Here is a 55,072-nt window from a genome sequence, read left to right as displayed (position 1 = left end):
TCGCGCCCATCAAATCTTTGACGGCCGCTATCGATGGTCTATTCTCATTCCTGGTCATGGTGGGGCTCCATTGGGGTTGGCGACTTTGAACATCACCAGCCTGCCATGGCCGCTCAAATCCTCAATGGATTTTGCAGAACATCCCGCACACTACCAGCCAGGGGTGAGTTCAACATGGGTCACTTCTCAGTGGAAATATCGGCCCTTCCCGGGTCAACTCTCAGTGGCAATCAACAAATAAGCGTTCTTGCTAAGATGGCCCACGCCCTCGGCGTTCATCCCAGCATCTTGCTTTTGGACGGTCGTTAATTATAGCCGTAGCGATGAATAGCGATGGATTTAGAGAGTTTCTGTTGAACGTTCATGATCCGGACATGAGCGAAATGACTGCTAGCTCCATCATTGCGCGATGCCGTAGACTGGAAAGGGCGTTGTCGATCGAACTTGATAGCGTACCGGACGTGCAGGCTCTTTGCAGTGCTGTATCGAAGGTGTCTGGCTTAAAGAATGTGCAATCTGACTTGAGATCGGCTCTCAGGCGGTATCATGACTTCAAGGCTAGAACTGCCATCTAATAGATTGCATGTCGAACGAATTTAGAGGCGCTGCGGTCCTAAGAAGACGCGCAATCGTTCAGCAAGGTCTGGCTGTTGGAGCTGGCATTCCCACACCGTCATCACTTGCCATCCCTCCGATTCTAACTGAGTGATATTATTCATATCCCTTTCCGTGTTCCTGCGTAGCTTGGGCACCCAATAAGCTTGGTTCGACTTTGGTATCCGAGCTTTTGTGCATGATGGGGCGGCGTGGGAATGCCAAAAACAGCCGTGAACGAAGATTACCATCCGTCGTTTCGAAAATACGATGTCTGGTTTTCCCGGAAGATTGGCGTGAAGGCGGAAACGATACCCGAGCTTGTGCAGAATTCTCCTGACAGTGTGCTCTGGCTTGGTGTTCTTATGGCGGATGAGAGCCATTCTTGCGGAGCGTTGTTCAGGCGACAGCGTGTCCGGCATGGCTCTAAAATCGGATGGCGGGCATTTTTGCTCTAGCTAGCCACCTCATCCATGGCGAAATACGCTTGGGATATGGCGGTTGCCAAAGTGGCAGCCAGCACCGGCGGCACGGCATTTCCTACCTGAGTGAACTGTCGCGCTGTAGGTCCGAGAAAGACAAAATCATCTGGAAAAGTTTGCAGGCGAGCACATTCGCGGACGCTAAGCGTCCGAGGTATTTCAGGATGCAAATGTGATCGGCCACCGCCGTTCGTCCCGCCCGCGATCACTGTTTTCGATGGCAATGTGGGGTCGAGACGGTCGACCCGACCTAATTGATCGCGTTGACCATAGCCGAGGCGCATGTAACGCTCGATCGATCCTGCTTTATGCGACCGTGTCTCATGGTTGGGCAAGCCGACTGGAACCTGACTAAGTACGCTCGCGCACCCGACATGCGGCATGGCGGCGGGTAAGTTAAACTCACCATTGGTGCGCGACCCAACCACGAATAGGCGTTCTCTGAACTGCGGAACGCCATAATCGGCGGCATTGAGAGCAGTCGGATCATTCACGACATAGCCCGCTTCTTCGAGAAGCTCGATCGCAGCAGCTAATTGTTCGCCGCCATCAAGATCGCGAAGGCCCGGGACGTTTTCTACGATAAAGACCTTCGGCTTGAAGCGGATGATGAGGCGCACGTAGTCGAATAGAAGGTTGCCGTTTTTTTCATGGGCAAAGCCGACCCGCTTGAAGTTTTCTCCAGCCCTGGAGAACCTTTGGTTGGCCGCAATGCTGAACGGCTGACAAGGGGGGCCGCCGATGAAGACGCCTTCAAATGGCGCGTCGATCAGCGGCTCAAGGTTTTGCACAACTTCCTCGTATTTTGACACGTCGCCGCTGCCGAATGGAGGGCCAAAGACCTTCCAGGTGGGCCGGTTCTTGCGCAGGGTGCGGCAAAATATCTCATTATGCTCGAATGCAGCGACGTTATCGAACCCGATCTGTTCGAATCCGAGGTCCATGCCGCCGCAGCCGGTGAAGAAGCTTACCAGCGGGACCTTCTTTACCAGCTTCGGGAAATCGGTGAGTCGGGTAGGCGCTCCACCGGACCATTTTTTTTCTCTGGACCGTTCATAGACGAGGTCGTCATAGCTCCAGCCGGCATCCCCCAGTACGCTAGCCAGATCGCCTTCTGTGCCCTCGGCGGCCCTGATTAAATTCAGCTGTTGACCATACTCATCCTGTTCGATCCGAGCCTTGGGTTGCGCAGCTGTCATGTGTCGTTCCTTAAATTTCTGGCCTCGTCATAGACGGCACGAGCCTCCTCAGCGTCCGCGAAATCCTTCTTGCCCTTAGCCTTCAGCCACTGCGTGTAGAAGCGGTGGACGGCGCGATGGCAGGTCGGGCAGACAGCGACCAAGTCCCCTAAGACCGTGCCGTCCTTGTCGGACCTCGTGCCAGAACAAAGCGGTAACACGTGGTGGATGTCAAGTACACGATCTGACCAGGGAAATTCGTTGTTTGTGTCCCGGTCGCAGAAGTCGCACGTGGTAGTCGGGTTTCTGTCGAAAAAGGCTTTGCGGATCGCTGAGTTGCGTTCGAGGACGATGTGGGTCTTCTCGACCCGTGTGCCCTCGGTGAAGCCCGCCTCGACGGTCTCGTCAAAGAGCGAACTCGACTGCTCAAGGTCAAGGTCGGCGATCGAAGATGCGAACAAATCCGCTAAACCGACGAGTTCACTCTCTCGATCGTCGGCTCCAATGTCACGGATGCCGTTCAACGAACCGAAGATCGACGAAAAGTCGACATTCAGCGACACTGTGACATCCTTAGAATTGAAGTTTAGATAAGATAATGGGCTGAGTACAAGGATGCTCTCGCGCGCTTGGCGAACCAAGTCCCTCTCAGCATTAGTTAGGTTGCCCGGCAACGTCCATGCCTTACTGGCAATCTTGAAGAAGGCTGAGACATCCTCATCCCCGTTGAAACCGGTCTGTGAGTATGCCGCTATGATCTCTTCGTAGCTGGACGTATCGATGCCGGAGTTTGCCCGGATCAGCAGGAATTTGAGTGCGAAGACGAGGGGAAACTTCGGATCAGTAGTGGGTTCCCACTCCTGGGAAAAGGCTGGGTCGGGATCGGTGAACGATTGAGCCCAGAAATGGAAGAAATCGTCGGACGTTACCTGACCATCTTGCGCCAAAAGATGGGCAACCGTCGTCGGCACGGCAGGCGTGTTTCGGCCACCCGGCTGCGTTACGATGCGCATCAAACGGAAGGTGCGCCCATAATTACGCCATGGCTGCTCGTACCCAACCTTTATTGGAGGGTAACCGATGCCTGTGGCAGCGCCCAAATCAGCATGGCCTGCCGCCGCGAGATCATTCGCGACAGCGAATTTCGCGTGTTTGCGAATTTGATCGAAGGAATAGTATCCTAGTCGTCCTTGGTCAAAGCGCCACATGGGTGAGAGGTAGCAAAGGCCCCAAAGGCAGTCCAGACCGCTCCATAAATAGGATAAGGAAATCGGTGCTCGCGGCGGCGTTTACGGTGTTCAACCGGTGCTCGTAGGAGGCGTCGGAGGCGAAGCGTCGCTGCTGCGATCCATAAAAGCATCAAAACAAAGAGAAAATATGGTGAGCCCTACTGGATTCGAACCAGTGACCTACTGATTAAAAGTCAGTTGCTCTACCGACTGAGCTAAGGGCCCTCATACGCTGGGGTCCGCACGCACTAGAGGCGGCGATGCGGCTGGTCAACCTCCAGAAATCGCTTTTCGCAGGCGGAATCGCAAATGGCGCATGGAAAGCCCCGATACCGGGTCGCGCCATTCCGGCGCGACCGCGCAAAGCGGCGTCAGCACGAAGTCCCGATCCCGGAAAGTCGGATGCGGGATATGCAGCGAACGGCTGTCCCAGCGCCCGCCGGACCAGAGGATGATGTCGATATCCAGACGCCTTGCCCCCCAGCGCATGAACCGCTGGCGTCCCAGGCCGCGCTCGACCGCCTGCAAGTGCAGCAGCATCGCCTCAGGCGGCAGGTGGCTCTCCACCAGCACCGCGCCATTGGCGAAAATCCGCCGCGACGGCCCCAGCGGCGGCGTCTTCATGATCGGAGCGACCGCCAGAACCGTGCCCAGTTCCGCGATCCTGCCTACCGCCTCCTGCAGCAAGCGCTCAGGCGTCAGCCGGGCCGACAGCGGCCGGTTCGATCCCAATGCGAGCGCATAGATATGACGAATGCTTGTCTTCACCATCCGACAGCGCCTATCGCGTCGTCATGACGCTGCAAAGCCCTATCCCGCAAAGCGAACCGCCGCACGACTGTCCGCTTTGCCCACGCCTCGTGGCCTTTCGCGGCGAAAACCGGGTGGAGCATCCCGACTGGTGGAATGCGCCGGTTCCGGTCTTCGGCGATCCGTTGGGCAGGATAGCGATCATCGGCCTTGCGCCCGGCAAGATGGGCGCGAACCGCACCGGCCGGCCCTTTACCGGCGATTATGCCGGCGACCTGCTTTACGCGACGCTCGGCAAATTCGGCCTGACGGAAGGAACCTATGAAGCGCGAGCGGACGACGGGCTGAAATTGCGTAACGCCATCATCCTCAACGCCGTCAAATGCCTGCCGCCGCAGAACAAGCCGCTGCCGGAGGAAGTCCATAATTGCCGCGCCTTCCTGAAACCGGCGGTCGCGGCCTTGCCCCATGCGCAGGTCTTCGTCGCGCTGGGCCAGATCGCGCACCAGTCGGCGGTGAAGGCGCTGGGCGGCAAGCTGCCCAAGGCGCGCTTCGCCCATCTGGCCGAGCATCGCATGCCCAGCGGCAAGATCCTGATCGATAGCTATCATTGCTCGCGCTACAACCAGAATACCGGCCGCCTGACAGCGGACATGTTCGAAGCCGTATTCGAACGGGCGGTGGCGCTCAGCGAATGAGATAGTCGAGATAGATCCCGTCCGGCGGCCCGTCGAGCGCCGCCATCATCGGCGCCAACACGCCCTTGTCCAGACTTCCCGCGGCTGCCTTGTGCGCGTCGATATCGACCCATTGCTCGATCAGGACGAAGCGCCGTTCATTGCCGATGTCCCGCAGCAATTCCACGCCTTCGCAGCCCGGCACCGGCCGAACCGCATCGGCCAGCGTCCGCAAGGCGGTTTCCAGCGCGGCGTCCATGCCTTCCTTCGCATGCATGATATAGTGGCGGGCAACGGTCATCCTTTTTCTCCTGCTGCTTTGTCAAATATCCTGGGCGATCCGCGCATAAAGCTCCGGCCGCCGGTCGCGAAAGAAGCCCATGCCCGCCCGGTGCATCCTGGCCTGCTCCAGGTCCAGCGTCGCCACCAGTGCGCCATTGTCCTTCGCGCCTGCCTCCGCCGCGAAATCGCCCCACTGGTCGGCGATGAAGCTGTGGCCGTAGAATTTCTGGCCGTCCTCTTCCCCGATGCGATTGGCGGCGATCACCGGCATGCAGTTGCTGACCGCGTGGCCGATCATGGCGCGCCGCCACATGCGGCTGGTGTCGAGGTCGGCATCATAGGGCTCCGATCCGATGGCGGTCGGGTAGAAGAGCATCTCCGCGCCCATCAGCGCCATCACCCGCGCCGTTTCGGGATACCATTGGTCCCAGCATATGCCGACGCCGACGGTGCCGAACTTCGTCTGCCACACTTTGAAGCCGCTATTGCCGGGACGGAAATAATATTTCTCCTCATAGCCCGGCCCATCGGGAATGTGGCTCTTGCGATAGACGCCCATAATCTCGCCCTCATCGTCGATCATGGCGAGCGAGTTGTAATAATGATGCCCGTCCCGCTCGAAGAAGCTGGCGGGGATATAGACGCCTTCCGCCTTGGCCACCTTGCGCATTTCCTGCACCGCGGGATGCTCGTCCAGGGGGAGGGCGTTGGCGAACAGCGCTTCATCCTCGACCTTGCAGAAATAGGGGCCTTCGAACAATTCGGGCGGCAGGACGATCCTCGCGCCCCGCGCAGCCGCCTTCACGACATGGCCCGCGACCATTTCGATATTGTCCGCCCTGTCGTCCGAAAAGGCGAGCTGGAGCGCGGCGACGGTGACTTTGGTCATGTTCGAAACCCTGGAATCGGATGCCCGTGCGGGCGGCCATGCTGAGGAGATAGAGCAGGATCGCGACCGCGCAACCCTGCGATCAACGCCCGCTCAGGCGGACGGCATCTGCTGGCTGCAACAATGGAAGCTGCCGCCGCCTGAGAGAATGGCGTCGCTGCGCAGTCCGATGATCTCCCGGCCGGGGAAGAAGGGCCTGAACGCGTCCAGCGCCGCCTGATCGTTGGGCTGGCCATAGATGGGGACGATGACGGCTGCGTTGCCGATGGCGAAATTCATGTAGCTGGCCGGAATGACCTCACCATCCACGACCACGCGTCCGGGGGAGGGGATGGACGCCACCTCCACGCCGAAGGCCTTGGCTCGCGCCCGCGCATCGGCATAGATGGCCGCATTGAGGTCATCCTCCGTACTGGCTTCGGGCAGCGCCAGCACGCCCGGCGCCACGAAGCGGGCCAGATTGTCGACATGGCCGTCGGTGTGATCGTTCAGCAATCCGTCGCCTAGCCACAGCATGTCGGAAAGCCCCAGCGATCCGGCCAGCAATGTTTCAATCTTCCCCCGGTCCAGTTCCGGGTTGCGATTGGGATTGAGCAGGCATTGCTCGGTCGTCACGAACAGCCCGTTGCCGTCGGTGTCGACCGCGCCCCCTTCGAACACCCAATGTTGGGTCGAGGTGGGCAGGCCCGTCGTCGCCGCCAGCCGCGCGCCGATATCCTCATCGCCCGGCATCTGATATTTGCCGCCCCAGCCGTTGAAGCCGAAATCCACCAGCGCCCGCTCGTTGCCCCGCTTCACCGCGATGGGGGCGGTGTCGCGCAGCCATACATCGCCCAGCTTTTGCACGATGACGGTGACGCCCGGCGCGACCAGCCCGCGGGCAACATCCGCGTCGCGCTCATGGGCGCAGACGAGCCGTACTTCCTCACCCTTGCCATCGGCATGGAGCGCGCTGGCGAAATCCGCGATCTGCCGCCGCGCATCGTCGAAAGCGCCGGGCCATTCCTGCGGATTGGTGGGAAAGCCGATCCAGGTCCAGTCATGCGGCGCCCATTCGGCGGGCATACGGAAAGTCATGGGCTTGGCTCCTGTTTGCGGCGTGTCCACCGCGCCCTCTACAGGATCGCGCACCGCATTCCAGAGGTATTATGGCGAATGGCGGGGAAGGGTGGGAAGCGGACCCATCCTATTCCTCCCCATCGGGAGATGGGGAGGGGGACCAGCCGGAGGCTGGTGGAGGGGAAGATACGCAGGTCACGCCATTTCCCCTCCACCACTCGCTTCGCGAGCGGTCCCCCTCCCCACGCTGCGCGTAGGGAGGATTGGGAGCGTCCGCTAATGTTCACAAGTGCCGCAAAAGGCCGTCACTTCCCCGCCCGGCTCTTGTCGCGAATGGCGCGGAATTCGTCGCCGGGCATCCAATTGGGCCAATCGGTCGTGTTCGCCAGCGCCCGCCCGACATCATAATAAAGCTTCAGGTCCGCCTTCACGCCGCTCCAGTCCCATTTGGGATCATATTCGTCCTTGGGGCCGTGATAATGATGCTCTTCATAATCCTTGGCCGCCTTCGCGCCCGCCGCAGGGCCGCCTTTCACCAGATCCTGCCCGCCCTCGAAATAGAGCATCGGCACGCCATGCTTGGCGAAGCTGAAATGGTCGGAGCGGTAGTAAAATCCCTTTTCCGGCGTCGGCTCCAGGCTGGCGACCCGCTTCTGCGAGGCGAGCGCCCGGTCCAGATAGGCGTCGAGTTGCGACTTGCCCTTGCCGATCACCACGACATTCTTGGCGACCCCGGCCATGCTGAGCGCGTCCATATTGACCCCGCCCACCGTCTGCCCAAGCGGGAAGACCGGATGATTGCCATAATAGGCCGATCCCAGCAGCCCCGACTCCTCCGCCGTCACGGCCAGAAAGACCTGGCTGCGGTCGGTCGCCCCGGCCTTCACATTCGCCTCTGCCAGCGCCACCAGAGCCGCCGTTCCGGTGGCGTTGTCGATGGCCCCGTTGCAGATGTCGTCCCCATCCGGCGCTGCCTCGCAATGGCCCAGATGGTCCCAATGTGCCGCATAAAGCACATATTCCCCGGGTCGCGTCTTGCCGGGGAACAGGGCGACGACATTCTTCGAACTATGCTTGCGAATGGCATTGTCGAAGGAGACGCTGGCCTTCACGCCCTTCAGCGGCACCGCCCTGAACCCGCGTTTCTTCGCCGCCGCCATCAGGGCGTCAAGGTTCAGCCCCGCGCTGGCCATCAGGGCGGCCGCCTTGTCCTTCCGGATCCAGCCGATGGCGGCGGACTGGTCGGCATTGCCGTTGGCGCTGTCCGCTACATGCTGCGCGCCGGTCCAGCTCGACTGCACGACATTCCACCCATAGGCGGCGGGCATGGTGTCATGCACGATGATCGCCGCCGCCGCGCCCTGCCGCGCCGCTTCCTCGAACTTGTAGGTCCAGCGGCCATAATAGGTCATCGCCCGCCCGTTGAACGGCCCGCGCAGCGTCGGCGTCTGGTAATCGGGATCGTTCACCAGGATGACGACCGTCTTGCCCTTCACGTTCACGCCCGCATAGTCGTTCCACTTCTTCTCCGGCGCGTTGATGCCATAGCCGACGAAGACGACGGGGCTGTCCTTCACCTCGATATGCGGTTGCCCGGTGCGATAGGTGGCGACCACCATTTCCGGGCCGTAATTGGCCGAAACCGCGCTCTTGCCCCCGGTGAACCGCAGCGGCGACACATTCTTCGCGTCGATCTCCACCAGCGGCACGTCCTGGAACCAGCTACCCTTGTTGCCGGGCTTCAGCCCCAGCGCCTCGAACCGCTGGACCAGATAGGCGAGGGTCTTTTCCTCCCCCACCGTCCCCGGCGCGCGCCCTTCATAAGCGTCGGAGGAGATTTCCTTCACCACCTCCTTCACCGTGTCGATGGAAGGGCCGCCGTCGGAAGACGCGGCAATCGCGCTGCCACTGGCAAGGGCGAGAAGAGAGGTCAGGAAAAGCGCGCGCATGGCAAGGCCTTTGAAAAGACGGCGAATGGTCCTTTGATGCCAGTTGGCCGCGTGTCAAACAAGGGTGAGGGCGCAAACAAAAAAGGCGGCCCCGAAGGACCGCCTTTCCGTACTTCGTAAGACCGAAATCTTAGCGCGAATAGAATTCGACCACCAGATTCGGTTCCATCTTCACCGGATAGGGCACCTCGTCCAGCGACGGAACGCGGACATAGGTGATCTTCGCGGCGCCATCGGGCGACACATAGTCGGGAATGTCGCGCTCAGGCAGGCTCTGCGCTTCCAGAACCAGCGCCATTTCCTGCGCCTTCTTGCCCAGGGTGATCTCGTCGCCCGGCTTCACCAGACGGCTGGCGATGTTGCACTTCACGCCGTTCACATAGATGTGGCCGTGCGAAACGATCTGACGGGCCGAAAAGATGGTCGGCGCGAACTTGGCGCGGTACACGACGGCGTCCAGGCGGCGCTCCAGCAGGCCGATCAGGTTCTGACCGGTGTCGCCCTTCATGCGGGCCGCCTCGATATAGCTCTTCTTGAACTGCTTTTCGGTGATGTCGCCGTAATAGCCCTTCAGCTTCTGCTTGGCGCGGAGCTGGATGCCATAGTCGGACATCTTGCCCTTGCGGCGCTGGCCGTGCTGGCCGGGGCCGTACTCGCGCTTGTTGACCGGGCTCTTGGGGCGACCCCAGATATTCTCGCCCATGCGGCGGTCGAGTTTATACTTGGCGCTGGAACGCTTCGACATGATAATTCCTTAACAACTGCTTTTAACGTTTGTTCACCCTTCTGATCCGAAAACCGGTTCCCACTTTTCGGGAAGGGTGAATGTTTCCCCGGTATCGCCTACGATCCATATTTCAGGGGCAGGGCCACCGTTTCACCGGGATACGGGGCCAATCGCGAAGCGGCGCCTATGACGAAGCGATGACGTGATGTCAACCCTCGACAGCGCCTGTTTCCGGGCTTAGTCAGCGGGCCATGAACCCCGAAAGCTACACGACCATGGCTCAGGTCCGCGCAGGCGTGGACGAAATCGACCGCCAGCTTGTCGCCCTGCTCGACCAGCGCTTCGCCCATATGCGCGCCGCCGCCCGGATCAAGCCAGAGCGCGGCGCCGTCCGCGACGAAGTGCGGAAGGCCGAGGTGATCGCAAATGCTCGCGCTGAGGCGGAACGGTTGGGTGCGCCGGGCGATGTGATCGCCGACCTGTGGGATCGGCTGGTCGAAGCCTCGATCGCCTATGAGATGAGCGAGTTCGATAGCCTCAAGGGCTGACGTGCTCCTGCGAAGGCAGGAGCCCAGTTCAACGGCAGGAACGCATTGCGCTTAGCGGGATCGCGGATTGCCTAGCGCCGACAAGACTCCGCGCAGGGTCCGGACCTCCAGATGGTTCCAGCCCGGCTTGGTCAGCAGATTGCGCAAGGTCCGCTTGGTCGCGGGCGCCCGATCCGGCGGGAAGAAATAGCCCGCGCCTTCCAGCAGCGTCTCGAACTGCCCGATCATCCCCTCCAGCTCTACCTGTGGAGCCGGTTCGCCCAGATCGACCACAGTGGGTTGCTCCAGCGAAGCCTGTTTCGACCATTCATAGGCGCACAGGATCACCGCCTGTGCCAGGTTGAGCGACCCGAATTCCGGATTGATCGGCACGGTCAATATCTTCCGCGCCAGCGCCACATCCTCGGTCTCCAGCCCCGACCGCTCCGGCCCGAACACATAGGCGGAGCGTCCGGCGGCGGCATGGATTTCCCGTGCGGCTTCTTCTGGCGTCACGACGGGCTTGGTCACGCCCCGCTTGCGCACGGTGGTGGCATAGACATGGGCGCAATCCGCCACCGCATCGGCCAGCGTTTCAAAGACCTCAGCCTTGTCCAGCACGACATCCGCGCCAGCCGCCGACGGCCCCGCATCCGGATTGGGCCAGCCGTCGCGCGGCGATACCAGCCGCATCTCGACCAGCCCGAAATTCAGCATGGCCCGCGCCGCCTTGCCGATATTCTCGCCAAGCTGGGGGCGAACGAGGACGATGACGGGGGGAGGGGAGGCAATTTTATCCATAATTTCGTTCACCGGGGCCGTGACTCCAACTCCATCCTCCGTTCGCCCTGAGCGAAGTCGAAGGGTCTTGCTGAGCGAAGGCGAAGAATGGGATATCGAAGCTTTCTTCAGCTTTTCCCAATTGCCCGCAATGAGCGCTTCCTTCTTCTTGCGGGACCAGCCCTTGATCTGGAGTTCCGCCGCCAACGCTTCCGCGCGGCTTGCGAATTCCGCCGACCACATCAGTTCGACCGGCAGCCGGTCGGACGTGTAGCCTTTTATGGAACCGGACTGATGCTGCGCGACCCGCGTTTCGAGGTCGTCACTATGGCCCGTATAATAGGAGCCGTCCGAGCATCGCAATATATAGGTGTAGAAAGCCATTGGCGGATCAGCGGCCTCGCTCCGCTCGGCAGGGCCCTTCGACTTCGCTCAGGGCGAGCGGGGCGGGGTCAATCACTCCCGACTTCCTTCACGGTCGAGGCGAAATCCTCGAAGTCCCGTGCATCGGTGAAGTCCTTGTACACGCTTGCGAAGCGGATATAGGCGACGCTGTCCAGGCGTTTCAGCCCGTCCATCACCATCTCCCCAATCGCCCGCGCCGGAACTTCGCCATCGCCGGACGTCTCCAACTGCCGCTGGATGCCGGAAATCAGCTTTTCCAGACGGCTGGGGTCTATCGGCCGCTTCCGGCACGCGATGCCGATCGACCGCGCCAGCTTGTCGCGGTCGAAGGCTTCCTTGCGCCCCTCGCTCTTCACCACCCAGATGTCGCGAAGCTGTATCCGTTCGAAGGTGGTGAAGCGCGCGCCGCAGGCTTCGCACTGGCGCCGACGGCGGATGGCGGCGCCATCCTCCGTCGGGCGGCTGTCCTTCACCTGACTGTCGTCATGGGCGCAAAAGGGGCAGCGCAAGCGACCTTATCCTTCGTAGATCGGGAAACGGGCGCAGAGGGCAGAGACGCGCTCCCGCACATTGGCTTCGACCGCCGCATCGCCATGCTCGCCATGATCGCGCAGCCCTTCCAGAACGTCAGCGATCATGTCGCCAATCGCCTCGAACTCCGCCACGCCAAACCCGCGGGTCGTGCCTGCGGGCGAACCCACGCGGATACCGCTGGTCTTGGTCGGCGGCAACGGGTCGCCCGGCACGCCATTCTTGTTGCAGGTGATGAAGCTGCGCTCCAGCGCCTCGTCCGCATCCTTGCCTGAAATGCCGTAGGGACGCAGGTCGATCAGCGCCAGATGCGTGTCCGTGCCGCCCGAAACCACGGCCAGCCCGCGCTGCTCCAGCTTGGCGGCAAGCGCCTGGGCGTTGGCGACGATGGCCTGGGCATAGGTCTTGAACTCAGGCCGCAGCGCTTCGCCGAAGGCGACCGCCTTCGCCGCGATCACATGCATCAGCGGACCGCCCTGAAGGCCGGGGAACACCGCCGAATTGATCTTCTTCGCAATGGCTTCGTCATCGGTCAGGATCATGCCGCCACGCGGTCCGCGCAGCGTCTTGTGCGTGGTCGTGGTCACGATATGGGCATGGCCGAAGGGCGTCGGATGCGCCCCGCCAGCCACCAGACCCGCGAAATGCGCCATGTCGACCATCAGCAGCGCGCCGACCTTGTCCGCAATCGCCCGGAAGCGCGCGAAGTCCAGATGACGCGGATAGGCCGAACCGCCCGCGATGATCAGCGTCGGCTTGGCCGCGACCGCCTGGGCCTCCAGCGCGTCATAGTCGATCACATGCGTGTCTTCGCGCACGCCATATTGCACGGCATTATACCATTTGCCCGACAGCGCGGGCTTTGCGCCATGCGTCAGGTGCCCGCCCGCGTCCAGCGACAGGCCCATGATGGTGTCGCCCGGCTTGGTAAGCGCCAGCATCACCGCGCCGTTCGCCTGCGCGCCCGAATGGGGCTGCACGTTGACGTAGCCGCAGTTGAAGATCTGCTTGGCCCGGTCGATGGCCAACTGCTCGACCTCATCCGACGGCGCGCAGCCCTGATAATAGCGCTTGCCCGGATAGCCTTCCGCATATTTGTTGGTGAAGACCGAACCCTGCGCCTCCAGCACCGCCTTCGACACGATATTTTCCGAAGCGATCAGTTCGATCTGGTTCTGCTCGCGCTTCAGCTCATGGGTGACGCCCGCGAAGACTGCCGGATCGGCATCGGCCAGGCTGCGCGTGAAATAGCCTTCCGAACGGATGTCGGAAAGATGGTCGATGGTTGCGGTGCTCATAGGGCAGGCTCCTTAAAGCGCGGGCTGGGAGAGTTTATCGACGCGGCCGGCATGGCGGCCACCGCCGAAATCGGTGGATAGGAAAGCGGCGACGCAGGCTTTCGCCATGTCCACGCCGGTCAGGCGCGCGCCAAGGGCGAGGACGTTGGCGTCATTATGCTCCCGCGAAAGCGCGGCGGACAGCGGTTCCGACACCAGGGCGCAGCGGCAGGCGGGGTTGCGGTTCACGGCGATGGAGATGCCGATGCCCGATCCGCAGAGCGCGATGCCCCGCTCCGCCGCGCCGGACGCGACCGCCGCGGCGAGCTTGTAGCCGAAATCGGGATAATCCACCCGATCGGCCGTCGCCGGACCCAGATCGTCGACATCATGCCCTTCGGCGCGCAGCCAATCGGCGAGTTCCGCCTTCAGGTCCACGGCGGCATGGTCGGAAGCGAGGGCTATTTTCAAATGCCGGTTGTCCAATCACTCAAAAAGTTGATTCGTTTCCCGCGCCTCATAGGAGGTGAACCGCGATATTGCCACAGTCCACCCGCCCACCTATGGCCTGCTTCATGGCTGGCACGATTTTATCCATATTGATGCTTGCGGGCATCGCTCTCACCGGCGGGGGCATCTACGCCATCGTCAGGAAGGGCGACCGCAAGCGCGGCGCGTTGATGATCGTCGCGGGGCTGGTGATGTTCGCCAATGTGGCCATCACCGCCATTCCGGGTCCGGACTTGCAAGTGCTGGAAAACAGCCGCTAGGCCCGCCGAGCCACCGCCGTCAGCAAATCCGTCTGGGTGATCAGGCCGCGCAGCATCCGGTCGTCATCCACCACGATTGCCTCGCGCCGTCCTCCGCCGGTCAGCGGTCGAAGCAGCGCCGCCACCGGCGTGTCGGCATGGACGACATAGGGCGCTGAAGCGATGTCGCGCACCTGCTCGCCCTGCCGCGCCAGATCCAGCGGGCCGACCACGCCCTGCACGCGCCCGGCCTTGTCCAGCACCGGCAAGGACAATAGCCGCCGGAGGTGGAGCAGTTCCCGCGCCTCGGCCACCGGCTGGCCTTCGCGTACGGAGATGACGTCGCGGGACATGATCTCGCCGCAGGTCAGCCGGCCATGCGCCCGCTCGGCGGCGCGCATCTCCGCTTCGTGCAGCACCACCTGCAGGTCGGCGGCATCCACGTCCAGCGCGTCGCCATAGGCATGCAACGCATCCTCGATATCCTGTTCCGACGGCGTGCGCAGTATGGGTGCGGGGTCGCTGGTGTCATGCGCGCTGGGCGCCCTGGGCACGATATGGGGATAATTATGCCCGGCTATCCGGTGGAAGATGATCGCGACGATCACGAGCAGCGCGGTATTCATCCCGATCGGCACGAAGGCGAACATATAGGCTGGCGGGCCATGGGCAGCCCCCAGCACCGTCGACAGCGCGATGGCTCCGCCCGGAGGATGCAGGCAGCGGAAGAGCGACATCGCGCCAATCGCGCAACCCACGGCCAATGCGGCGGCGACGGTCTGATCGGGGACCAGATTCGCCACGCCGATCCCGACCAAAGCCGATACCACATTGCCGCCGACGACCGACCAGGGCTGGGCCAGCGGGCTGGCCGGGACGGCAAAGAGCAGCACCGCCGAGGCCCCCATCGGCGCGATCAGCAACGGATGGGCGATGCCGTTCCCCAGCATCAGCCCGCAGAGCAGGCCGGTAATGGCGATCCCGCCAATCGCCCCGCTCGCCGCCTTCAACCGGTCCATAAAGCCCGGCCCAGCAGGCGCGGGTATGAAGGCGCTGTAATAGCGGCTCCAGATCAGCCGGACATCATTCTTCTGCTCACTCATCGCGGTTTGCGGCTAAAGCCCGGCGCCCATAAGACCAAGCGCAAAATTCCTCAGTCGCCTCAATCCTGACTTCACCGCAACGGCTCAAAAAGAAAAAGGGGCCGCCGAAGCAGCCCCAAATCCTCAAATTCGAACCGGGATCAACGGATCGGCGAATCCGGCGACAGCCGCATGTCGAGATAATTGTCGACCGACTTCATCAACTGATCCAGTTCATGTTCGAAAAAGTGGTTCGCGCCACGGATTTCGTCGTGATGGATGGTGATGCCCTTCTGGGTGCGCAGCTTGTCGACCAGTTTCTGCACGGCGCTGGCGGTCACGACCTCGTCGGCCGTCCCCTGCACGATGATGCCCGAAGAGGGGCAGGGCGCCAGGAAGGAGAAATCATACATGTTCGCGGGCGGCGCGACCGAAATGAAGCCCCGGATTTCCGGCCGCCGCATCAGCAACTGCATGCCGATCCACGCGCCAAAGGAGAAGCCCGCGATCCAGGTGGTCTGCGCCTCCGGATGGAAGCTCTGCACCCAGTCGAGCGCGGCGGCGGCATCCGACAACTCGCCGATGCCGTTGTCGAACGTGCCCTGGCTGCGGCCGACGCCGCGGAAGTTGAACCGCAACACCGCAAAACCGCGCCGCACGAACGTCTTGTAGAGCGCCTGGGTGATCCGGTCGTTCATCGTGCCGCCGCCCTGCGGGTGCGGGTGCAGGATCATCGCGACGGGCGCGCGGGGACGGGGCGGGGGGCTGAAGCGGCCTTCGAGGCGACCTTCGGGACCGGGGAAAATAACGTCGGGCATGGCACCTGTTATGGTTCTGGGCGGCCCAACCCGAAACAGGGCGAGCCGCGAATGGAGAGGGCGCAAAAGCCAGTGCTGGCGCTGCGCGACAGACCGCCTATATAGAAGTCGCCACCATTTCCGCAATCAATGAGTGTTTCCTGTCCGTGGCTTCCAACCGTCTCTATCTGGATCACGCCGCCACCACGCCCATCCTGCCCCAGGCGAAGGCGGCGATGGTCGGGGCGCTGGAAAGCTGGTCCAACCCGTCCAGCCCGCATGGCGACGGCCGCGCCGCCCGCGCCGCGCTGGAGGATGCCCGCCGCCGCATCGGCGCGGCGCTGGGCTGGGACGGCCAGATCATCTTCACCTCCGGCGCCAGCGAAGCCATCGCCATCGGGCTGGGCCGCGCCAAGACAGGCCGCATCCTGACATCGCCTGTCGAACATGATTCGGTCCTGCGCGTCACGCCAGGAGCCGGGCGTCTGGAAGTCACGTCAGATGGTCTCGCCACTCTCTCCCCCGTTCGGGCTGAGCCTGTCGAAGCCCTGCACTTCCCTTCCGAAGAAAAGGGAGGCCCTTCGACAAGCTCAGGGCGAACGGACGAAAGGGTTCTGCTCGCCATCCAGCACGTCAACAACGAAACCGGCGTCATCCAGCCCCTCGACGCCATCGACCGCGAGGGCGTCATTCTCTTCGCGGACTGCGCCCAGAGCGCCGCCAAACTCCCGCTCCCCGATGCCGATATGATCGCCGTCAGCGCCCATAAATTCGGCGGCCCGCCCGGCGTCGGCGCGCTGCTGATCAAAGACCTCACCCTGATCGACCCCAGCGGCGGCCAGGAGCAGGGCTACCGCTCCGGCACTGAAAACCTGCCCGCCATTCTTGCCATGGCGGCGGCGCTGGAAGCCCGGACCGACTGGCTCCCCAAGGCCGCCACGCTTCGCGCCAAGCTCGACGCCGCCATCGAAGCGTCCGGCGGCCGGATCGTCGCCCGAAACGCCCCGCGCATCCCCAATATCGCGAGCTACCGCATGCCTGGCCTGTCCGCCCGCGCCCAGCTCATCCAATTCGACCTGGCGGGCATTTCCGTTTCGGCGGGCAGCGCCTGCTCCTCCGGCTCGCTCAAGACCAGCCATGTCCTGGGCGCCATGGGCTGGGACGAAGCGGAGGCGAGCGAAGTCATTCGGGTGAGTTTTGGTCCCGCGACCGATGAAGCCGACATAGACCGCTTCATCGATGCCTGGACCAAGATGGCTGCTCGCGCCTGATGACCATCTATCTCGACTATCAGGCGACGACGCCGCTCGCGCCCGAAGCCTTCGACGCGATGGTCCCGCTGCTCCGCGACCAGTTCGCCAATCCCCACAGCCCGCACCGGCTGGGCCGCGCCGCCACCGCGCAGGTCGAGGTGGCCCGCGCTGAAATCCTGAAACTCCTTCCCGAAGGCGGCCGCCTGCTCTTCACCTCCGGCGCGACCGAAGCACTGAATATGGCGATACAGGGCGCGCCCGAAGGCGGCATCGTCACCATCGCCACCGAACATGCCGCCGTCCTCGACACGGTGGAGGCCCAAGGCAGGACGGGGCGCGCCGTCACCATACTCCCCGTCGGTCCCGATGGACTGATCGACCTCGATCAAGCCGCAAAAGCCATCCGCCCCGGCGTCGCGCTGGTCGCCGCCATGCTTGTCAATAACGAGATCGGCGTCATTCAGCCCATCGCGCAACTGGCGGAACTCGCTCATCGGGCAGGCGCCCTGTTCCTGTGCGACGCGGTGCAGGGCTATGGCCGCATCCCCATCCCGCCCCAATGCGACATGGTCGCGATCAGCGCCCACAAGATTCACGGCCCCAAGGGGATCGGCGCGCTCTGGCTCCGCGACGGCGTAACCCTCACCCCCATCATCCACGGCGGCGGTCAGGAGGGCGGATTGCGTTCCGGTACCCTCTCACCAGCCCTCTGCGCCGGATTCGCCGCCGCCGCCCGCCTGATGCGCGAGCGGGCCGAAGCCGACCGCGCCCATGTGGATATGCTGTGGCTGGCGGCGCGTAAACTCTTCTTCCAATGGACCCTCAACGGCAGCGAAACCCACCGTTATCACGGCAATCTCAACCTCCGCCGCGCCGGAGTCGACGGCGCGCGGCTGTTGTCGGAATGCCGCGATGTCGCTTTTTCGCTCGGTAGTGCTTGCGCAAGCGGGTCCGGGAGGCCTAGCCATGTGCTGCGCGCACTCGGCCTTTCAGACGCGGAGGCGCGTGGATCGGTGCGGATCGGCTTCGGCCGATACACGACGCTGACCGAACTGGAGGATGCCGCGGGTATAATGAACAAGGCAGCCCAAATATGGGCGCCATGACAAAGCGGGGAACGTCGCATCATGACAAGGGTCATCTTCATCAGCGCGGATGGGGAGAATAAACAGGAAGTCGAAGCACCGGCCGGATCGGTGCTGCTGGATATCGCCCAGGCCGCCGGACAGCCGCTGGAGGGCACTTGCGAAGGGCAGATGGCCTGCTCCACCTGCCACGTCATCGTCGACGCCGCCGATTTCCCCAAGCTCAAGAAGGCGAGCGAGGATGAAGAGGATATGCTGGACCTCGCCGCCGCCGCGACGCGCACCAGCCGCCTGTCCTGCCAGATCGTGCTGGACGAGAAGCTGGAAAGCCTGACCGTCCGCATCCCTGGCGAATCCTACAATATGCAGGGGATGTAGCTCTTGCCCAGACGCATGCTCCTTGCGGCCCTGCTGCTCGCCGGCCCGGCATCGGCGCAGCAGGAAGCGCCGCGCCAGTCGCTGCTGCCGCCGCCGCCCCGCTATATGGTGAGCGAATCCGCCATGAAGTCGGTTCGCAATCCCAAGGAGATCGAAAGCGAAAGCGGCGGTCGCCTGGGCGTGGCGCTGGTCGACAGCAAGGGCGCGCTGATCCTTGGCTTCAACCGCGACGAGCGTTTCGCCATGTGTTCGACCTTCAAGGCTCCGCTCGCCGCGGCCGTCCTGTCCGGTGCGGAAGGCAATAAATTCGGGCTGGAAGGCCAGATCGGCTTCACCAAGGCCGATCTGCTCGACCATGCCCCGGTGGTCAAGAAGAACGCCAGGCGCGGCCGCATGTCGATGGAGGAACTGGCCGCCGCCGCCGTGGAGGTCAGCGACAACAGCGCCGCCAACCTGCTGCTGCCGATGATCGGCGGCCCGGAAGGCTTCACCCGATATGTTCGCGCCCATGGCGACAATGTGACGCGCCTCGACCGCACCGAACCGGCGCTCAACGAAAATGCCGAGGGCGACGAGCGCGACACCACCAGCCCCGCCGCCATGGCCGGGTTGATGCGCCGCCTGATCTTCACTGATTTGAAGCCGGAAAGCGCCGCCAGGCTGCGCGGCTGGCTGAACGCCAGCAGCACGGGCGGCAACCGCATCAAGGCGGGACTGCCCAAGGACTGGACCTCCGGCAGCAAGACCGGAACATGCGGCACCGCCTATAATGACGTCGCGCTGGTGAAGGCGCCTTCGGGCGAGGAATATATACTCGCCATCTATCTCGACCGACCCACGGTCGATGCGAAGGCTGCCGAGGCCGCCATAGCCGAAACCGCCCGCGCTGCATTGGATTTCGTCGGCAAGGCGCAAAAGACGGGGTTGGAGTAGGCCGGTAAGGAAAGCAATGTGCTCCTGCGCAGGAGCACGGGAAGCGCTTATCCGGCCGATCCCTTAACCCCTTGCCATCCCCCCCGCCTTTCGCCATATGCCGCGCCGGGAGTCGGGCGGACGTAGTCGTCGCGAACCTGGTCAGGTCCTGACGGAAGCAGCCACAGTGATTTCGCTGCGGGTCGTTCCGGCTCCCACCTCCATAAAACCCCGTTCGGGCCCAGCCTGTCGAACCCCGCGTCTTCTTTCGATATTGAAACGAAGGAGGCTTCCCTTCGGGTCGCCAAGCCGCGCACGAACGGCTAGAAGATTCGAATGTCCGATTCCCCCCAGCCCTATCGCGTCCTTGCGCGCAAATATCGCCCGCGCAATTTCCGGGAACTGATCGGGCAGGACGCCATGGTCCAGACGCTGGCCAATGCGATCCGCCGGGGACGGCTGGCCCACGCCTTCCTGATGACCGGCGTGCGCGGCGTGGGGAAAACCTCCACCGCCCGCCTGATCGCGAAAGCATTGAACTGCATCGGCTCGGACGGGCAGGGCGGCCCGACCATCGATCCCTGCGGCGTCTGTGAACCCTGCATGGCGATTGCGGAGGGCCGCCATATCGACGTGGTCGAAATGGACGCCGCCAGCCACACCGGCGTCGACGATGTGCGGGAAATCATAGAGGCGGTGCGCTATGCCGCCGTCTCCGCCCGCTACAAGATCTACATCATCGACGAAGTTCACATGCTCTCGAAGAACGCGTTCAACGCACTTCTCAAGACGCTGGAGGAACCCCCGGCCCATGTGAAATTCCTCTTCGCCACGACCGAAGTGAACAAGGTGCCGGTGACGGTCCTCTCCCGCTGCCAGCGCTTCGACCTGCGCCGCATTCCGGCGGAACTGCTGGCCGCCCACTTCGCTCATGTGGTCGAGGCAGAGGCGGTCGCCGCCGAGCCTGATGCCCTGGCCCTCATCGCACAGGCCGCCGAAGGCTCGGCCCGCGACGGTCTATCGATCCTCGATCAGGCCATCGCCCATGCGGAAATGGGCGAAGGCGCGCCGCTCGTCACCGCCGCGCAGGTGCGCGACATGCTGGGCCTGTCGGATAGAGGCGCAACCCGCCGCCTGCTCGGACTGCTGCTGGAGGGGGACACCGGCGCGCTGCTGGGCGCGGTGCGCGACCAATATGCGCTGGGCGTGGAACCGCTCTCCCTGATGCGCGGCCTGCTCGAACTGGTCCACGCTGTCACGCTGGTGAAGGCTGGCCGCGACATCGCCAATCCCGGCCAGTCCGCCGAGGAACGGGAGGCGCTGGCCGATTGGGCCTCGCAACTGGGCTTCGCGCCGCTCCACCGCCTCTGGCAGCTTCTGCTCAAGGGCCATGATGAGGTGGCCAGCGCCGTGCTTCCCATCGAAAGCTGCGAAATGGCGCTGCTCCGCGTGATGCACGCCGCGACCATGCCCGATCCGGGCGAGGTCGCCCGCCTGCTCCGCGAAGGCGCGCCCGCCGCCGCGGCCCCAGGCCAGACGTCGCAATCGGTCCCGTCAGACGCCCCATCCGCGCAGCTTCCCGCCAGTTTCGAAGATCTGATCGAACTGCTCTACCGCCGGGGCAGGGGGCAATTGTCCCAGCATCTCAAGGATTGCGCGGGCCTTTCCCACTATGCGCCGCCCCTGCTGGAAATCCGCCTGACCGACCCCTGGCATGGTGAGGGCGATTTTTTCCGCGAAACGGCGCGGGCGCTGAAAGACATTACCGGCGTCCATTGGCAGGTGCGGCAGGCCGAAGGCCCGGTGGCGCCCACCCTGATGGAGCAGGAAAACCGGCAGCGCGAAGACGCCCGCGCCGCCATCATGGAAACCCCGGTGGTCAAGGCGGCGTTGACTGCCTTCCCCGATGCAGAGCTTAGCGATGAGCTTGAACAATGGAGCGCAGAGCGATGAAAGATTTGAATGAAATTCTGGGAATGGCCAGCCGCGTGCAGGAGGAACTGCAACGCGCCCAGGACAATCTCGACAAGCTGGAGGTCGAGGGCAGCGCGGGCGGTGGCCTGGTGAAGGTCCGCGCCTCGGCCAAGGGCCGCATCCTGGGCGTCGCCATCGACGACAGCCTGCTCGCTCCCAGCGAAAAGCAGATGCTGGAGGATTTGATCACCGCCGCGTTCAACGATGCGCGCAAGAAGGCGGACGAAGTCTCCAACGCCGAAATGGGCAAGATGACCGCCGGGCTGCCGCTGCCGCCGGGCTTCAAGCTGCCTTTCTGAGACAAAATTGCGGCAGGATCAGCGCTTATTCATCATTGCGATCCTACAAGCCATGATTGAACGATGCGGCGACTCTCCCCATAAAGACGATGAACCGCATCATTGGGCTGAATGACCGCCCCGGAGAGTGAATGACTACGCAATATCCCCTTCTTCCCCTGCGCGACATCGTCGTCTTCCCGCAGATGATCGTGCCGCTGTTCGTGGGCCGCGACAAAAGCGTGTCCGCGCTCGAAGCGGCGATGGAGGGCGACAAGGAAATCTTCCTCGTTTCCCAGCTCGATCCCGCAGAGGATGATCCGGGTCAGGATTCGCTCTACGATACCGGCGTCATCGCGGTGGTGCTGCAACTGCTGAAACTGCCCGACGGCACCGTCCGCGTGCTGGTGGAGGGCAAGCAGCGCGCGCGCCTCGACGGTCTCAGCCCGGCCGAAGGGCATATGAACGCGAACGTGAGCGCGGTCGAGGAACTGCCCGCCGAAGGACCGGAAGCCGCCGCGCTGATGCGTTCGGTCGCCGAACAGTTCGAAAATTACGCCAAGCTCAACAAGAAGCTGCCCGCCGAAACCCCGGTGCAGTTGCGCGAGATCGAGGATGCAGGTCGCCTGGCCGACGCCATCGCCGCCAACATCAACGTCAAGGTCGCCGACAAGCAGTCGCTGCTGGTCGAGGCCGATCCGGTCAAGCGGCTGGAGATGGTCTTCGCCTTCATGGAGGGCGAACTGGGCGTGCTCCAGGTCGAAAAGAAGATTCGCGGCCGCGTGAAGCGGCAGATGGAGAAGACCCAGCGCGAATATTATCTGAACGAGCAGTTGAAGGCGATCCAGCGCGAACTGGGCAATGGCGAGGGCGAGGAAGGCGACGAACTCGCCGAACTGACCGAGAAGATCGCCAAGGCCAAGCTGAGCAAGGAAGCCCGCGCCAAGGCGACGGCGGAACTGAAGAAGCTCAAGGGCATGCAGCCCATGTCCGCCGAAGCGACGGTGGTGCGCAACTATCTCGACGTGCTGCTCGGCCTGCCCTGGGGCAAGAAGGGCAAGGTCAAGACCGACCTCAAAAAGGCGCAGGCGATCCTGGACGAGGATCATTTCGCGCTGGAGAAGGTCAAGGACCGGATCATCGAATATCTCGCCGTGCAGGCGCGCACCAACAAGCTGAAAGGCCCGATCCTGTGCCTCGTCGGCCCGCCGGGCGTCGGCAAGACGTCGCTCGGCCGCAGCATCGCCAAGGCGACGGGCCGCGAATTCGTGCGCCAGTCGCTGGGCGGCGTGCGCGACGAAGCGGAAATCCGGGGCCACAGGCGGACCTATATCGGCTCGCTGCCGGGCAAGATCGTCACCAACCTCAAGAAGGCCGGGACGATGAACCCGCTCTTCCTGCTGGATGAGATCGACAAGCTGGGCCAGGATTTCCGAGGCGATCCGGCCTCCGCGCTGCTGGAAGTGCTGGACCCCGAACAGAACAGCAAGTTCCAGGATCATTATCTGGAGATCGATGTCGATCTTTCAGACGTGATGTTTGTGACGACCGCCAACTCCCTGAATTTGCCTCAGCCCTTGCTCGACCGCATGGAGATCATCCGGCTGGAAGGCTATACCGAGGACGAGAAGGTGGAGATCGCGCAGCGGCACCTGCTGCCCAAGCAGATCGACGCCCACGGCCTCAAGGAAGGCGAACTTGACGTCACCGAGGAAGCGGTCCGCGACCTGATCCGCTATTATACCCGCGAAGCCGGCGTCCGCACGCTGGAGCGCGAAGTGGCGCGCCTCGCTCGCAAGGCGCTGCGCAAGATCCTCGAAGGCGCCTATGACAAGGTGACGATCACGCCGGACAATCTGGCCGACTATGCCGGGGTGCGGAAATTCCGCCACGGCGTGGGCGAGGAGGAGCATCAGATCGGCGCTGTGACGGGCCTGGCCTGGACCGAGGTGGGCGGCGAACTGCTGACGATCGAGGCCGTGACCGTGCCCGGCAAGGGCGCGATCAGGACCACCGGCAAGCTGGGCGAGGTCATGAACGAGTCCGTGCAGGCGGCCTTCTCCTATGTGAAGGCGCGCTCGCCCGGTTACGGGATCAAGCCCAGCATCTTCACCCGCAAGGACATCCACATCCACCTTCCCGAAGGCGCGGTGCCTAAGGATGGTCCGTCGGCGGGCATCGGCATGGTCACGACCATCGTGTCGACGCTGACCGGCATTCCGGTGCACAAGGATGTGGCGATGACTGGCGAAGTGACGCTGCGCGGTCGCGTACTTCCTATTGGCGGCCTCAAGGAAAAGCTGCTCGCGGCGCTGCGCGGCGGCATCAAGACGGTGCTGATCCCGGCCGAGAATGAGAAGGATCTCGCGGAGATTCCGGCCAATATCAAGGAAGGGCTGGAGATCGTTCCCGTGTCCCATGTGGACGAGGTGCTGGCTCGCGCCCTGGTGACAAAGCCGGAGGCGATCGCCTGGACCGAGGAAGACGATCTCGCCGCCCAGCCGAGTCCCGCCCAAGGGCGCGACGGGGAAGCCTCCATCCGGCACTGACACGACCGGCGAACGCCCGTTTCGACGGCTATTCGGCAGGGTTTTCACCGAAAATCTCGCCTGAGTAGCCGTCGATGCAGCTTTCCCTTTGACAAGCCCCGAAAGCTGGGCCTTATTGCCCCGCCTACGCCGCGATTCCTAAGTTATCCAAACAGCTAGAAGGGGGTTCCCAAGGCATGAACAAGCAGGATCTTATCGGCGCTGTCGCTGAAAGCAGCGGCCTTTCCAAGAGCGACGCCAGCAAGGCGGTAGAGGGCGTTTTCGACGCGATCACCGGCGCGCTGAAGAAGGGCGACGAAGTGCGCCTGGTCGGTTTCGGCACTTTCTCCGTTTCTCAGCGCAAGGCCTCTACCGGTCGCAACCCGCGCACCGGCGAAACGATGACGATCAAGGCTTCCGCCCAGCCGAAGTTCAAGGCGGGCAAGGGTCTGAAGGACTCGGTCAACTAAGGATTTTTGGGGCGCTCTTCCAACGAAGGGCGCCCATTCCGTTCTTTTGAGCCGGCGTCGCGGTTGGCGGAAGTTTTTAAGGAGAGAATGGCGCAGCGACAGGAAGGTCCACTTCGATGCGCGCGCTGATTTCGAGAGGCGTGAAAAGGGGCGGGGGCGCGAAGCTCTTCGCCCCTTTTCTCTTTTATTTTTCCCTCGCGCCATTTTCCGCATGCACCCGCTTGACGGCGCGGGATGGGCCGCATATGTGGCCCTTCTCTCAGGGGCACGGCCCCTTGTGGCGATCGTAGCTCAGTTGGTTAGAGCGCCGGTTTGTGGTACCGGAGGTCGCGGGTTCGGATCCCGTCGATCGCCCCATTTTCTTCCCAGTCCCGTGACAATCGGGCTTCGCATGAAGCCCTGCGGCCTCTATAGCCCGCTCATGGATGAAGCGCGCGACAAGGGCCTGACCCTCAATCCGAAATATGACCGGGACGGCCTGATCACTGCCGCCGTCACCGATGTGGACAGCGGCGAACTGCTGATGGTCGCGCATATGAATGCGGAGGCGCTGAAGCTCACCGTCGACACCGGCCTCGCTCATTTCTGGTCGCGCAGCCGCCAGTCCCTCTGGAAGAAGGGCGAGACGTCGGGCCATATGCTGGAAGTCCGCGATATCCGCATCGATTGCGACCAGGATGCGGTCTGGGTGAAGGCGGTTCCGGCCGGTCCCACCTGCCACACGGGTGCGCGCTCCTGCTTCTTCCGCCGCATCGGCCCGGAAGGCCTTACGCCTGTCGATGCGGCTGACTAATCTTTTTGCGCTGTTGCTGCTCGCGGCCTGTCAGCGCGAGGCCGCGTCCGCGCCGGGTTCGCATGAAACAGGCATCCAGACCGGCTCCGGCCTGGAACGCGCCGCCATCGAAACCGGCGTGATCGCGGACGCGGCGAAGCTGCCTGCCATCGGCCTCTACCAACGCAATCATGAGGCTGGCCGCGACGCCTTCTGCGTGATCCCGGCCCGGAACGGCGACTATCGCTTCGGCCTGGAGGCGACCTTCGGCGAGGATCAGAGCTGCGCGGGCAGGGGCACGGCCCGGCGGGCGGGCGACAAGCTGATCCTCAACTTTTCTCGCACCGACCATTGCATCGTCGTGGCGCAATATGACGGCGACCAGATATCGCTGCCCGGCGTGGTCGACATGAAATGCGCGGACGTCTGCAAGGGGCGCGGCACGCTCGAAGGCGTCAGCTTTCCCCGCATGGCGAGCGACGCGGCTGCGGCCCTCCAGGCCCGAGACGGAAGCGGCGATCCCCTATGCCAGCCTGATTAGGTTAGGCCGTATCTCAGCTTGCCTGGCTGGTATCCAGCATCCTGCCGTTGGTGATGACCACCAGGTCGCCCAGCTTCGCCACGCCGAACAGCTTCTTCGCGAAAGCCTTGGGCACGCCGATGCAGCCATGGGTGGCGCTGCCCCATTGCACGTCGCTGCCGTGGATCGCCACGCCGTCGCTGGTCAGCCGCAGCGTATAGGGCATGGGCGCGTTGTTGTAGGTGCTGGAATAATGATCCGCATCCTTCTGGATGATCGGAAAGGCGCCGAGCGGGCTGGGCTTGTCGTCTGCGCCATAGAGGATGACCGCCGATCCGATTTCATAGCCTGCGCGGAAGACGGACAGGGTCTGGGCCTTGAGGTCGACGGTGACGATCAGCGGCCCCTTTGCAGGCGCGCCGCCCTCGTCCCATACATAATCGCCATGGCGGAAGGGACCGTCGATGGGCAGCACGCGCTTCACCATCAACGCATGCGGATCGACCGCCACGGGCTGGGCGCGGGTGCGTTCGACAGGCTTGGCGGGTTTGGCTTCCGGCTTGGCCTGAACGACCTTAACGACCTTGGCCTGGATTGGCGGCAGATCGCTGCCGCGGCCCATGGACAGGCCCAGCAGCAGCGCCACCGCCGCCACGCCGCCGCCGATGGCCAGCTTCACCCCTGTCGAAACCTGTCGCGCCATGAACCGTCCGCCCTGCTGTCATTCCCGCCTTCGCGGGAATGACGTTCTCACCAGTCAAGTAACAGCCCGTCTCATAAAAAGGTTAAGCATCACCCCTCGCGCTCGACCTCAGCGGCGGCGATGGCGGTCAGGTTCAATATGCCCCGCGCCGTGACGCCCGGCGTCAGCACATGGATCGGCTGGGCCAGCCCCACCAGCATCGGCCCCACCGTCGGCGAACTGGACGAAGCCGACAGCGCCGTCAGCGTGATGTTCGCCGCGTCCAGATTGGGCATGACCAGCAGATTGGCGGACCCTTCGAAGCGAGAATCCGGGATCAGCCGCTCGCGCAGCCCCTGGCTCAACGCCGCGTCGGCATGCATTTCCCCCTCGACCATCAATTCGGGCGCGGCCTGTTTCACCAACTTGAACGCCTCCCGCATCTTGCGGGCGCTGGGCGAATGGGACGCCCCGAAATTGGAATGGGACAGCAAGGCGACACGTGGCGTCAGCCCGAAATGCTTGAGTTCCGTCGCCCCCAGCAGCGCCATTTCGGCGATCTGATCCGGCGTCGGATCGGGCACCATATGGGTGTCGGTGATGAACAGCGCGCCCGCATCCAGGATCAGCCCCGACAGCGCATAGACGCGGCTGCTGCCCGGCGTGCGGTCGATGATGCGCATCGCATGTTCGACCTCGCCCCAATAATCGCTGTTGCCGCCGACCAGCGCGGCGTCGACCCGCCCGGTGCGCAGCAGCATCGCGGCGGTGACGCTGGGCCGGCGGTAGACGTGACGCACCACCTCCGCCCCGGACACGCCCTTGCGCGCAGCGACGGCGCGATAGCCCTCGACCAGCTCGCCCATCAACAGATGGTCGGTTTCCGGGTCGACCACCTCGACATCGCGGTCCAGTTGGAACCGCAGGCCCATGTCCGGCAGCTTCTGTTCCAATATGCGCCGCCGCGCCACGATCACCGGGCGGACGATGCCTTCGTCCAGCGCGTCCTGGATGGCGCGCAACACCCGCTCATCCTCGCCTTCCCCATAGGCGATGCGGCGTTGGGCGCCACGGGCCGCCTCGAACACCGGCAGCATCAGTTGCGCGGAGCGGGCGTTCTGCTGCGTCAACTGCCGCTTATAGGCTTCCAGATCGAGATGCTTCTTGGCGACGCCGCTGTCCATCGCCGCCTTTGCCACGGCGCAGGCGATCTCCGCGATCAGCCGGGGGTCGAACGGCGTGGGGATGATATAGTCCGGCCCGAACGCCAGCTTGCGCCCGCCATAGGCCTGCGCGACGCTGTCATGCGCGGGCATGCGGGCCAGGTTGGCGATGGCGTCGGCGGCGGCGACCTTCATCGCCTCGTTGATTTCGGTCGCCCGCGCATCCAGCGCCCCCCGGAAAATATAGGGGAAGCAGAGGACATTGTTGACCTGATTGGGATAGTCCGACCGCCCCGTCGCGATGATGGCGTCGGGCCGCGCTTCCCGTGCCGCTTCCGGACGGATTTCCGGCTCCGGATTGGCGAGCGCGAAGATCAGCGGATTGGGCGCCATCAACGGCAGCCATTCCGGCTTCAGCACGCCCGGCGCGGACAGGCCCAGGAACAGGTTCGCCCCCGGCAGCACGTCGGGCAGGGTGCGCGCATTGGTGGTGCGGGCATAGCGGGCCATGTTGGGCAACATGCCCTCCCGCCCCGAATGGATGACCCCGTCCTTGTCGGTCAGCGTCACATTCTCGATAGGCAGTCCCATCGACACCAGCAGATCGACGCAGGCCAGCGCCGCCGCCCCTGCGCCAGACGTCACCAGCTTTGCATCCGCCAGCGTCTTCCCCTGCAACACCAGCGCGTTGCGCACCGCCGCCGCGACGACGATGGCGGTGCCATGCTGGTCGTCGTGGAAGACGGGGATGTTCATCCGCTTCTTCAACTCCGCCTCTATGGCGAAGCATTCGGGCGCCTTGATATCCTCCAGATTGATGCCGCCGAAGGTCGGTTCCAGCAGGGCGACGGCCTCGATGAACTTTTCCGGGTCGGTGGTGTCGACCTCTATGTCGAACACGTCGATGTCGGCGAATTTCTTGAAGAGGACGGCCTTGCCCTCCATCACCGGCTTGGAGGCCAGCGCGCCGATCGCGCCCAGCCCCAGCACCGCCGTCCCGTTGGAGATCACCGCGACCAGATTGCCGCGCGCGGTATAGTCCATCGCCTTTTCGGGATCTTCGGCAATGTCGACGCAGGGCGCGGCGACGCCGGGCGAATAGGCCAGCGCCAGGTCGCGCTGGTTGACCATGCGCTTGGTCGGTTCGATCCTCAGCTTTCCGGGTTGCGGATAGCGGTGATAGTCCAGTGCTGCGCGGCGGGTATTGTCGTCCATGAAATGCCTCTAGAGTTGCTTTTCCGCAGGGGCAATGCCCGACCGTTCCCAGGGCGGGCGGGGGGCATAGAGTCCGGTCAGGAAATCGATGAAGCTGCTGATGGCGAGCGGCGGAACATTTTGCGGCAAATGAACGGCATAGAGGCCGACATCCGCCGATCCTTCATGATCCGGCATGATCTGGCGAATATCGCCGCTTTCCAGCGCGTCGCTCACGTCCCAGAGCGAGCGTAGCGCGATTCCCATGCCCGAAAGCGCCAGTTCGCGCACCATTTCGCTGCTGTTGGTGCGGACATGGCTGCTGCCCTCCACCGTGACCGCGCCCCTGGGGCCGATCAGTCGCCAGGGCAATTGCCCCTCCGCCGCGAGCAGGCGGTGCCGCTTGAGGCCGGAAATTCCGTGCGGCGTTCCGAACCGGTCCAGATAGCTGGGGGCGGCGCACAACACCCGCCGGTTGGTGGCCAGCCTGTGCGCGGCCAGTCCCGGCCCCGGATCGGCGGTGATGCGGATGGCCAGGTCCGCCCGCGTCGCCAGCAGGTCGGCATAATCGTCCGACAGGTCGATCTGCAGCCGCACCTTGGGATGCGCCTCCAGGAACTGCGCCAGATGGGGCGCGACATGCATCCGCCCGAAGGATGTCGGCGCGGTCACCCTCAACGTTCCCGCCGCCTCCGCCGATGCGCCGGACACGCGTCGTTCCGCTTCGTCCAGCGCCGCCAATATGCCGCGCAAATCCTCATGCAGCCTTTCGCCCGCGGGCGTCAGCGCCAGGCGTCGCGTGGTGCGGTGAATCAGCCGCGTCCCCAGCCGATCCTCCAGCCGCACCAGCCGCTTCGACACCATGGCGGGGGAGATGTTCAGCCGCCGCCCGGCCGCCGCCATGCCCCCTTCATCCACGATGGTCGCGAACAGATCATAATCCGGGTCCATCATTTTTGTTTCACCAGAGGAAAATCTGAATTCGAATAATGGCCTCTACACGCCATAATGCGATCCGTCTATGGTCCGCCGCAAAGGAGATCATCCCATGACCAGCATGACAGAGCGCGCAGGCCTGAAGGTCGCGCCGCAACTCGCCGCCTTCATCGAGGAGCGCGCGCTTCCCGGCACCGGCATTGACGCCGACGCATTCTGGCAGGGCACTGCCGCGATCTTCGCGAAATTCGCCCCGGAAAACGCCGCCCTGCTCGCCCGGCGCGATGCGATCCAGGCGGAGATCGACGCCTGGCATCAGGGAAGGGCGGGGCAGCCCTTCGACAGCGCGGCCTATCAGGCCTTCCTGCGCCAGATCGATTATCTCGTCCCCGAACCCGCGCCGTTCCAGATCGGCAGCGAGAATGTCGACGATGAAGTCGCCCGTCTGGCCGGGCCGCAACTCGTCGTCCCCATCCTCAACGCCCGCTTCCTGCTGAACGCCGCCAATGCGCGCTGGGGCAGCCTGTACGACGCGCTCTACGGGACTGACGCGCTGCCCGGCGCGCCTTCGGGCAAGGGGTACGACCCGGCGCGCGGCGCGCAGGTCATCGCCTGGGCCAAGGCATTTCTGGACCGCGCCGTCCCGCTGAAGGGGCATGCGGGCTGGTCCGACATCGTCCGGCTACATGTCTGGAACGGCGAACTGCACCTGCATATCAAGGACGGGCACGGCGTCGTGGCGACCAGCTTGGACCAGGCGGATGGCTTCGTCGGCTATCGCGGCGCTCCGGAAGATCCCACGGCGATCCTGCTGCGCCATAACGGCCTGCATATCGAACTGGTCATCGACCGTTCGCACCCCATTGGCGGCGGCGATCCGGCGGGCATAGCCGACATCATCCTGGAATCCGCGCTCACCACCATCTGCGATCTGGAGGATTCGGTCGCCGCCGTCGACGCGGATGACAAGGTCGCCGCCTATTCCAACTGGCTGGGCCTGATGCAGGGCAATCTTGTCGACACGTTCGAGAAGAACGGCGCGATGATGACCCGCGCCCTCAATCCCGACCGCAGCTATGTCGCGCCCAAGGGCGGCGTCTTCACCCTGCCGGGGCGCAGCCTGCTGTTCGTCCGCAATGTCGGCCATCTGATGACCACGCCCGCCGTCCTGCTGGCCGATGGCGCGCAAGCCCCCGAAGGCATAGTCGACGGCATCGTCACCAGCCTGATCGCCCTGCACGATCTGAAGCGGGAAGGGGGCAACAGCCGCGCCGGCAGCGTCTATATCGTCAAGCCCAAGATGCACGGGCCGGAGGAAGTCGGCTTCACCAACCGCCTGTTCGACGCCATCGAAGACCTGCTGGGCCTCAGCCGCCATACGCTGAAGGTCGGCGTCATGGATGAGGAACGCCGCACCTCCGCCAACCTCGCCGCCTGCATCGCGGCGGTGAAAGACCGCATCGTCTTCATCAACACCGGCTTCCTCGACCGCACGGGCGACGAGATGCACACGTCGATGCGCGCCGGTCCCATGATCCGCAAGGGCGAGATGAAGACCAGCGACTGGATCACGGCCTATGAGGATCGCAATGTCCAGATCGGCCTCGCCTGCGGCCTGTCGGGCCGCGCCCAGATCGGCAAGGGCATGTGGGCCGCGCCGGACCGCATGGCCGACATGCTCGACCAGAAGATCGTCCATCCCACCAGCGGCGCCAACACCGCCTGGGTTCCGTCCCCCACGGCGGCGACGCTGCATGCGACTCACTATCACAGCGTCGACGTCTTCGCCCGCCAGGATGAGCGCGCGAAGGAAGCCATCGCCCCGCTCGACAAGCTGCTGACGATCCCCGTCGCGCAGGGCCGCAACTGGTCGGATGAGGAAATCGCCCAGGAACTGGACAATAATGCGCAGGGCATCCTGGGCTATGTCGTCCGCTGGATCGATCAGGGCGTCGGCTGCTCGAAGGTTCCCGACATCCACGACATTGGCCTGATGGAAGACCGCGCCACGCTGCGCATTTCCTCGCAGCATATGGCGAACTGGTTGCTCCACGGCGTCTGCACGGCGGAACAGGTCGATGCCGCCTTCACCCGCATGGCCGCCAAGGTCGACGCCCAAAATGCAGGTGACCCGCTCTACACGCCGATGAGCGGCAATCCGGAAGGCCTAGCATGGCAAGCCGCCCGTGCCCTGGTCTTCGAAGGCGTCAGCCAACCCAACGGCTACACCGAACCCCTGCTCCACAAATATAGAGCCTTGGCGAAGGCCCTCTAAAAAATCCTCCCCATCGCAAGATGGGGAGGGAGACCGCTCGCGAAGCGAGGGGTGGAGGGGAAATGCGCGACATCAGCCATATCCCCGCCACCCATCCCACTCCGCCACCCCCTCAACCGGATATTCCGATAAACGACGAAAAGCCCCGCTTGTGCGTTGGAGCGCTTCCCACTAAATCGCGCGCATGACTTCGACCAACGACATTCGCCGCTCCTTCCTCGACTATTTCGGGGCCAACGGCCACACCATCGTTCCGTCCGCCCCTCTGGTGCCGCACAACGACCCGACGCTGATGTTCGTCAATGCGGGCATGGTGCCGTTCAAGAATGTCTTCACGGGCCTCGAATCCCGGCCTTATTCCACCGCGACCAGCAGCCAGAAATCGGTCCGCGCCGGGGGCAAGCATAACGACCTCGACAATGTCGGCTACACGGCGCGCCACCATACTTTCTTCGAAATGCTGGGCAATTTCAGCTTCGGCGACTATTTCAAGGAACAGGCGATTACCCACGCCTGGACCCTGCTGACGAAGGAATGGGGCCTTCCGGCGGAAAAGCTGACGGCGACGGTTTACCACACGGACGACGAAGCCTTCGACCTGTGGAAGAAGATCGCGGGCCTGCCCGAAGAACGGATCATCCGCATCCCCACCAAGGATAATTTCTGGGCGATGGGCGACAGTGGCCCCTGCGGTCCCTGTTCGGAAATCTTCTACGATCATGGCGACCATATCTGGGGCGGCCCTCCGGGAAGCCCGGAGGAGGATGGCGACCGCTTCGTCGAAATCTGGAACCTCGTCTTCATGCAATATGAGCAGGAAGCGAACGAGATCGTCAGCGAACTGCCCAAGCCCAGCATCGACACCGGCATGGGGCTGGAGCGCATCGCGGCGGTGCTGCAAGGCGTCCACAATAATTACGACACCGACACGTTCAAGGCGCTGATCGAGGAATCCGGCGCGCTGACCAGGACCGCCACCGACGGCGAGCATCAGGCCAGCCACCGCGTCATCGCGGATCATCTGCGCTCCACCAGCTTCCTGATCGCGGACGGCGTGTTGCCCGCGAACGAGGGCCGCGGCTATGTCCTGCGCCGCATCATGCGCCGCGCCATGCGCCACGCGCACATCATCGGATCGAAGGAGCCGTTGATGCATCGCCTGGTGCCCAGCCTCGTCTCCGAAATGGGCGGCGCCTATCAGGAACTGGTCCGCGCCCAGCCGTTGATCGAGGAAACCCTGCTGCGCGAGGAAACCCGCTTCCGCCAGACGCTGGAAAAGGGGCTGAAACTGCTCGACGAAGCGACCGGCGACCTCAGCGAAGGCGGCACGCTGCCGGGCGAAACCGCGTTCAAGCTCTACGACACCTATGGCTTCCCTTACGACCTGACCGAGGACGCGCTGCGCTCGCGCGGCCTCGGCGTCGACCGCGACGGCTTCGACAAGGCGATGGCCGAACAAAAGGCTGCCGCCCGCGCCGCGTGGAAGGGATCGGGTGAAAAGGCGTCGGACGAAATCTGGTTCGACATCGCGGAAAAGACCGGCAACACCGAATTCATCGGCTACAACTCGACCGAGGGCGAGGGCGAGGTCGTGGCAATCGTCAAGGACGGTGTGAACTTCGACAGCGCAAGCGCGGGTGAGACGGTCCTGATCGTCACCAACCAGACGCCTTTCTACGGCGAAAGCGGCGGCCAGATGGGCGACGCGGGCACGATCAGTTCGCAATCCGGCCTCGTCGCGGATGTGGAAGACACAGCCAAGCCGCTCGGTCGCCTGCATGCCCATAGGGCGAAGATCGGCGCCGGCAGCGTCAAGGTGGGCGACACGGTTCACCTCAGTGTCGACGTGAACCGCCGCGACCGCATTCGCGCCAACCACAGCGCCACCCATTTGCTGCACGCGGCGCTGCGCAACCGGCTCGGCGCGCATGTCACGCAAAAGGGCAGCCTCGTCGCGCCGGATCGCCTGCGCTTCGACTTCTCCCATCCCGAAGCGCTGACCCATAGCCAGATCGCCGCCATCGAAGCCGATGTGAACGAACAGGTCCGCCACAATGAAGCGGTGACGACCCGCCTGATGACCCCCAACGACGCGATCCAGGCGGGGGCCATGGCCCTGTTCGGCGAAAAATATGGCGACGAAGTTCGCGTCCTTTCCATGGGGAAGGGGGATGCGCACAGCTATTCGGTCGAACTGTGCGGCGGCACCCATGTCCGCGCCACGGGCGATATCGCGGTCTTCAAGATCATCTCGGAATCGGCGGTTTCCAGCGGCGTGCGCCGTATCGAGGCGCTGACCGGCGAGGCGGCGCGCCTCTGGCTCTCCGACCGCGAGGATCGGCTGCGCCAGTCCGCCGCCTCGCTCAAGACGACGCCGGAGGAAGTGCCCGCCCGTATTGCCGCTTTGGTCGAACAGAGCCGCAAGCTCGAACGCGAACTGGCCGAAGCGAAGAAGGCGCTGGCGCTCGGCGGCGGCGGCTCCGCCCAGGCCGCCGGTCCTGAGAAAGTCGGCTCGGTGAATTTCATCGGCCAGGTCATCGACGGCCTCGATCCCAAGGAACTGCGCGGCCTGGTCGATCAGAACAAGGCGACCCTGGGCAGCGGCGTCTCCGCTGTCCTTGCCGTGGTCGACGGTCGCGCAACCATCGCCGTCGGCGTCACCGACGACCTTGTGGGAACGATCAGCGCCGTCAATCTGGTCCGCGCAGGCGTGGAAGCGCTTGGCGGCAAGGGCGGTGGCGGCCGCCCGGACATGGCCCAGGGCGGCGGCCCCGAAGGCGACAAGGCCGAAGCCGCGATTGAGGCGGTCAAGGCGGCCCTCGCCAACGTCCCGGCCTGATCGCTTCCCTATCGCCTGAGAGGCTCTTTGCAATAGTCCTCACCCTGAACTTGTTTCGGGGGCTATTTCTCCGCATTGAGCCTTGGCTTATGGGAGAGAAATGGATGCTGAAACGAATTCAGCATGGCGATGGAGAAGAGGCCAGCCATGGACCTGCCCGCGATTCTCGCTGACATCGTCGCCCAGGCCGCGATCCGGGAAGATCGCGGCACGGTCGCCAGCTACATCCCGGAACTGGCGAAGGTCGATCCCGGCCAGTTCGGCATCACCATAGCCACCGCCGATGGCCGCCTGATCGAAGGCGGAGATTCCGGCACGGGCTTTTCCATCCAGTCCATCTCCAAGGTCTTCGCCCTGACCCTCGCGCTCGGCAAGGTCGGGGACCAGCTTTGGGAGAGGGTAGGGCGGGAACCCTCCGGCAACGCCTTCAACTCCATCGTTCAACTGGAGCAGGAAAGGGGTATCCCGCGAAATCCCTTCATCAACGCAGGCGCCATCGTCGTGGCGGACGTCAATCTGGGCGGCCATCAACCCCGCGTCGCCATCGGTGAAATGCTCCGCTTCGTTCGCTATCTTGCCGGGGACGACGGCATCGCCATCAACGAAACCGTCGCCGCTTCCGAAACCGCGACCGGTTTCCGCAACATGGCCCTCGCCAATTACATGCGCGCCTTCGGTAATGTCAGGCATCCAGTCGATCTGGTGCTCGGCACTTATTTTCACCAATGCGCCATCGAAATGAACTGTCGCCAACTCGCCCTGGCCGGACGCTATCTGATGCTCGACGGCCAGCATCCGGAGGGCGGGCGGGTCGTTTCGTCCAGCCGGGCCAAGCGGATCAACGCGCTGATGCTGACTTGCGGCCATTATGACGCATCGGGCGATTTCGCCTTCCGCGTCGGCATTCCCGGCAAATCGGGCGTGGGCGGCGGCATATTGGCGGTTGTCCCTGGTCGCGCCTCCATCGCGGTCTGGTCTCCCGGCCTGAATGAAAGCGGTAACAGCCAACTCGGCACATTGGCACTGGAGGAACTGGCTCGCCGCACCGGCTGGTCAGTATTCAGCCCGCTGCAGGAGGCCTAAGGCACCTCGTCCTGCCGCAGCCGCCGCAGCTTGGGCGCGGTTTCCATCTGCGCCGCGTCCTTGATGTCCATGCGCAGGTCTTCCCGCGTCTGGTGGATGGAGGCGATCACCGGCCCCATCGCCACGCCCAGATCGACCAGCGCCGTTTCGGCCAGTTGCAGGGAGCTTTCCAGCGTCTCCGGAACCGCGTCGCTCGCCCCCGCCCGATAGAGTTGCGCCGCATGATCGGTATCCCTGGCGCGCGCGATGATGGGCAGGTCGGGCACCCAGCCGCGCACGCGCTTCGTCACCCGCACCGACAGGACAGGATCGTCCATCGTCAGGATCAGCGCCCTGGCATGCCCCAGCCGCAGCTTGTCGAGCATCTCTGTCCGCGACACGTCGCCGAACAGGATGGGGTAGCCTGCGCGGCGGGCTTCCGCGACGACGTCGGGGTCTGATTCCACAACGATGAAGCGCTGCTTGTGCAGGGTGAGCAAGTCGCAGACCATCCGGCCCACGCGCCCGAAGCCGATGACGACGGCCGCCGCCTCCGCCTGATCTTCGCCGATTTCCGAAGCCTCTTCCCCCAGCGCCATTTCCAGTCGCCGGGCGATATCATGGCCCAGCCGCGCCAGCAGCGGCGTGATGGTAAGCCCGATCGCCGTCACGATCTGCCAGAATGCGGCGGTGGAGGGCAATATCAACTGCGCTGCCGCTGCCGCGGAAAGCACAATGAGGGTGGTTTCCGACGGGCTGGACATCAGCACGCCGACCTCCAGCGCGACCCCTTTCCTCGCTCCGGATATATACAGCAGCGCCGCCGTCACGACGGTCTTGGCCAGTACGACGCCCACCATCGCCAATATGAGGTTGGGCCAGTTGGCCAGGATGACGCGCACATCCAGTCCCATGCCCACAGTGATCAAGAAGACGCCCAGCGCCAGCCCCTTGAACGGCGCGGTCATCACCTCGACCTCGCCATGATAGTCGGTTTCGGCGATCAGCAATCCCGCCAGAAGTGCGCCGACGATGGGTGACAGGCCCGCAATGGATGTCGCCATGCTGGAGATGATGACCACCAGCAGGCTGGCGGCCAGGAATACTTCAGGGCTCTTGGTGCGCGCCGCCTGGCTGAAAATATGCGGCAGGCAGATGCGACCCAGGACCAGCATGACGACGATGGTGATGCCGCTCTTGAGAAGCGTGTCGGCCAGTTCGCTCCAGGGGCCGTCAGGGCTGGCAGCGACGGAGGGAGCCAGCGCGCCCAGCATGAAGATGATGGGGACGAGCGCCAGATCCTCGAAAAGCAGCATGGAAAAGGCCGCGCGGCCGACGGCGCTCTGCGTGCCCACCATCGGCAGCACGACCGCCGTCGAGGACAGCGCCAGCGCAAGGCCAAGGCCGAAGGCTCCGGCGGGTGCCTGACCGAGAAAGTAAAGGCCAAGTGAAATAAGTGTAGCACCACCGATCAATTCTGCGGCGCTGACCCCGAATACTTGGGTTCGCATGGTCCAGAGGCGGCGGAAACTTAATTCCAGCCCGATGGAGAATAGGAGCAGAATGACACCAAGTTCGGCGAAGGGTTCTATCGCCGCCCTGTTGGAGATGGTCACATGATAGAGCCAGGGATATTGGCCGACCAGCGCGCCCAGCCCGGACGGACCCACGGCCAGGCCGACAAGGATGAAGCCGATGACCGGGCTGATGCGGAACCGGGCGAAACCCGGAATGACCAGTCCGGCCGCTCCCAGGATGACGAGGGAATCGCTGAAACTTTGTGGATTGATTGCGCCGGCCATGGCCGATCATCGCCATAAAAGCCGCGGATATCCAGCGATAAGGTCGGGACCGGGCAAATATGTCCCCGGAAGAAGCCCTGGTGCGGACGGCGGGACTTGAACCCGCATTCCCAGGGGGAGGCGGATTTTAAGTCCGCTGCGTCTACCGATTTCGCCACGTCCGCTCAGGCCGTTACCCCCTGAAGGCTAACGACACGGAGGTCAAGGATGTGGTTGAGTCAGACGGCGGCTTTCGCGTTCAACCTTTCCCGCATTTCCTTTCCCGGCTTGAAATAGGGAACGCGCTTGGCATCTACCGGAACCTGCTCCCCAGTCCGAGGATTCCGTCCTGTCCGCGCATCGCGCGCCCGTGTCGTGAACGCGCCGAAGCCGCGCAACTCCACGCGCCCGCCGGTTGAAAGGCGATCGACAATTTCTTTGAAGAAAAGATCGACGATCCTTTCGACTTCCTGGAGGTTGAGGTTTTGGTTTTCCTCAGCCAATTTCTGTATCAGTTCCGAGCGTATCATTGGTCCTCCAGACTCCCCCTTCTGGTTCCCACTTTATTTATAATGAATCCTCATGGCTGTGACAATCGGCCAATATCGGTACGACTTTCTCATTTTGGGAATAGAAAAAGCCCGCTGGAGCAAAGTTCCAGCGGGCCATATTACTTAAGTTAGATATCGAAGGAGATCAGCCTTCGCTCTTCGCCTTCAGCGCTTCGCCCAGGATGTCGCCCAGCGACGCGCCGCTGTCGGACGAACCATATTGCGCGACGGCCTGCTTCTCTTCGGCGATCTGCATCGCCTTGACGGAGAAGGTCGGCTTCTTGGCGCGGTCGAAACCGGTGACCATGGCGTCGAACTTCTGACCGACCTGGAAGCGCTCCGGACGCTGCTCGTCGCGGTCGCGGCCAAGGTCGCTGCGCTTGATGAAGCCGGCGGCGCCGTCTTCGCCAGCCTGGACTTCCAGACCGCCGTCGCGCACTTCCAGAACGGTCACGGTGACGATCGCGTTCTTGTTCAGGCCAGCAGCAGCAGCAGCGGTGCCGCCAGCGGCCGGGCCGCCACGCTCAAGCTGCTTCATGCCAAGGCTGATGCGTTCCTTCTCGACGTCGATGTCGAGAACGACGGCCTGAACCGTCTCGCCCTTGCGGTGCAGGGCCAGCGCGTCCTCGCCCGAAATGCCCCATGCGATGTCCGACATGTGGACCATGCCGTCCACGTCGCCGTCCAGGCCGATGAACAGACCGAATTCGGTCGCGTTCTTGACTTCGCCCTCGACGGTCGACCCGATCGGGTGACGTTCGGCAAAGCTGTCCCAGGGGTTGTTCTGGGCCTGCTTGAGGCCGAGCGAGATGCGGCGCTTTTCGGGATCGACTTCCAGGACGATGACGTCGACTTCCTGGCTGGTCGAAACGATCTTGCCGGGGTGGACGTTCTTCTTGGTCCAGGACATTTCCGAAACGTGGACCAGGCCTTCGATGCCGGCTTCCAGTTCGACGAACGCACCATATTCGGTGATGTTCGTGACGCGGCCCGACAGCTTCGCGCCGACGGGGTACTTGGCGGCGGCGCCTTCCCACGGATCGCTCTCAAGCTGCTTCATGCCCAGGCTGATGCGCTGGGTGTCGCGGTTGATGCGGATGATCTGCACGCGGACGGTGTCGCCGATGTTGATCATCTCGTTCGGGTGGTTGATGCGCTTGTACGACAGGTCGGTGACGTGCAGCAGGCCGTCGATGCCGCCCAGATCGACGAACGCGCCGTAGTCGGTGATGTTCTTGACCACGCCCTCGATGATCTGGCCCTCGGCCAGCGTCTGGATGAGGCCGCTGCGCTGTTCGGCGCGGGTTTCTTCCAGGATGGCGCGGCGCGACACGACGATGTTGCCGCGGCGGCGATCCATCTTCAGGATCTGGAAGGGCTGCGGAATGTCCATCAGTGGGGTGACGTCGCGAACCGGACGAATATCGACCTGCGAGCCGGGCAGGAACGCCACGGCGCCGTCCAGGTCGACGGTGAAACCGCCCTTGACGCGGCCGAAGATGACGCCTTCGACGCGGGCATTTTCGGTGAATTCGGATTCCAGCTTGTCCCAGGCGGCTTCGCGGCGGGCGCGGTCGCGGGACAGCATGGCTTCGCCATGGGCGTTTTCGACGCGGTCGACATAGACTTCGACTTCGTCGCCGACCTTCAGGTCAGCCTTCTGACCGGGCGCGGCGAATTCGCGCAGCGGCACGCGGCCTTCCGACTTCAGGCCGACGTCGATCAGCGCCATGTCGTTTTCGATGCCGGTAACGGTGCCCTTGACGACGCGGCCTTCGAAGCCGCCATCCTCACCACCGAGAGAATCATTGAGAAGCGCGGCGAAATCGTCGCGCGAGGGGAATGCCGTAGAGGCCATGTGTAAGTCCTTCACTCGTCATTGCTGGCCTACCGGTTGTATCCGGTGGTCTTTCAGGCCCAACCGCCCGCGCGGCCGAATACCGCGTGGACATCCGTTCGGCCGTGACGAGTCGACGCCCCGTGGAAAAGCAAAAAGGGCGCATGGGAATCCCCAAGCGCCGTCATCGCGTCAGGCCTGTCGCCGACGTTCCAACTGGGCGTCCACCAGAGCAATGGCCTGCTGGACGGCCGCGTCTATAGTCAAATTGCTGGTGTCGAGCAAGTCTGCTCCATCGGCCACGCGCAACGGGGCGTGATCGCGGCTCATGTCGCGGGTGTCGCGGGCCTGGATATCCGCGATCAGGCTGTCCATGTCCGGGTGGCCGCCATGCGAAAGGGCGTCGTCATAGCGGCGCTGGGCGCGGACATGGACGCTGGCGGTGACGAATATCTTGGCGTCGGCGTCGGGCGCGATGACCGTTGCGATATCGCGCCCGTCTAGGATCGCGCCGCCTGGCTGGGTCGCGAAGTCGCGCTGGCGTTTCACCAACGCCTGGCGGACGCTCTGGTGGATTGAGACGCGGGAAGCCAGGGAGCCGACCGCTTCGCTGCGCAGCGCGGGATCGGCCAGGACGCCATCCTTGAAGGCGCAGGCGGCCAGAGCATCGGCCTCATGATCCGGATCGCCGCCGGTCTTCAGCACGGCCAGGCCGACCGCCCGATAGAGCAGGCCGGTGTCGAGCACGGGCAGCCCGTAGTGACGGCCGAGCGCCTTGGCGATGGTGCCCTTGCCCGATGCTGCGGGGCCGTCGACGGCGATGATCATGATGCTTTGCCTTTCCGCAGCGCTTTGGCGAGGCCGATGAGCGCGATGAACGCCCAAACGATTTCCAATGCCATCGAGGCGACGTTGAAATGAACCGTCAGCGAATAGATGAGCAGCAGCGCGCCGAACAGGTTCAGCAGGTTGAAAAGGGTGAAATTCAGCACCTTCGCCATGTTGCTGTAGGCATAGGCGATGACCATCAGGCCGCTGCCGATCAGGCCTATGATATTGGCGAGGTCGAACGTCATGCCATGGCCCCCAATGTCCGCAGCAGGCCGGTGAAACCGGGGAAGCTGGTCGCGACAGGGCGCATGTCGTCGATGGTGACGCCTTTCTTCGACACGAGGCCCGCGACGGCGAAGCTCATGGCGATGCGGTGATCGAGGCTGGTGGCGATGGGGCCGCCGCCGGGCAGGAGAGCGCCGCCGCTGCCGTCTATGACGATGCCGTCCTCCAATTCCTCCACCGTCACGCCGATGGCGCGCAGGCCCGCAGCCATGGTGGCGATGCGATCCGATTCCTTGACGCGCAATTCCTCCAGGCCGCGGAAGGTGCTGCGCCCCTCTGCGAAGGCGGCGGCGATGAAGGCCACGGGATATTCGTCGATCATCGATGGCGCGCGCGCCGGATCGGGTTCCACGCCTTTGAGAGCGGACGCGGTGATGACGAGGTCGCCAACCGGCTCGCCGCCGACTTCGCGGGGATTTTCGATGGCGATGTCGCCGCCCATTTCGCGCAGCAGGTCGATGAGGCCAGCGCGGGTCGCGTTGAGGCCGACATTGGCGATGGTGACCTTCGACCCCGGAACCAGCAGTGCCGCGACCATCGGGAAGGCGGCGGAGGAGGGGTCGCCGGGAACCGTGATCGATTGCGGGCGGAGTTCCGCCTCGCCCCTGAGGGTGATGATGCGGGTGCCGTCGGCTTCGGTTTCGACATGAAGGTCAGCGCCGAAGCCCTTGAGCATGCGTTCGCTATGGTCGCGGGTCGGGATCGGTTCGACCACGCGGGTGATGCCGGGGGCGTTGAGGCCTGCGAGCAGGATCGCCGATTTGACCTGCGCCGATGCGACGGGAAGGCGATAGTCGAGCGGCACCGCCGGGCATGACCCGCGCATGGTGAGCGGCAGGCGGTCGCCGGGACTGGTCGTGAAGCTGGCGCCCATGCGGGACAGCGGTTCCGTGACGCGGGCCATGGGGCGCTTGCTGAGCGAGGCGTCGCCCACGAAGGTAGCGGTGATCGCATGGCTGGCGACCAGGCCCATTAGCAGGCGGGTTGAGGTGCCGCTATTGCCCATGTCGAGCGCACTTGTCGGCTGGAGCAGGCCGCCGACGCCCACGCCATGGATATGCCAGATGCCGTCCGCGTCCTTGCGGATGTCCGCGCCCATCGCCCGCATGGCGGCGGCGGTGGACAGGACATCCTCCCCCTCCAGCAGGCCTTCGACATGACTTTCGCCCACGGCCAGCGCGGAAAGCATCAGCGAGCGGTGCGAAATGCTCTTGTCGCCCGGCACGCTAATCGTGCCGGAAAGCGCAGGTGCCGCGGTGAAAGTCATGGGGGTCGGTTGGTCGGAAGAAGCGGTCACGGGTCAATCCGTCTGCAAAACTTGAAAAAATGCGCCCGGCTTTTGACAGGGCGGTTTCGCTATGGCAAGGCGCCGTCTCTTCGCGGGCGACCTTCGTCGTGCCGCGTAATCTCTGTTTTGAGCACTCGCAAGAAGGACAAGGCCGGACATGGTCAAGGCTGAATGGGGCACGAAGCGTACCTGCCCGAAATGCGCCACGCGCTTCTACGACCTGGGCAAGGATGACCCGGTCACCTGCATCAACTGCGGCACCGCCTGGGAACCCGAACCGGTGCTGAAGTCGAAGCAGCCGCTGCCCTATGAGGAAGCGCCCAAGAAGGTCATCGAAACCGCCGACGGCGAGCATGAGACGGCGGACGACGATCTGGACCTGGATCTGGACGTGGATGACGACGGCGATTCGCCGGATAATGACGTCGATCTGGGCGGCGACGACGACTTGGGCGTCGACGCTGGCGGAGACGATGGCGACGACGACAATTAATTGAATTTTGTGCTTGCCAAGGAGTTCGCCGCCACCTAATGGCAGCGGCCTCCGAGGCGCCGCCCCAACGGCGCCGACACTGGAAAACGGGGCCTTAGCTCAGCTGGGAGAGCGCCTGCATGGCATGCAGGAGGTCAGCGGTTCGATCCCGCTAGGCTCCACCAGTTTTTCGGGAACAGAAAATGTCCGGGGGACATTTTCCCGAAAAACTCCCGAGCGCAAGCGAGGGGTGTGGCGAGGTTGTTCCCAATCTCGATCAACACGCCCAGATGCTGCGCAAAGGATGTCCAGACATAAGGCCGACGGTTTTGATGCCGGACGTGGCCTGATCCATTGGGATGCGGTATGATGCCGCGCAACGATGGGGCCTTAGCTCAGCTGGGAGAGCGCCTGCATGGCATGCAGGAGGTCAGCGGTTCGATCCCGCTAGGCTCCACCAATTTCCCAAACTCCTGAGTGCAGGCAAGTGCTGTCTCCCCCTGATATTGTTAGTCGCGGGTCTGTTGGTCTGTGGCTGGTTGAATTCCTCCCTGCGCGCAGCGTGGGGAGGGAGACCGGCCGAAGGCTGGTGGAGGGGAAGGGGCGCGACCTGCGCATCTTCCCCTCCGTCAGCGCTTCGCGCTGTTGAACGGAGGCGCGTGACTCCGTTCAACTCCCCATCTAACGATGGGGAGGAATAGGATAGGTCCGTTTTCCACCCAATATTGGCCTTCTCGCGATGGCGAGAACTTAATGATGGACTTGTAGTGGCGCGCTATGCCGGCTGAACGAAGCTGTCCATGACCCGCTTGCGCCCTGCGGTTTCGAAATCGATCTCCAGCTTGTTGCCTTCAATCTCCGCTACCGTGCCGTAGCCGAATTTCTGGTGGAAGACGCGCAGGCCGACGCTCATGTCATCGCGGCCCTTGTTGCCCAGCGAAACGGCGGAGGCGCGGGCTTCGACGATGCGGACGGGTTCCTTCACGAACTGGCCGCTTTGCTGGGCGCGTTGCCAGCCGGGGCCGCGGCCGCTGCCGCGCTGGACATTGGCGAAGGGATCGGCTTTTTCCGACCAGTTGGCGCGCCAGAGCGAGGCGCCGCCGGACATGCTGCTTTCCTCCTCCATATGTTCGGGCGGCAGTTCGCCGACGAAGCGGGAGGGGATGGAACTGGTCCACTGGCCATAGATGCGGCGGTTGGCGGCATGGAGGATGAGGCACATTTTCCGCGCCCGCGTGATCGCGACATAGGCGAGGCGGCGTTCCTCCTCCAACGAATTGAGGCCGCCTTCGTCCAGAGCGCGCTGGGAAGGGAAAATGCCTTCTTCCCAGCCCGCCAGGAACACGGTGTCGAACTCCAGGCCCTTGGCGGCATGGATGGTCATGATTGTGATCTTGCGTTCGTCCGCTTGCGCTTCATTGTCCATGACCAGCGACACATGTTCCAGGAACGCGCCCAGTGTCTCATATTCCTCCATGGCGCGGGTGAGTTCGTTGAGGTTCTCCAGCCTTCCCGCGCTTTCGGCGGTACGCTCGGCCTGGAGCATGGCGGTATAGCCGCTTTCGTCCAATATCTGCCGGGCGAGTTCCGCATGGGGCAATTGCGTGGCGCGGTCGCGCCAGCGGGCGAGGTCGCCGATGAAGGCGCCCAGCGACCGGCGGGCCTGCGGCGTCATCTCATCCGTGTCGAGGATGCGGGCGGCGGCGAGGGCCAGCGGTATGCTTTCGGCGCGGGCGAGGCGGTGGAGTTTCTCGACCGCCTTGTCGCCCAGGCCGCGTTTGGGGACGTTGACGATCCGTTCGAAGGCGAGGTCGTCGGCTGGCTGGTTGACGAGGCGCAGATAGGCCAGCGCGTCGCGGATTTCGGCCCGTTCGTAGAAGCGGAAGCCGCCGACGATGCGATAAGGCAGGCCGATCTGGATGAAGCGGTCTTCGAACTCGCGGGTCTGGTGCTGGGCGCGGACGAGGATGGCGACTTCGTCCAGCGATCCCCCGTTGCGTTCGATCGATTCGATTTCGTCGCCGACGCGGCGCGCTTCCTCCGGGCCGTCCCATATGCCGATGACGCGGACCTTTTCGCCCACGTCGATGTCGGTCCAGAGCGTCTTGCCCAGACGATTGCCGTTTTCCGCGATCACGCCGGACGCCGCGCCCAGGATATGGGGGGTGGAGCGGTAATTTTGTTCGAGGCGGACGATCTTCGCGCCGGGAAAATCCTTTTCGAAGCGCAGGATATTGGCGACTTCCGCCCCGCGCCATGAATAGATGGACTGGTCGTCGTCGCCCACGCAGCAGATATTCTTGCGCGTCTGGGCGAGCAGGCGGAGCCAGAGATATTGGCTGGAGTTGGTGTCCTGATATTCGTCCACCATGATGTAGCGGAAACGCTGCTGATAGCTTTCCAGCACGTCGCGGTGGCGCTTCAATATGACCAGCACATGCAGCAGCAAGTCGCCGAAATCGCAGGCGTTCACGTCGCGCAGCCTGGACTGGTAGGCGGCGTAGAGCTTCTGGCCCCGGCCATTGGCATAGGCTTCGCTTTCGCCCGCGCCGATCTCCTCCGGGATCAGGCCCTTATTCTTCCACTGGTCGATGAGGCCGGCCAGTTGCCGGGCGGGCCATCGCTTTTCATCGATCCCTTCGGCCTGGATCAACTGCTTCATCAGCCGAAGCTGGTCGTCCGTGTCCAGGATGGTGAAGTTGGATTGCAGGCCGACCAGTTCGGCGTGACGGCGCAGCATCTTCGCGGCGATGGCGTGGAAGGTGCCCAGCCAGGGCATGCCCTCCACCGCCGGGCCGATCATACGGCCGACGCGTTCGCGCATTTCCCGCGCCGCCTTGTTGGTGAAGGTGACGGCCAGGATTTCCGACGGCCAGGCGCGGCGGGTGGCGATCAGATGGGCGAGGCGGGCGGTGAGCGCGGCGGTCTTGCCCGTGCCCGCTCCGGCAAGCACCAGCACCGGGCCTTCGGTGGTCAGCACGGCTTCCCGCTGCGGCGTGTTGAGGCCCTGCAAATAGGCTGGATCGTCGGGCGAGGGGGCGGGCAGGGTCATGGTTTCACAACTAGGGCGGGCGGCGGCGGGGAGCAAGGGCGAGAGGCCTTGCGGCTTCGGGGGATTTATGAGAACAAAAGGCGAATCATGCAAGGGGTAAAGCACATGATCACTGGACGGTGCCGATGCGGGGCAATCCATTATGAGGCGGTGGGAGAGCCATTTTTCAGCGCATTGTGCCATTGCGCCGATTGCCGGAAGAGCGCGGGCGCGCCGATGGTGGGCTGGGCCATGTTCCCCGAAGGGCGGTTGAAGGTGACCGGCGATCCGGTGCGATACCAGTCATCGGAGGATGTGGTGCGCGACTTTTGCGGTACTTGCGGGACGGGGTTGTTCTGGCGGAACACCGCATCCTATCCCGGCATGGTGGATATCCAGACGGCGACCCTGGATGATGAGGCGGCGCTCCCCCCGGCCGTTCATGTTCATTATGTGGAGGCCCTTCCGTGGATGGGCAAGGTGCATGAACTGCCGAAGTTCGACCGGTTGCCCAATAGCGGGGGTTAACAACAGGATCGTCTGGCGGCGCGCCGGGAACGGTTCGTCGCCATCATCGGAACGCTGACGCCTTGGCCCCGGTTCTTCCCTTCAGCCCAGATGGCAGAACGGGGCAAGAACAAGGAAAGGATGATCCCGATGAAATCGATCCTGTTGGCGGGTGCGGCCATATTGGCCTTCGGCACCGGTGTTACCGGCGTTGCGATTGCGCAAGGTGCGCCTGGTGCGACGCAGCCGCCCGCTACGAGTGCACCGCCCCCTCCTGATCAGGGCGCTACGCCTGCCACGCCGGCTTCTCCGGCCGAGCCGGGCACTGCTCCGGCTACCCCTGCGACGCCGGCCACGCCGCCGCCGGCCGCAGATCCGAATGCGGGGCAGCCTACGGGCGCGGTGCCGCCGGATACGGGGATGCAGCCCGCGTCTCCCGGAGTGCCGCGTGATCCGTCGGCTCCCGTGGGCAGTTCCGCCAATCCCGCGACGGTGGGCGGCAATATGACGCCGCCGCCGGCCGAGCAGAAGGATTATCCGCTGTGCAGCAAGACCGTGCAGGATAGCTGCATCAATCGGGGGGAAGCGGGTAAATCTAAGCGCAAGGCGCGCTGACGGCGGCGGGGCTGGGCAGGGCGGCGATGATGGCCGCCAGCCCGGCCTTTTCCCGTGCCGCATCGGCCAGGCTATGCTGGTCGAGGACGGCGAGGAAGGCGGCGGTGGCCGCCTTCAATATGGCTGAAAGGCCGCAGGCGGTGCGCAGGGCGCAGGAACCGCAGTCCGCCATGTTCATGTCGGGTTCCGAAAAGCGGACGACTTCGCCGATGCTGATCGCTTCGGGAGGGCGGGCGAGGGTGAAGCCGCCGCCGCGGCCGCGTTGGGTGTCGAGCAGGCCGCCCTGTCCCAGATGGTGGACGACCTTCATCAGATGATTGCGCGAAAGACCGTAGGCGTCGGCGATTTCCGGGATGGTGGCGCGGCCGGAGGGGGCCACGGCGAGGTGGATCAGGACGCGCAGGGCATAGTCGGTGTGGCGGGTCAATTGCATGAACGAATTGGTTAGGTGAACGGGGGTGGATTTTCAAACATTCATTCTATTTACATTTTAAAAGATGCAACGTAAATGCACCTTTATCGATTCCCGGAGGATCGAATCCAGAAGGAAGGTGCATAAATGACCCAGTTGACCGCCGACACCATTGCCATCGTCAAGGCTACCGCGCCCGCGCTGCGCAAGCATGGGGTGGAGATCACGACGGCCATGTATGCGCGGTTGTTTGAGGACGCGTCGATCAAGGACATGTTCGACCAGGCGGCGCAGGAAAGCGGCGAGCAGCCCAAGCGGCTGGCTGCGGCGATATTGGGCTATGCGGAGAATATCGACCGGTTGCAGGCGCTGGACGGCGCGGTGGCGCGGATGGTGCAGCGGCATGTCGAGACCGGGGTGAAGGCGGAGCATTATCCCAAGGTGGCGGAAGCCTTGCTGCCGGCCATTCGGGATGTGCTGGGGGCCGAGGTGGCGACTGATGCCGTGCTGGACGCCTGGGGGCAGGCCTATTGGTTTCTGGCCAATATCCTGATTGGCAAGGAAGCGCAGGCCTATGAGGATGCCGAGGCGGCTTGATGGGGTGGGCGTTGCGTTGCGCTTGCGGCGTTGCGCAGCCCCCTCTCCCCAGCCCTCTCTCCGGTGGGGAGAGGGAGTTTAGGGTGCGGCTCTTAGGAGGGTCAGGCGGGCTTTTCCGACGTCGCGGCTGGATTCGACGGTGAAGCCCTTGACTTCGACATCCTCGCGGCGGTCGGTTTCGATGCTGATCCAGGTGGCGGGGCCGGTCCAGCCCAGGCGGCTGAGCTTGTCCAGCGCGACCATGCCCGCGCCGCTATTATAGGGCGGGTCCATGAAGATCAGGTCCAGCGGCTTGCTCGCCGGGCCGAGGGACAGGACGCTGCTCTGGCGGATGTCGGGGCGGAGGCCCAGCCTGTCGCCATTGGCGCGGATCGCGTCGAGGGCGGCGCGGTCCTGTTCCACGAAGATGCAGCTTGCCGCGCCGCGCGAGAGCGCCTCATAGCCCAGCGCGCCGGAGCCTGCGAAGAAATCGCCTACCGCCAGCCCCTCGAACGAGCCGAGGCGGCTCAACAGCATGGAGAAGAGGGTTTCGCGAGTGCGGTCCGCCGTGGGGCGGGTGGCGTCGCCCTTCGGGGCGGTGAGGGGGCGGCCTCGCCATTGGCCTGATATGATTCTCATGGGGTGGCTCGCTGGAAGAAAGAAAAGCCCTTCGACATTCAAACGAGGCAAGTGACTCGTTTGAACAGGGCGAACGGAGGGTCTTCAGGGTTTTGGGATTTTCAGTCCCTTGCGGAAGACGATGAGGTCGTGCTGGCGGACTTCCTCCACCGCGCCGGAGGGCAGTTCGCCCAGGTGGAAGGGACCGTAGCTGGTGCGGATCAGGCGGCTTACCTGAAGGCCGAGATGTTCGAGGACGCGGCGGACTTCGCGGTTCTTGCCTTCGGTCAGGGTCATTTCGATCCACTGGTTGCGGCCGGTGCGGCGTTCCAGATTGGCCTCTATCTGACCGTAGCGGATGCCGTCTATCTCTATGCCTTCGAACAGGTCTTCGAGCTGGTTCTGGCTGATTTCGCCGAAGGCGCGAGCGCGGTAGGTGCGGGGCACGCCGGTCGAGGGGAGTTCCATCTGCCGCTTGAATTCGCCATCGGTGGTGAGCAGCAGCAGCCCTTCGGTCGTCATGTCCAGGCGGCCGATCGGCATGACGCGGGGCAGGTCGGCGGGCAGCTTGTCATAGATGGTCGGGCGGCCGCGTGGGTCGCGTTCCGTGGTGAGGAAGCCGGACGGTTTGTGGAAAAGGAACAGGCGCGCGGGCGCGGGTGCGGCGATGGGGACGCCGTCGACGGCGACGCCGTGAAGCGAGATCAGCAGCGTTGCCGGGGTGGTGACGACTTCACCGTCCAGCGTGACGCGCCCCTCCTCTATGATCCGTTCGACCTCCCGCCGGGAAGCGACGCCTGCGCGGGCGAGCAGTTTCGCAATGCGCTGCGGTTCGTTCTTGCCGCTGGCGGCGGCGGCTGCGCGGGCCGGATGCGGGTTGGCGGGTTTGGCGGGGGCGGTCTTCGCCTTCCTGAATGGGGGGCGGGCCGGGCGCGAACCGGAGGGGTTTGGGCCGCCTGTTTTGAAGTCGCCGGGACGCCTGGGACCGCCGGGGCCTGACCGGCGCGGCGGTCCAGATTTTTTTGGCGGTTCCAACGACGAGTTCCTTTTCAAAACGGGACGGCACACCCATATCAGACATGCCAGTTAGTGACGAATGGTGCTGTCCGGGCGCCTGTGCGCCGAGATATGAGAAACCCTGTACGGGCGCCACGCGTTGGTCGGCTGAATGGCGCAAATGGGGCGGATCGGCAAATGTTTTTCGGGCTGGTAAAAGGGGAAATCGGGGCTGGCGGACGCCGCAAGGCCATTCGCACCGTGCTGGTGGTGGAGGATGAGCCGCTGGTCGCATTCGACAATGAACATGTGTTGGAGACGGCGGGCTATCGGGTGGCCGCGACCGTCGATGATTATGCCCATGCCGTCAGCGTGATCGAGGAAGAGAGCGTCGATCTGGTGATCGCGGACGTGACGCTGCATGGCGAGCGGACCGGGATCGATCTGGCGCGCTTTGCCGCCGGGCGGGGCGTGGCGGTGCTGTTCGTGACCGGGGCTTGTCCGGTGGATGCGCGGGAGATGGCTTTGGGATGTCTGGCCAAGCCCTATGCGCCGCGGGATCTGCTGGGGGCGGTGGCGGTCGTGGATGCGTTGTTGCGGGGGAAGGAATTGCCGCGCTTTCCGGATGGGTTGCATTTGTTTGGGGATTTGGGGTGAGCGTGGGATTGGTCGAGAGGTTCGATCCCCCCTCATCCAACTTCGCCTAACTCGCTGCGCGAGTAAGGCTGCGTATCCTTCTCCCTCAAGGGAGAAGGTTTTTTTGGTGGTTGTTTGGGTGGGCTTTGGTCATATGGTGGTCAGGAACGACCATCGGGGCCATCGCATTTATGACTGAGATTGCAGGGGGCTGGCTGGATGCGGTGAAGCCCTATGTGCAGAAGGCGCCTTTGGGGGCCTTTTTTCTGGGGATTTCGTCGGGTTTTCCCTATGCGATGATCGGCGCGACGTTGACGACGCGGCTGGCGCAGGATGGGATCGACAAGAAGGCGGTGACGGCCTTCACTCTCGCTTTCCTCGTCTATAATCTGAAATTTCTCTGGGCCTGGGTGGTCGATGGCGTGCGTCTGCCCGTCATCGGGCGGTTGGGGCAGCGGGTTTCGTGGTTGATCGTCGCGGGGCTGCTGGTGATGGCGGCGGTGGCCAATCTGGCGCTGGTCGATCCCACTACGGGGCTGTTGCAGACGGCCTATGCGGCGATATTGGTCGGGGCGGCCGGGGCGACGTTCGACATCGTGATCGACGCCTATCGGATCGAGACTTTGAAGCCGGAGCAACTGGGCGTCGGGTCGGGCATGTCGCAATATGGCTGGCGGATCGGGTCGGTCGCGGCGGGGGCGCTGGCTCTGGTGCTGGCGGCGCGGATCGGGTGGCATGGGGCCTATCTGGCCTGCGCGGTCTTTGCCCTGCCCGCGATGCTGACCGGGCTGGTGCTGGGCGAGCCGGAGCGGCATCGCGAACCGACGGCGCGGCGTGGAATGAGTGAAGTGTGGCAGTCGATTGCCGGGCCGCTGGTCGAGTTTTTCCGGCGGCGCGGGGCGTGGCTGGTGCTGCTGTTCATCCTGCTGCACAAGATCGGGGATACGCTGGCGAACCTGACCTTCCGCCTGTTGTTCGACGATATGGGCTATAGCAATGACGAGATCGCCATCTACGACGTGGGGATCGGTTTCTGGGCCTATCTGATCGGGATTTTCGTGGGCGGCGTGCTTTATGCGCGGCTGGGGATGAAGCGGTCGGTGCTGGTCAGCCTGTTGCTGATGGGCGTGTCCAATTTCAGCTTCGCGCTGCTGGCGGCGCTGGGGAAGAGCAATTGGGGCATGGCGGGGGCCATCGGGTTCGAGAATTTCGCCAGCGGGATCGGTGGGGTGACGGTGGTCGCTTACTTCTCCGCCTTGTGCGACCTGCGCTTTACCGCCGCCCAATATGCGCTGATTTCGGCGGCGGCGAGCATCGTCGGGCGGTTCCTGACCGGGACCACGGCGGGCGCGATGATCGAGCGGTTCGGATATGTCGACTTCTACCTGCTGACCACGGCGCTGGCGGTGCCGGGGATCGTCCTGTTCTGGCTGATGATGCGGGCGGGGTTGATCGACGCCAGTGTCGGGACGGCGGCGAGCGATCAGCCCGCCGCGTAGAGGTCCAGCGGGCGGCCCAGGTCGTTATGGGCCTGGGCGACGGCTTGCAGGCAGGTGAGCGCGCCCAGCGCATGATCGTTGCCGAGCAGGGCGGCGACATCGTCATAGGCGGCGCGGGGGCTGCGCAGGGCGCCGCCGATGGCCTGCATCATCAGCGCTTCGTCGGATGTCATGCGGGAGCAGCAGCAGGGGGCGATCAATATCTTGCGGCTGGAGGTGCGGGCCAGTTCCAGCATCATGGCGCGCATCAGCACCAGTGGGCGGCGATAGCTGCGGCCGAACGCGCCCAGCATGGCGTTGGCGGCATGGGCGTCGTTGACGCCCGCCGTCGCCATGCGGCGCATGACATAGAGGAACAACCGGTTGCCGTAGCCGCCGGGGAGGGGGCGGGGCTGATCGAGGGTGGGCTGTCCGTGCGCCATGCGTTCGTACCTTCTGCCTTGTCGTTGCAGGCATAAGGTACGCTATTGCGAGTCAATCGCAAGAAAATTCAGTCGGGAAATTGACCGTTCAGCCGCAAAATCTCTCCGGCGAGGTAGAGGGAGCCTGCGATCAGCAGCTTTGACGCGGGATTGGCGTGGGCGGCGACGGCGGCAATGGCGTCCTCAGGCCCCTCATGGGCGGTGCAGGGGATGCCCCAAAGGTCGGCGATAGCGGCGAATCGCTCCGGCGGGTGGTGGTCGTGACCGGGGACCGGAACGGCGTGGATATGGGCGATGCGGCCCGCGAAGGGGAGCAGGAAGGCTTCCATATCCTTGTTCGACAGCATGCCGATGATGAGGTCCAGTTTTTGCCCCTCCAGCCGTTCGCTGGTGAAGAAGGCGCTGATCGCTTCGCCCGCCCCGGCATTGTGGCCGCCGTCCAGCCAGGCTTCGGCGTCTTCGGGCAGCGGGGCGAGGAGGGGGCCATGGTCCAGCCGTTGCAGGCGGGCGGGCCAGTGCGCCCAGAGGGGGGCGGCCTTGAGCGCGGCTTCGCTGACGGGGACGACGTTTTGATGGCGCAGCATGGCGAAGGCGAGGGCGGCGTTGTGGATCTGGTGCGCGCCGGACAGGCGGGGCAGCGGGGCGTCGATATGCCCCTGATCGTCGCGATAATGGAGGCGGTCGCGATAGGCGGCGGCGTCCCAGCTTTCGCCCATGGCGAACCATTGGGTGCGGTTGCGGGCGGCGGCGTCCAGCATCACGGGGAAGAGGGCGTCGGCGTAGCGTTGCGTCACCAGGGGCGCGCCGGGCTTGGCGATGCCTGCCTTTTCGGCGGCGATTTCCTTGAGAGTGTCGCCGAGGAAGCTTTGGTGGTCCAGGCCGAGTTGGGCGATGCCGCAGATGACCGGCTTTTCGATGATGTTGGTGGCGTCCAGGCGGCCGCCCAGGCCCACTTCGACGATGCAGGCGTCGGCGGGATGTTCCGCGAAGGCGAGGAAGGCGGCGGCGGCGGTGACTTCGAAGAAGCTGGCGCCGATCCCCTCCGCCACGTCGAGGACGCGGGAGAGATAGGCGGCGAGGGCTTCGTCGGAGATGAGGGTGCCGCCCAGGCGGATGCGTTCGTTGAAGCGGACGAGATGGGGGGAGGTGAAGACGTGGACGCTCCGGCCGTCCGCTTCGAGCGCGGCGCGCAGGAAGGCGCAGGTGGAGCCCTTGCCGTTGGTGCCCGCGACGTGGAAGACCGGCGGCAGGGCGCGGTGCGGGTTGCCGAGGCGGTCAAGGAGCTGGGTGATGCGCTCCAGCCCCAGCATGTCGGCGCCGGGCGACAGGGTGGCGAGGCGGTCTAGCTGGGCCTGGACGCCGGGGTCGTCGGATACGGCATGGTCGGGCATGGCTTTTTACGCGGCGGCGCGGGGGGTGAGGTAGCCGATCACCCTGGCGAGCGTGTCGCGGAGTTCGGTGCGGTGGACCACCATGTCGAGCATGCCGTGCTCCAGCAGATATTCGGCGCGCTGGAAGCCCTCCGGCAATTTCTCGCGGATGGTGCTTTCGATGACGCGCTGGCCCGCGAAGCCGATGAGGGCGTTGGGTTCGGCGATCTGGATGTCGCCCAGCATCGCGTAGCTGGCCGTGACGCCGCCTGTCGTCGGGTCGGTGAGGACAACGATATAGGGCAGGCCCGCGGCGTGGAGCTTGCGGATCGCTACGGTCGAGCGGGGCATCTGCATTAGGGACAATATGCCCTCCTGCATGCGGGCGCCGCCGGCTGCGGTGAAGATCACATAGGGGCATTTATGGGCGATGGCTTCGTTGACGCCCTGGATGAAAGCGGCGCCCACGCCCATGCCCATGGAGCCGCCCATATAGGCGAAATTCTGGACGCCCATGACCAGCGGCACGTCGTCGATCGCGCCGCGCGCGTTGATGAGCGCGTCCTGATCGCCGGTGGCGGCGCGGGCGGCCTTTATGCGGTCGGGATAGCGTTTGGAATCGCGGAATTTGAGCGGATCTTCCTGCACCTGCGGGGTGGGGAGCAGGATGAATCCGGCGTCGAGTATATGTTCGAACCGTTCCGACGGGCCGATGCGGCCGTGATGGTCGCAGCGGGGGCAGACCGAGAGATTATCTTCCCATTCCTTGATGAAGATCATCTCCGCGCAGGAGGGGCATTTGTGCCACAGCGTTTCGGCGGTGGTTTCCTTCTTCGCCATGAAAGGCAGCGCGTTGCGGACGCGGTTGATCCAGCTCATGCGGCGGTCTCCCGGAAATGAGGGCTGTTGGCGTTGAGGGCGTCGCGCAGGGCGGCGACGAAATCCTTGACGAAGGGCGCGGCGGCGTTGCCGTGCGAGCCGATGATGTCGACGATGGCCGAACCCACCACCACGCCGTCGGCAACGCGGCCGATGGCGGCGGCCTGATCGGCGGAGCGGA

55 protein-coding genes, 5 tRNA genes and 1 other RNA gene (1 of these 61 only partly in view) are annotated in these 55,072 nt (G+C 64.0%); 27 read left to right on the top strand and 34 right to left on the bottom strand.

The window, feature by feature from the left end:
- On the top strand, positions 1 to 241 hold a 241-nt coding region (locus BV95_RS24415), incomplete at its 5' end, for a hypothetical protein (RefSeq protein WP_214442604.1).
- Positions 242 to 596: 355 nt separating this feature from the next.
- Here the strand turns inward: BV95_RS24415 and BV95_RS04375 are convergent.
- The 5 genes from BV95_RS04375 to folK form a co-directional block, all read right to left on the bottom strand.
- Positions 597 to 1,016: a very short patch repair endonuclease gene (locus BV95_RS04375; protein WP_037447902.1), complete on the bottom strand. Its 420-nt coding sequence runs from the start codon at positions 1,014 to 1,016 to the stop codon at positions 597 to 599.
- A gap of 32 nt (positions 1,017 to 1,048) precedes the next feature.
- Positions 1,049 to 2,275 carry a DNA cytosine methyltransferase gene (locus tag BV95_RS04370; protein WP_037447900.1) on the bottom strand — a complete coding sequence of 409 codons (1,227 nt, stop codon included), beginning with the start codon at positions 2,273 to 2,275 and terminating at the stop codon, positions 1,049 to 1,051.
- Positions 2,272 to 3,462 (bottom strand): HNH endonuclease, encoded by a 1,191-nt coding sequence (locus BV95_RS04365; protein ID WP_037447897.1) that lies wholly within the window; start codon positions 3,460 to 3,462, stop codon positions 2,272 to 2,274. Before BV95_RS04365 ends, BV95_RS04370 begins: the two co-directional genes overlap by 4 nt.
- Positions 3,463 to 3,632: 170 nt before the next feature.
- A tRNA-Lys gene (locus BV95_RS04360) sits at positions 3,633 to 3,708 on the bottom strand.
- Between the two features lie 45 nt (positions 3,709 to 3,753).
- On the bottom strand, positions 3,754 to 4,254 hold the full coding sequence (gene folK / locus BV95_RS04355; protein ID WP_037447894.1) for a 2-amino-4-hydroxy-6-hydroxymethyldihydropteridine diphosphokinase: 501 nt from the start codon (positions 4,252 to 4,254) through the stop codon (positions 3,754 to 3,756).
- A 23-nt stretch (positions 4,255 to 4,277) separates the two neighbouring features.
- Between folK and BV95_RS04350 the strand changes: the two genes are divergently transcribed.
- Complete coding sequence (locus BV95_RS04350; RefSeq protein WP_037447891.1) at positions 4,278 to 4,931, top strand: uracil-DNA glycosylase; 654 nt, start codon at positions 4,278 to 4,280, stop codon at positions 4,929 to 4,931.
- Here the strand turns inward: BV95_RS04350 and BV95_RS04345 are convergent.
- From BV95_RS04345 to rpsD, 5 genes are all read right to left on the bottom strand, one after another.
- Positions 4,921 to 5,211, bottom strand: coding sequence for a putative quinol monooxygenase (locus BV95_RS04345; protein ID WP_037447888.1), 291 nt, complete (start codon positions 5,209 to 5,211; stop codon positions 4,921 to 4,923). The two genes, BV95_RS04350 and BV95_RS04345, sit on opposite strands and share 11 nt — an antisense overlap.
- Before the next feature lie 21 nt (positions 5,212 to 5,232).
- Positions 5,233 to 6,081: an N-carbamoylputrescine amidase gene (aguB, locus tag BV95_RS04340; protein WP_037447885.1), complete on the bottom strand. Its 849-nt coding sequence runs from the start codon at positions 6,079 to 6,081 to the stop codon at positions 5,233 to 5,235.
- Positions 6,082 to 6,174: 93 nt separating this feature from the next.
- Positions 6,175 to 7,158: an agmatine deiminase family protein gene (locus BV95_RS04335; protein WP_037447882.1), complete on the bottom strand. Its 984-nt coding sequence runs from the start codon at positions 7,156 to 7,158 to the stop codon at positions 6,175 to 6,177.
- A gap of 287 nt (positions 7,159 to 7,445) precedes the next feature.
- On the bottom strand, positions 7,446 to 9,089 hold the full coding sequence (locus tag BV95_RS04330; protein ID WP_037447879.1) for a M28 family peptidase: 1,644 nt from the start codon (positions 9,087 to 9,089) through the stop codon (positions 7,446 to 7,448).
- Between the two features lie 130 nt (positions 9,090 to 9,219).
- On the bottom strand, positions 9,220 to 9,834 hold the full coding sequence (gene rpsD, locus BV95_RS04325) for a 30S ribosomal protein S4 (RefSeq protein WP_013846583.1): 615 nt from the start codon (positions 9,832 to 9,834) through the stop codon (positions 9,220 to 9,222).
- Between the two features lie 233 nt (positions 9,835 to 10,067).
- On the opposite strand from rpsD, the gene BV95_RS04320 reads away from it, so the two are divergent.
- Positions 10,068 to 10,364 (top strand): chorismate mutase, encoded by a 297-nt coding sequence (locus BV95_RS04320; protein ID WP_037447876.1) that lies wholly within the window; start codon positions 10,068 to 10,070, stop codon positions 10,362 to 10,364.
- A 51-nt stretch (positions 10,365 to 10,415) separates the two neighbouring features.
- On the opposite strand, the gene BV95_RS04315 is transcribed toward BV95_RS04320, so the two are convergent.
- The 4 genes from BV95_RS04315 to rpiB form a co-directional block, all read right to left on the bottom strand.
- Complete coding sequence (locus BV95_RS04315) at positions 10,416 to 11,507, bottom strand: TrmH family RNA methyltransferase (RefSeq protein ID WP_081873273.1); 1,092 nt, start codon at positions 11,505 to 11,507, stop codon at positions 10,416 to 10,418.
- A 68-nt stretch (positions 11,508 to 11,575) separates the two neighbouring features.
- Positions 11,576 to 12,037 carry a transcriptional regulator NrdR gene (gene nrdR / locus BV95_RS04310; protein WP_013846586.1) on the bottom strand — a complete coding sequence of 154 codons (462 nt, stop codon included), beginning with the start codon at positions 12,035 to 12,037 and terminating at the stop codon, positions 11,576 to 11,578.
- A gap of 6 nt (positions 12,038 to 12,043) precedes the next feature.
- Positions 12,044 to 13,357, bottom strand: a complete 1,314-nt coding sequence (gene glyA, locus BV95_RS04305; RefSeq protein ID WP_037447873.1) for a serine hydroxymethyltransferase — start codon at positions 13,355 to 13,357, stop codon at positions 12,044 to 12,046.
- A gap of 12 nt (positions 13,358 to 13,369) precedes the next feature.
- Positions 13,370 to 13,807 carry a ribose 5-phosphate isomerase B gene (rpiB, locus tag BV95_RS04300; protein ID WP_037447948.1) on the bottom strand — a complete coding sequence of 146 codons (438 nt, stop codon included), beginning with the start codon at positions 13,805 to 13,807 and terminating at the stop codon, positions 13,370 to 13,372.
- Between the two features lie 104 nt (positions 13,808 to 13,911).
- Between rpiB and BV95_RS04295 the strand changes: the two genes are divergently transcribed.
- A complete protein-coding gene (locus tag BV95_RS04295; protein ID WP_037447946.1) occupies positions 13,912 to 14,106 on the top strand; it encodes a hypothetical protein in 195 nt (64 codons plus the stop codon).
- On the opposite strand, the gene BV95_RS04290 is transcribed toward BV95_RS04295, so the two are convergent.
- Both BV95_RS04290 and BV95_RS04285 read right to left on the bottom strand, forming a co-directional pair.
- Positions 14,103 to 15,188, bottom strand: coding sequence for an HPP family protein (locus BV95_RS04290; RefSeq protein WP_037447870.1), 1,086 nt, complete (start codon positions 15,186 to 15,188; stop codon positions 14,103 to 14,105). The genes BV95_RS04295 and BV95_RS04290 overlap by 4 nt on opposite strands.
- A gap of 140 nt (positions 15,189 to 15,328) precedes the next feature.
- Positions 15,329 to 15,985 carry an alpha/beta hydrolase gene (locus BV95_RS04285; RefSeq protein WP_007688785.1) on the bottom strand — a complete coding sequence of 219 codons (657 nt, stop codon included), beginning with the start codon at positions 15,983 to 15,985 and terminating at the stop codon, positions 15,329 to 15,331.
- Between the two features lie 146 nt (positions 15,986 to 16,131).
- Between BV95_RS04285 and BV95_RS04280 the strand changes: the two genes are divergently transcribed.
- From BV95_RS04280 to BV95_RS04230, 12 genes are all read left to right on the top strand, one after another.
- Positions 16,132 to 17,235: a cysteine desulfurase family protein gene (locus tag BV95_RS04280; protein ID WP_037447867.1), complete on the top strand. Its 1,104-nt coding sequence runs from the start codon at positions 16,132 to 16,134 to the stop codon at positions 17,233 to 17,235.
- Positions 17,235 to 18,323, top strand: coding sequence for a cysteine desulfurase family protein (locus BV95_RS04275; RefSeq protein WP_037447864.1), 1,089 nt, complete (start codon positions 17,235 to 17,237; stop codon positions 18,321 to 18,323). Before BV95_RS04280 ends, BV95_RS04275 begins: the two co-directional genes overlap by 1 nt.
- Positions 18,324 to 18,344: 21 nt before the next feature.
- Entirely contained in the window at positions 18,345 to 18,680 is a 336-nt protein-coding gene (locus tag BV95_RS04270) for a 2Fe-2S iron-sulfur cluster-binding protein (RefSeq protein WP_037447861.1), read from the top strand.
- Between the two features lie 15 nt (positions 18,681 to 18,695).
- On the top strand, positions 18,696 to 19,613 hold the full coding sequence (gene blaSGM, locus BV95_RS04265) for an SGM family class A beta-lactamase (RefSeq protein WP_051749618.1): 918 nt from the start codon (positions 18,696 to 18,698) through the stop codon (positions 19,611 to 19,613).
- Between the two features lie 104 nt (positions 19,614 to 19,717).
- Positions 19,718 to 19,815, top strand: an RNA gene (gene ffs / locus BV95_RS22960) — signal recognition particle sRNA small type.
- 113 nt (positions 19,816 to 19,928) lie between these two features.
- On the top strand, positions 19,929 to 21,545 hold the full coding sequence (locus BV95_RS04260; RefSeq protein WP_037447855.1) for a DNA polymerase III subunit gamma/tau: 1,617 nt from the start codon (positions 19,929 to 19,931) through the stop codon (positions 21,543 to 21,545).
- On the top strand, positions 21,542 to 21,865 hold the full coding sequence (locus BV95_RS04255; RefSeq protein WP_037447853.1) for a YbaB/EbfC family nucleoid-associated protein: 324 nt from the start codon (positions 21,542 to 21,544) through the stop codon (positions 21,863 to 21,865). Before BV95_RS04260 ends, BV95_RS04255 begins: the two co-directional genes overlap by 4 nt.
- Before the next feature lie 131 nt (positions 21,866 to 21,996).
- Entirely contained in the window at positions 21,997 to 24,393 is a 2,397-nt protein-coding gene (gene lon / locus BV95_RS04250; protein ID WP_037447851.1) for an endopeptidase La, read from the top strand.
- Between the two features lie 176 nt (positions 24,394 to 24,569).
- Entirely contained in the window at positions 24,570 to 24,842 is a 273-nt protein-coding gene (locus tag BV95_RS04245) for an HU family DNA-binding protein (RefSeq protein ID WP_013846598.1), read from the top strand.
- 280 nt (positions 24,843 to 25,122) lie between these two features.
- Positions 25,123 to 25,199: transfer RNA gene (locus BV95_RS04240), tRNA-His, on the top strand.
- A 16-nt stretch (positions 25,200 to 25,215) separates the two neighbouring features.
- Complete coding sequence (hisI, locus tag BV95_RS04235; RefSeq protein ID WP_156028565.1) at positions 25,216 to 25,635, top strand: phosphoribosyl-AMP cyclohydrolase; 420 nt, start codon at positions 25,216 to 25,218, stop codon at positions 25,633 to 25,635.
- Positions 25,622 to 26,155, top strand: a complete 534-nt coding sequence (locus BV95_RS04230) for a hypothetical protein (protein WP_037447848.1) — start codon at positions 25,622 to 25,624, stop codon at positions 26,153 to 26,155. The genes hisI and BV95_RS04230 overlap by 14 nt, the downstream gene beginning before the upstream one ends.
- A gap of 13 nt (positions 26,156 to 26,168) precedes the next feature.
- Here the strand turns inward: BV95_RS04230 and BV95_RS04225 are convergent, their stop codons facing one another.
- The 3 genes from BV95_RS04225 to BV95_RS04215 form a co-directional block, all read right to left on the bottom strand.
- A complete protein-coding gene (locus BV95_RS04225) occupies positions 26,169 to 26,837 on the bottom strand; it encodes a L,D-transpeptidase family protein (RefSeq protein ID WP_174544419.1) in 669 nt (222 codons plus the stop codon).
- 89 nt (positions 26,838 to 26,926) lie between these two features.
- A complete protein-coding gene (locus BV95_RS04220) occupies positions 26,927 to 29,194 on the bottom strand; it encodes an NADP-dependent malic enzyme (RefSeq protein WP_037447844.1) in 2,268 nt (755 codons plus the stop codon).
- A gap of 9 nt (positions 29,195 to 29,203) precedes the next feature.
- Positions 29,204 to 30,127 carry a LysR family transcriptional regulator gene (locus BV95_RS04215; protein ID WP_037447840.1) on the bottom strand — a complete coding sequence of 308 codons (924 nt, stop codon included), beginning with the start codon at positions 30,125 to 30,127 and terminating at the stop codon, positions 29,204 to 29,206.
- 94 nt (positions 30,128 to 30,221) lie between these two features.
- Between BV95_RS04215 and BV95_RS04210 the strand changes: the two genes are divergently transcribed.
- From BV95_RS04210 to BV95_RS04200, 3 genes are all read left to right on the top strand, one after another.
- Positions 30,222 to 32,384 (top strand): malate synthase G, encoded by a 2,163-nt coding sequence (locus tag BV95_RS04210; RefSeq protein WP_037447838.1) that lies wholly within the window; start codon positions 30,222 to 30,224, stop codon positions 32,382 to 32,384.
- 184 nt (positions 32,385 to 32,568) lie between these two features.
- Positions 32,569 to 35,223, top strand: a complete 2,655-nt coding sequence (alaS, locus tag BV95_RS04205; RefSeq protein WP_037447835.1) for an alanine--tRNA ligase — start codon at positions 32,569 to 32,571, stop codon at positions 35,221 to 35,223.
- Positions 35,224 to 35,370: 147 nt separating this feature from the next.
- Positions 35,371 to 36,306, top strand: coding sequence for a glutaminase (locus BV95_RS04200; protein ID WP_037447833.1), 936 nt, complete (start codon positions 35,371 to 35,373; stop codon positions 36,304 to 36,306).
- On the opposite strand, the gene BV95_RS04195 is transcribed toward BV95_RS04200, so the two are convergent.
- The 7 genes from BV95_RS04195 to aroA form a co-directional block, all read right to left on the bottom strand.
- A complete protein-coding gene (locus BV95_RS04195) occupies positions 36,303 to 38,087 on the bottom strand; it encodes a cation:proton antiporter domain-containing protein (RefSeq protein WP_037447831.1) in 1,785 nt (594 codons plus the stop codon). The genes BV95_RS04200 and BV95_RS04195 overlap by 4 nt on opposite strands.
- Positions 38,088 to 38,165: 78 nt before the next feature.
- Positions 38,166 to 38,251 (bottom strand) — tRNA-Leu (locus BV95_RS04190).
- Positions 38,252 to 38,305: 54 nt separating this feature from the next.
- The gene (locus tag BV95_RS04185; RefSeq protein WP_013846608.1) at positions 38,306 to 38,596 is read right to left on the bottom strand and encodes an integration host factor subunit beta; all 291 of its coding nucleotides are present in this window, start codon (positions 38,594 to 38,596) and stop codon (positions 38,306 to 38,308) included.
- A 166-nt stretch (positions 38,597 to 38,762) separates the two neighbouring features.
- Positions 38,763 to 40,475 carry a 30S ribosomal protein S1 gene (rpsA, locus tag BV95_RS04180; RefSeq protein ID WP_013846609.1) on the bottom strand — a complete coding sequence of 571 codons (1,713 nt, stop codon included), beginning with the start codon at positions 40,473 to 40,475 and terminating at the stop codon, positions 38,763 to 38,765.
- Positions 40,476 to 40,646: 171 nt separating this feature from the next.
- Positions 40,647 to 41,282, bottom strand: coding sequence for a (d)CMP kinase (gene cmk, locus BV95_RS04175; protein WP_037447829.1), 636 nt, complete (start codon positions 41,280 to 41,282; stop codon positions 40,647 to 40,649).
- Positions 41,279 to 41,530 (bottom strand): CBU_0592 family membrane protein, encoded by a 252-nt coding sequence (locus BV95_RS04170; RefSeq protein ID WP_013846611.1) that lies wholly within the window; start codon positions 41,528 to 41,530, stop codon positions 41,279 to 41,281. The genes cmk and BV95_RS04170 overlap by 4 nt, the downstream gene beginning before the upstream one ends.
- Positions 41,527 to 42,837, bottom strand: a complete 1,311-nt coding sequence (gene aroA, locus BV95_RS04165; RefSeq protein WP_174544420.1) for a 3-phosphoshikimate 1-carboxyvinyltransferase — start codon at positions 42,835 to 42,837, stop codon at positions 41,527 to 41,529. Before aroA ends, BV95_RS04170 begins: the two co-directional genes overlap by 4 nt.
- 178 nt (positions 42,838 to 43,015) lie before the next feature.
- Here aroA and BV95_RS04160 point away from each other — a divergent pair, with 178 nt between their 5' ends.
- From BV95_RS04160 to BV95_RS04150, 3 genes are all read left to right on the top strand, one after another.
- Positions 43,016 to 43,351, top strand: coding sequence for a TIGR02300 family protein (locus BV95_RS04160; RefSeq protein WP_013846613.1), 336 nt, complete (start codon positions 43,016 to 43,018; stop codon positions 43,349 to 43,351).
- An 88-nt stretch (positions 43,352 to 43,439) separates the two neighbouring features.
- Positions 43,440 to 43,515, top strand: a tRNA-Ala gene (locus BV95_RS04155).
- A gap of 199 nt (positions 43,516 to 43,714) precedes the next feature.
- Positions 43,715 to 43,790 (top strand) — tRNA-Ala (locus BV95_RS04150).
- A 315-nt stretch (positions 43,791 to 44,105) separates the two neighbouring features.
- Here BV95_RS04150 and BV95_RS04145 read toward each other — a convergent pair.
- Entirely contained in the window at positions 44,106 to 46,382 is a 2,277-nt protein-coding gene (locus tag BV95_RS04145; protein ID WP_037447821.1) for an ATP-dependent helicase, read from the bottom strand.
- A 105-nt stretch (positions 46,383 to 46,487) separates the two neighbouring features.
- Here BV95_RS04145 and BV95_RS04140 point away from each other — a divergent pair, with 105 nt between their 5' ends.
- Both BV95_RS04140 and BV95_RS04135 read left to right on the top strand, forming a co-directional pair.
- Positions 46,488 to 46,889, top strand: a complete 402-nt coding sequence (locus BV95_RS04140; protein ID WP_037447815.1) for a GFA family protein — start codon at positions 46,488 to 46,490, stop codon at positions 46,887 to 46,889.
- A 129-nt stretch (positions 46,890 to 47,018) separates the two neighbouring features.
- Positions 47,019 to 47,483: a hypothetical protein gene (locus BV95_RS04135; protein ID WP_037447937.1), complete on the top strand. Its 465-nt coding sequence runs from the start codon at positions 47,019 to 47,021 to the stop codon at positions 47,481 to 47,483.
- Here BV95_RS04135 and BV95_RS04130 read toward each other — a convergent pair.
- Complete coding sequence (locus tag BV95_RS04130) at positions 47,464 to 47,916, bottom strand: RrF2 family transcriptional regulator (protein ID WP_037447813.1); 453 nt, start codon at positions 47,914 to 47,916, stop codon at positions 47,464 to 47,466. The two genes, BV95_RS04135 and BV95_RS04130, sit on opposite strands and share 20 nt — an antisense overlap.
- 126 nt (positions 47,917 to 48,042) lie before the next feature.
- Between BV95_RS04130 and BV95_RS04125 the strand changes: the two genes are divergently transcribed.
- Positions 48,043 to 48,492 (top strand): globin domain-containing protein, encoded by a 450-nt coding sequence (locus BV95_RS04125; protein WP_037447810.1) that lies wholly within the window; start codon positions 48,043 to 48,045, stop codon positions 48,490 to 48,492.
- A gap of 78 nt (positions 48,493 to 48,570) precedes the next feature.
- On the opposite strand, the gene rsmD is transcribed toward BV95_RS04125, so the two are convergent.
- Together rsmD and BV95_RS04115 are read right to left on the bottom strand one after the other, a co-directional pair.
- Complete coding sequence (gene rsmD, locus BV95_RS04120) at positions 48,571 to 49,110, bottom strand: 16S rRNA (guanine(966)-N(2))-methyltransferase RsmD (RefSeq protein ID WP_037447807.1); 540 nt, start codon at positions 49,108 to 49,110, stop codon at positions 48,571 to 48,573.
- A gap of 84 nt (positions 49,111 to 49,194) precedes the next feature.
- The gene (locus tag BV95_RS04115) at positions 49,195 to 50,124 is read right to left on the bottom strand and encodes a pseudouridine synthase (RefSeq protein ID WP_037447805.1); all 930 of its coding nucleotides are present in this window, start codon (positions 50,122 to 50,124) and stop codon (positions 49,195 to 49,197) included.
- Between the two features lie 159 nt (positions 50,125 to 50,283).
- Here BV95_RS04115 and BV95_RS04110 point away from each other — a divergent pair, with 159 nt between their 5' ends.
- Positions 50,284 to 50,742, top strand: coding sequence for a response regulator (locus BV95_RS04110; protein WP_037447802.1), 459 nt, complete (start codon positions 50,284 to 50,286; stop codon positions 50,740 to 50,742).
- Positions 50,743 to 50,912: 170 nt separating this feature from the next.
- Positions 50,913 to 52,220, top strand: coding sequence for an AmpG family muropeptide MFS transporter (locus BV95_RS04105; RefSeq protein ID WP_037447799.1), 1,308 nt, complete (start codon positions 50,913 to 50,915; stop codon positions 52,218 to 52,220).
- Here the strand turns inward: BV95_RS04105 and BV95_RS04100 are convergent.
- From BV95_RS04100 to trpA, 4 genes are all read right to left on the bottom strand, one after another.
- Positions 52,205 to 52,642 carry a DUF6628 family protein gene (locus tag BV95_RS04100; RefSeq protein WP_037447797.1) on the bottom strand — a complete coding sequence of 146 codons (438 nt, stop codon included), beginning with the start codon at positions 52,640 to 52,642 and terminating at the stop codon, positions 52,205 to 52,207. The two genes, BV95_RS04105 and BV95_RS04100, sit on opposite strands and share 16 nt — an antisense overlap.
- A gap of 68 nt (positions 52,643 to 52,710) precedes the next feature.
- Entirely contained in the window at positions 52,711 to 54,033 is a 1,323-nt protein-coding gene (locus BV95_RS04095; protein WP_037447794.1) for a bifunctional folylpolyglutamate synthase/dihydrofolate synthase, read from the bottom strand.
- 6 nt (positions 54,034 to 54,039) lie between these two features.
- Positions 54,040 to 54,891: an acetyl-CoA carboxylase, carboxyltransferase subunit beta gene (gene accD / locus BV95_RS04090; protein WP_037447790.1), complete on the bottom strand. Its 852-nt coding sequence runs from the start codon at positions 54,889 to 54,891 to the stop codon at positions 54,040 to 54,042.
- Positions 54,888 to 55,072: the end of a tryptophan synthase subunit alpha gene (gene trpA / locus BV95_RS04085; RefSeq protein ID WP_037447787.1), read on the bottom strand. 646 nt of this gene lie beyond the right edge of the window; the window shows 185 of its 831 coding nt (coding positions 647-831); the start codon falls outside the window, past its right edge; it ends in the stop codon at positions 54,888 to 54,890. Before trpA ends, accD begins: the two co-directional genes overlap by 4 nt.

Source organism: Sphingobium chlorophenolicum (assembly GCF_000722875.1).
GTDB classification, from domain to species: domain Bacteria; phylum Pseudomonadota; class Alphaproteobacteria; order Sphingomonadales; family Sphingomonadaceae; genus Sphingobium; species Sphingobium chlorophenolicum.
Note: the sequence above shows the minus strand (reverse complement) of the source record. Positions and strands in the feature narration are given on the sequence as shown.

What these genes read in the sequence shown, in the direction of transcription:
- BV95_RS04375 (WP_037447902.1), bottom strand. Translation starts at nt 1,016, where the DNA reads ATGCCGGACACGCTGTCGCCTGAACAACGCTCCGCAAGAATGGCTCTC.
- BV95_RS04370 (WP_037447900.1), bottom strand. Translation starts at nt 2,275, where the DNA reads ATGACAGCTGCGCAACCCAAGGCTCGGATCGAACAGGATGAGTATGGT.
- BV95_RS04365 (WP_037447897.1), bottom strand. Translation starts at nt 3,462, where the DNA reads ATGTGGCGCTTTGACCAAGGACGACTAGGATACTATTCCTTCGATCAA.
- folK (WP_037447894.1), bottom strand. Translation starts at nt 4,254, where the DNA reads ATGGTGAAGACAAGCATTCGTCATATCTATGCGCTCGCATTGGGATCG.
- BV95_RS04350 (WP_037447891.1), top strand. Translation starts at nt 4,278, where the DNA reads ATGACGCTGCAAAGCCCTATCCCGCAAAGCGAACCGCCGCACGACTGT.
- BV95_RS04345 (WP_037447888.1), bottom strand. Translation starts at nt 5,211, where the DNA reads ATGACCGTTGCCCGCCACTATATCATGCATGCGAAGGAAGGCATGGAC.
- aguB (WP_037447885.1), bottom strand. Translation starts at nt 6,081, where the DNA reads ATGACCAAAGTCACCGTCGCCGCGCTCCAGCTCGCCTTTTCGGACGAC.
- BV95_RS04335 (WP_037447882.1), bottom strand. Translation starts at nt 7,158, where the DNA reads ATGACTTTCCGTATGCCCGCCGAATGGGCGCCGCATGACTGGACCTGG.
- BV95_RS04330 (WP_037447879.1), bottom strand. Translation starts at nt 9,089, where the DNA reads ATGCGCGCGCTTTTCCTGACCTCTCTTCTCGCCCTTGCCAGTGGCAGC.
- rpsD (WP_013846583.1), bottom strand. Translation starts at nt 9,834, where the DNA reads ATGTCGAAGCGTTCCAGCGCCAAGTATAAACTCGACCGCCGCATGGGC.
- BV95_RS04320 (WP_037447876.1), top strand. Translation starts at nt 10,068, where the DNA reads ATGAACCCCGAAAGCTACACGACCATGGCTCAGGTCCGCGCAGGCGTG.
- BV95_RS04315 (WP_081873273.1), bottom strand. Translation starts at nt 11,507, where the DNA reads ATGGCTTTCTACACCTATATATTGCGATGCTCGGACGGCTCCTATTAT.
- glyA (WP_037447873.1), bottom strand. Translation starts at nt 13,357, where the DNA reads ATGAGCACCGCAACCATCGACCATCTTTCCGACATCCGTTCGGAAGGC.
- BV95_RS04295 (WP_037447946.1), top strand. Translation starts at nt 13,912, where the DNA reads ATGGCTGGCACGATTTTATCCATATTGATGCTTGCGGGCATCGCTCTC.
- BV95_RS04290 (WP_037447870.1), bottom strand. Translation starts at nt 15,188, where the DNA reads ATGAGTGAGCAGAAGAATGATGTCCGGCTGATCTGGAGCCGCTATTAC.
- BV95_RS04285 (WP_007688785.1), bottom strand. Translation starts at nt 15,985, where the DNA reads ATGCCCGACGTTATTTTCCCCGGTCCCGAAGGTCGCCTCGAAGGCCGC.
- BV95_RS04275 (WP_037447864.1), top strand. Translation starts at nt 17,235, where the DNA reads ATGACCATCTATCTCGACTATCAGGCGACGACGCCGCTCGCGCCCGAA.
- BV95_RS04270 (WP_037447861.1), top strand. Translation starts at nt 18,345, where the DNA reads ATGACAAGGGTCATCTTCATCAGCGCGGATGGGGAGAATAAACAGGAA.
- blaSGM (WP_051749618.1), top strand. Translation starts at nt 18,696, where the DNA reads ATGCTCCTTGCGGCCCTGCTGCTCGCCGGCCCGGCATCGGCGCAGCAG.
- BV95_RS04260 (WP_037447855.1), top strand. Translation starts at nt 19,929, where the DNA reads ATGTCCGATTCCCCCCAGCCCTATCGCGTCCTTGCGCGCAAATATCGC.
- BV95_RS04255 (WP_037447853.1), top strand. Translation starts at nt 21,542, where the DNA reads ATGAAAGATTTGAATGAAATTCTGGGAATGGCCAGCCGCGTGCAGGAG.
- lon (WP_037447851.1), top strand. Translation starts at nt 21,997, where the DNA reads ATGACTACGCAATATCCCCTTCTTCCCCTGCGCGACATCGTCGTCTTC.
- BV95_RS04245 (WP_013846598.1), top strand. Translation starts at nt 24,570, where the DNA reads ATGAACAAGCAGGATCTTATCGGCGCTGTCGCTGAAAGCAGCGGCCTT.
- BV95_RS04230 (WP_037447848.1), top strand. Translation starts at nt 25,622, where the DNA reads ATGCGGCTGACTAATCTTTTTGCGCTGTTGCTGCTCGCGGCCTGTCAG.
- BV95_RS04225 (WP_174544419.1), bottom strand. Translation starts at nt 26,837, where the DNA reads ATGGCGCGACAGGTTTCGACAGGGGTGAAGCTGGCCATCGGCGGCGGC.
- BV95_RS04220 (WP_037447844.1), bottom strand. Translation starts at nt 29,194, where the DNA reads ATGGACGACAATACCCGCCGCGCAGCACTGGACTATCACCGCTATCCG.
- BV95_RS04215 (WP_037447840.1), bottom strand. Translation starts at nt 30,127, where the DNA reads ATGATGGACCCGGATTATGATCTGTTCGCGACCATCGTGGATGAAGGG.
- BV95_RS04210 (WP_037447838.1), top strand. Translation starts at nt 30,222, where the DNA reads ATGACCAGCATGACAGAGCGCGCAGGCCTGAAGGTCGCGCCGCAACTC.
- alaS (WP_037447835.1), top strand. Translation starts at nt 32,569, where the DNA reads ATGACTTCGACCAACGACATTCGCCGCTCCTTCCTCGACTATTTCGGG.
- BV95_RS04200 (WP_037447833.1), top strand. Translation starts at nt 35,371, where the DNA reads ATGGACCTGCCCGCGATTCTCGCTGACATCGTCGCCCAGGCCGCGATC.
- BV95_RS04195 (WP_037447831.1), bottom strand. Translation starts at nt 38,087, where the DNA reads ATGGCCGGCGCAATCAATCCACAAAGTTTCAGCGATTCCCTCGTCATC.
- BV95_RS04185 (WP_013846608.1), bottom strand. Translation starts at nt 38,596, where the DNA reads ATGATACGCTCGGAACTGATACAGAAATTGGCTGAGGAAAACCAAAAC.
- rpsA (WP_013846609.1), bottom strand. Translation starts at nt 40,475, where the DNA reads ATGGCCTCTACGGCATTCCCCTCGCGCGACGATTTCGCCGCGCTTCTC.
- cmk (WP_037447829.1), bottom strand. Translation starts at nt 41,282, where the DNA reads ATGATCATCGCCGTCGACGGCCCCGCAGCATCGGGCAAGGGCACCATC.
- BV95_RS04170 (WP_013846611.1), bottom strand. Translation starts at nt 41,530, where the DNA reads ATGACGTTCGACCTCGCCAATATCATAGGCCTGATCGGCAGCGGCCTG.
- aroA (WP_174544420.1), bottom strand. Translation starts at nt 42,837, where the DNA reads ATGACTTTCACCGCGGCACCTGCGCTTTCCGGCACGATTAGCGTGCCG.
- BV95_RS04160 (WP_013846613.1), top strand. Translation starts at nt 43,016, where the DNA reads ATGGTCAAGGCTGAATGGGGCACGAAGCGTACCTGCCCGAAATGCGCC.
- BV95_RS04145 (WP_037447821.1), bottom strand. Translation starts at nt 46,382, where the DNA reads ATGACCCTGCCCGCCCCCTCGCCCGACGATCCAGCCTATTTGCAGGGC.
- BV95_RS04140 (WP_037447815.1), top strand. Translation starts at nt 46,488, where the DNA reads ATGATCACTGGACGGTGCCGATGCGGGGCAATCCATTATGAGGCGGTG.
- BV95_RS04135 (WP_037447937.1), top strand. Translation starts at nt 47,019, where the DNA reads ATGAAATCGATCCTGTTGGCGGGTGCGGCCATATTGGCCTTCGGCACC.
- BV95_RS04130 (WP_037447813.1), bottom strand. Translation starts at nt 47,916, where the DNA reads ATGCAATTGACCCGCCACACCGACTATGCCCTGCGCGTCCTGATCCAC.
- BV95_RS04125 (WP_037447810.1), top strand. Translation starts at nt 48,043, where the DNA reads ATGACCCAGTTGACCGCCGACACCATTGCCATCGTCAAGGCTACCGCG.
- rsmD (WP_037447807.1), bottom strand. Translation starts at nt 49,110, where the DNA reads ATGAGAATCATATCAGGCCAATGGCGAGGCCGCCCCCTCACCGCCCCG.
- BV95_RS04110 (WP_037447802.1), top strand. Translation starts at nt 50,284, where the DNA reads ATGTTTTTCGGGCTGGTAAAAGGGGAAATCGGGGCTGGCGGACGCCGC.
- BV95_RS04105 (WP_037447799.1), top strand. Translation starts at nt 50,913, where the DNA reads ATGACTGAGATTGCAGGGGGCTGGCTGGATGCGGTGAAGCCCTATGTG.
- BV95_RS04100 (WP_037447797.1), bottom strand. Translation starts at nt 52,642, where the DNA reads ATGGCGCACGGACAGCCCACCCTCGATCAGCCCCGCCCCCTCCCCGGC.
- BV95_RS04095 (WP_037447794.1), bottom strand. Translation starts at nt 54,033, where the DNA reads ATGCCCGACCATGCCGTATCCGACGACCCCGGCGTCCAGGCCCAGCTA.
- accD (WP_037447790.1), bottom strand. Translation starts at nt 54,891, where the DNA reads ATGAGCTGGATCAACCGCGTCCGCAACGCGCTGCCTTTCATGGCGAAG.